The following is a 57,671-nucleotide window of genomic DNA, read 5'->3' on the forward strand; positions in this document are numbered from 1 at the left end:
AACTACGGACTCGACGTCGCCGCGGGCAACTTCGTGCCGATCCTCGACGGCGGCGGCCCGGCCACGGTCAAGGCCCTGGTCGACGGTCAGGTCACCGCGGCGAATATCTTCACCACCTCCCCGGCGATCAAGCAGAACAATCTCGTCGTGCTCGACGATCCGAAGCACAACTTCCCGGCGCAGAACGTGGTTCCGCTGATCAGCACCGCCAAGAAGACCGACAAGCTGCTCACCGTGCTCAATGCGGTCTCGGCCAAGCTCACCACCGACGAACTCGTCAAGCTGAACGAGGCCGTTTCCGGCGACAGCAAGACCGAGCCCAAGGCAGCGGCGGCGGCATGGGTGGCCGCCCAGGGGCTGAACAAGCCGGTCGGCTAGAAGGGGATCGCGTTGTCCGATATCGAGTTTCGCGGTATCAGCAAGACCTATCCGGACGGCACGCACGCCGTCACCGATCTCGATCTGCGCATCGAATCCGGATCGTTCACCGTCTTCGTCGGGCCGTCCGGCTGCGGTAAGACCACGTCGATGCGGATGATCAATCGAATGATCCAGCCGACGGCGGGCAGCATAACCGTTGCCGGACAGGATATTTCGACGGTCGACCCGGTGAAGCTGCGGCTCGGTATCGGGTACGTGATCCAGAGCGGCGGGCTGCTGCCGCACCGCACGGTCGTCGACAATGTCGCGACCGTGCCGGTGCTGCGCGGGGATTCGCGCCGGGCGGCCAGGGCGGCCGCGCTGGAAGTGCTCGACCGGGTGGGCCTGGATCGCTCGCTGGCCGGGCGCTATCCGGCGCAGCTGTCCGGCGGCCAGCAGCAGCGGGTCGGCGTGGCGCGGGCGCTGGCCGCCGACCCGCCGGTGCTGCTGATGGACGAGCCGTTCAGCGCCGTCGACCCGGTGGTGCGCGCCGAACTACAGACCGAAATGCAAAGGCTGCAGGCCGAATTGCAGAAGACGATCGTCTTCGTCACGCACGATATCGACGAGGCCATCACGCTCGGCGACCGCGTCGCGGTATTCGGCCGCGGCGGGGTACTACAGCAGTACGACGCGCCGCAGGAGGTACTCGCCCAGCCCGCAACGGATTTCGTCGCCGGATTCGTCGGCCGCGACCGCGGGTACCGGGGCCTGTCCTTCCGCAGCGCGGATTCGGTTCCGCTGCATGAGATCCAGACCGCCACCGCGGAGACCATCGCCGCGCACCGGCTGGAGCGCGGCGATTGGGTGCTGGTGGTGGACGCGGACCGGCGCCCGATGGGCTGGGTCGACGTCACCGGCGTCGAAGGGCTGCGGGCCGGACAGCCGTTGGCGGACAGCATGTCCGCGGGCGGCTCGCTGTTCACGCCCACCGGCGACCTACGCCAGGCGCTGGACGCCGCCATCTCCTCGCCATCGGGAATCGGTGTCGCCGTCGACGATTCGGGCGCGGTGCGCGGCGGTGTGCTCGCCACCGAGGTGGTGGAGCAGTTGGCCGGGCAGCGGGCCACCGAGGATGCCGAGCGCAACCGGCACTACTTCGACAAAGGGTGACGGTATGCGGTATCTGATCGACAACTTCGCCGAGATCATGGGTTTCACCCGGACCCACCTGTATCTCGCGCTGGTACCGCTGATCCTGGGTCTGGTGATCGCGATTCCGTTGGGCGCCTTGCTCCGTCGGGTGCCGTGGCTGCGGCGGGTGACCGTGACGGCGGCCAGCCTGGCCTATACCGTGCCATCGCTGGCGCTGTTCGTGATCATCCCGCCGCTCATCGGCACCTCGACCATCGACCCGCTGAACGTGATCATCGCGCTCACCGTCTATTCGACCGCGCTGCTGGTGATCGCCGTTCCGGCGGCGCTGGATTCGGTGCCCGCGACGGTGCTCGACGCCGCGGACGCGGTCGGCTTCGGCGCGCTGCGGCGCATGCTGACCGTCGACATGCCGCTGGCCGTACCGGTTTTCGTATCCAGCCTGCGGGTCGTCGTCGTCACCAATATCGCCATGGTCTCGGTCGGCGCGCTGATCGGCGTCGGTGGACTCGGCAAGCTGTTCACCCAGGGATATCAGCGCGACTATCCGGACGAGATCATCGCGGGCATCATCGTGACGCTGGCGCTCGCGCTGATCGCCGACCGGCTGGTGTACGTGCTCGGCCGGATCGCGACGCCGTGGACTCGCGCCGACGCCCGGGCCACCCGAGTGAAAGGCACTCAGGCGTGAATCTTTTCCTCGATGCCTGGCACTACCTCACCGACGGTGCGAACTGGGGCGGATCGACGGGTATCGAAACCCGTATCGGCCAACACATTTGGTACAGCTTCCTGGCGGTGGCGCTGTCCGCGGTCGTCGCGGTGCCGCTCGGTCTGGTGATCGGGCACACCCGGCGCGGGTCGGCGCTGCTGGTCGGTTTCGCCAACGCCATGCGCGCGCTGCCGACCCTCGGCCTGCTCACCTTCCTGGTGCTGTTGCTCGGCCTCGGACTGATCCCGCCGCTGCTGGCGTTGATCACCGTCGGCATCCCACCGCTGTTGGCGGGCGCCTATGCCGGAATCGCCAATGTCCCAGCGGATGTCGTCGACGCCTCGCGCGCCATGGGCATGAACGAGCGGCAGATCCTGTTCCGGGTCGAGATCCCGAACGCCCTGCCGATCCTGCTGACCGGTTTGCGCGGCGCCACCCTGCAGGTGGTCGCCACCGCGACCATCGCCGCATACGTCAACCTCGGCGGTCTCGGCCGCTACATCTTCGACGGCATCAGCCTCTACCGCTACGACCGCGTACTGGTCGGCGCCCTCCTGGTCGCCGTCCTGGCCATGCTCCTCGACGGCCTGCTCGCCTTCGCCACCTGGGCCACCACCCCCGGCACCGGCCGCCTCCGGCGCGCGCCGCGGGCGAACTCCTGAAACAGCCGGTGGCTCAGGCGATCAGGCCGAGGTCGTGGCGGGGGCCGCCGACGGCGGGGCCCGGGTCGGTGTCGATCACACGGTGCATGAGTTCGGCGTAGACGTCGCGGAAGTCGACGGTGGTTTTCAGGTCGCCGTTGTCGAGGTCCTTCAGGCTCGGTTCGTCGCCGTAGAAGCCGCCCTTGATCGATTGGCCCGCGACGAACATCGGTCCGGCCGTGCCGTGATCGGTGCCCTGTGAGGCGTTGGCGGCGACGCGGCGGCCGAATTCGCTGTACGCCATGAGGACAACGTCGCGGCCGCGCGGATGACCCGCGATATCTTTCAGGAACGCCGAGACCGCCTCGTCGAACCGGCCGAGCAGCTCCTGCTGGGTGCGGCGCTCATCGGCGTGCGTGTCGAAGCCGCCGAGGCTCACCGAGTACACCCGGGTGGGCACCCCGGCCTTGATGCATTTGCCCACCAGATCCAGTTGCGCGGCAAGCGGATTCGCATTCTTCTTACCGGCGACCAGCTTCGAAAAGGTCTGCGCCACAGTCTGTTCGCCGCGGTACCCGAGGCAGACCGCGGCCTGTGACGGGGTGTCCCTCTGGTCTGTGGCGGCCAGCCCGGCCAGCACCGCGGACATATCGGGGCTCAGCGGCGCCGAATTCGGATCGAGTGCGGCGGCGGTGTGCTTCTCACCAAGTGCCAACTGCGGCAACACCGGACCGATATTCACCGCGCGGATCGGATCGTCACCGGTGGCGTCGAGCCAGCGCCCGATCCATCCGGTGGAGACCGGGCTGTCCGGTGACGCGGTCTGCCAGATATCCATCGACCGGAAGTGGCTGTGATCCGGATGCGGATAGCCGACACCGCGCACGATCGCCAGGTTCCGCTGCTTCCACAGCTCCGTGAACCCCTTCATGGCCGGGTTGAGCCCGAGCTGGTCATCGAGGTGCAGCACTTCGTCGGGCCGGTACGACAATTCGGGCCTGGCATCGTGATATGCGTTGTCCGCGTATGGGATCACCGTATTGATCCCGTCGTTGCCGCCGTACAGCGTGAGCACGACGAGGATTCCGGAATTCGGCGGCAGCGGCGAGGTCTGCGCCCGGTGCCGCAACTCCTCCCAGGAGACGAGCGAGCCGCCGGCCAGGCCGAGCGCGCCGAGCACCCCGCTGCCGACCAGGAACTGTCTGCGACTGACGTGAGGCATGATGCGATGACTTCCGTTCAGCTGGTGAGGTATTCGGGAGTATTGAGGGCGACCGCGGTCAACTTCGCCGGATCGTCGCGCATGGTGGCGAGCACCTTGGCGCTGCGGTCCGACCAGGCGCCGATGCCGAGCTGATAGCCGACGGCATCGATCCGGTCGGCCGGCGCGGTCGACGAAATCCGGCTCAGGTCGGCCTTTTTCACGAGTGCTGTGGCCGCGGTGAGCCGAATCTGGGCGGCCGCGGTGGACATCCACGCCTGCCCGCGCGGCCAACCGCCGACATTCGGTGGGTAGAAAGGCAATTGGCCGAGGCTGCGCAGCACACCCGTCAGCTTCTGCGCGTCGGCGTCGGCGGTGAGCGGCACGCCGAGCGCCCGCACCGCGCCGACCAGCCATTCGATGGGTCCGTGCACGACGGTGTTGTGCGCGGCGGCGAATTCGTCATCGGTGAGGATGGCGACCACCAGCGCCGCGCCGTTGCGGCCGGGCCCGTACGCGGCGACGGCGCGATCGAGCGCCTGCGCCGAGGGCGGCGCGTCCGAGCCGAGCTGCTGCCACATCCGGCCCGCGACATAGCGCGCCGACTCCGGACGGGCGAGCACGATATCGCAGAATTCCCGCGCCCCCAGCGAACCGGTAACGCCCAGTAGGGTTTTCGACCCGGAATCGTGGCGCTTGGCATTGAGCGTCACCGCGTCGTTGCCGTCGATCGTCCACCCGGTGAGCGCCCGCGCGCCCTCGCGCACATCGGTTTCGGTGTAGCCGTTGCCGTGCCCGAGCGCGAACAGCTCCATGAACTCCCTGGACAGGTTCTCGTTCGGCGCCTTCGCCGAATTACTTGTTCCGTCAAGCCATCTCAGCATCGCCGCGTCGGTGAGCATGGCGTAGGCGAGCGCGCCGAAATCCCCGGTGCCGAGCGTGCGGAATTTCTGGTTCTGCGCGACCAGCGCCCGCGCATCGCGCACCTTGGCCGCGGAGGTGGCGAAGTGGTTGTGCCACAACAGGGTCAGCTTCTCGTGCACCGGCTGGCGCACCGCGGCCATCCGGCGCAACCACCACACGGTGATCCCGGTGAGCTGATCGGTGAGCTGCGCCCGATACTGCTTGCGCTCGACGACCTGCGCGGCCTTACCCGGCGCCTTCGGTTTCGCGTATACCGGCAGCGGTGTCGCCTGAGCGCCCGGATCCGCGTCCGGATCGGCCGCGAGCGCCGCGCGCAAATAGTCGGCCGGATTCTGCCGCTGTACCGCGTCTATCTCGGGCCCCGTCGCACCGAATCCGGCCCGGCGGAGCATGCGCGCGGTGTGTATCCACTGCGCCGATTGCGTGCCCATGAGCCGAGTATCCGTCGCCACCGACCGTCTCCGGCCCCCTCAGCCACCGGCCTTCAGGGAATCTTCAGACGCCGACCGACGCGAAGGGCGCCCCGTTCGCCGTTGAACGGGACGCCCCTATTTCGCGGAAAATGGCTTGTTACGCAACGCCCTCCGCGCGGGCGGCGGCCGCGACGGCCTCGGCGACGGCCGGGCCACCCGCGGATCCAGCGGGCTCGGCACGATCTTCTCCGGCCCCAGCTCGTCGGCGACAACGCTCAGGATGGCGTCGGCGGCGGCGATCTTCATACCCTCGGTGATCCGCCGCGCACCCGCGTCCAGCGCGCCCTTGAAGACGCCGGGGAAGGCGAGCACATTGTTGATCTGGTTCGGGAAGTCGCTGCGTCCGGTCGCGACGATCGCGGCGTACTTGCGCGCGACCTCCGGGTGGATCTCCGGATCCGGGTTGGACATGGCGAACACGATCGACTCCGGCGCCATCGACGCGATGAGTTCCTCGGCGATGAGCCCGGCGGACAGGCCGAGGAACACGTCGGCGCCCGCGAGCGCCTCGGCCGCGCCGCCGGTCAGGCCGCGCGGGTTGGTGCGCTGGGCCAGTTCGGCTTTCACCGCGTTGAGATCGCCGCGGTCTCGGCTGACGATGCCCTTCGAGTCGAGCACGGTGACATCCTCGACGCCCGCCGCGAGCAGGATGTTGGTGCACGCGACACCGGCCGCACCGGCACCGGACACCACGACCTTGAGGCCGTTGATGGCGCGGCCCTGCACCTTGGCCGCGCCGTTGAGCGCGGCGAGCACCACGATGGCGGTGCCGTGCTGGTCGTCGTGCATGACCGGGCAGTCGAGCGCCTCGATCACCCGGCGCTCGATTTCGAAGCAGCGCGGTGCGGAGATGTCCTCCAGGTTCACCGCGCCGAAGCTGGGGCGCAGCCGGATCAGGGTTTCGACGATTTCGTCGACGTCCTTGGTATCCAACACGATCGGAATGGAATTGAGCCCGGCGAACTTCTTGAACAGCGCCGCCTTGCCCTCCATGACGGGCAGCGACGCGCGCGGTCCGATATCGCCGAGTCCGAGCACCGCGGTGCCGTCGCTGACCACGACGACCAAGCGGTCGGTCCAGGTGTAGCGCTTGGCGAGCGCATCGTCCTTGGCGATGGCCCGGCTCACCTGCGCGACGCCCGGCGTATAGGCAATGGAGAGGTCGCGCTGGTTATCCAGCGGCGCCGAGAGTTCGACCGAGAGCTTGCCCCCGAGATGGCCCGCGAAAATTTCGTCGTGGGTGATTTCGGAAAGGGAGGCAGTGGCATTCGGTGCGTCAGTCACAGGTGACACGATTTCACTCCTGCTCGGGTCGGACAACCGGGGGAAGGGTTACCACCGGGTAATAGGTATTAGGGGATTCGAAACGCTCATCAGGTGCGCTGACCGGTACTTTTTCGAAACTCGATCGGTATATACGACCAACCGGCATTTCGAGGTTCGACATGGCGCCGCACTGATCTGCGAGCGGGAGCCGGACGGGTACATCCGGTGGAACATCCGAGATGACCAACGGGTCGCGACGGTGCGTCGCGAGGCGGTGGCCATCGATACTCCCTGACCCGGCGGTGGCGTGGATCGGGAATCCGCAACATTCTGCCAGCCGAGCAGACCACTTGCCAAACTGGTCTCCTCGGTCGTGCATGAGTCAACCGTATGCGCCCGGAATTACCCGGCGGTAAGGGAAAACTCGCGTCGGCGCGGGTGCGCGCGGTGAGCTGTCACAGCGGCAGCGGGTCGCCCGCGGTGAGCTCGGTTTCGGCGTCGTCCGGCTCGATCACCGGCGGGCGATACCTCGGCGGTTTGGCGCGCTGCGGCGGTGCGGCGGGCCGCGTGAGCTCGCCGACGCAGTCCTCGGGCCGCACCCACACGGCGTCCAGACCCCCTGACGTCAGCCGTACCCGCCAATCCGCCTCGACCCCGGGATGATCGGTGCGCCGGTGCATTCCCCGGCTCTCGGTGCGCGCCAGCGCGCTGTATTTCGTCCACCTGGCGACGGCGAGCAGCGCGGCCGCCTGCCGGGCCCGCAGCCGATCGATTCCGATTCCGCCCAAATCGAATTCGGCGCCCGGCCACATCGAGTCGAGTTCGCCGATGCTGTCCCGGAGGCTGCCCGCGCTGCGCCAGTAGCTGCGCCGCAGCGGCAGCGTGTGCTCCTGCACCAGCCCGACCACCGCCCGCGGATCGATCCGCGCCGCCGAACTCAACCCGGCGCCGGGTACCGCGCGGGCGCAGCCGGGCGTGCCGCGCCTCCGGGCGAACCGCGCCGCGCCCGCACCCGCCCACACACCGGAGGCGATGGCCCACGCCCCGCCCTGACCGCCGAATCCGCTGACCGCGCCGGTGATCGGCTCGCGGGTGGTCACATCGCCTGCGCCGAACAGTCCGGCGACATCGGTCGCGCAGTCGGCGCCGACCAGCCGCAACCCGCCGGTGCCGCGCACCGTGCCCTCCAGCACCGCGCGCAGCGGCACCCGCCTGGTCCGGTCGACCAGTCCCTGCCGGGACAGCCAGCGGCGCATGGCATCCGGGACGTCGTCGAGCGCCGCGTACACCCGGCGACCGTCGGCCATCGCGGCGAAGGCGGCCGCTCGATGCCCGGACAGCACCGTGCCGGATTCGTCGTAGAGGGTGGCGAAATGCAGCGCGAGGCCCGGTGCGAATTGTGCGGAATCCAGCACCGGCGAAAGCCCGTACGCACTGGAGAACTCCATACCCGATAGTCGCGCGCCCGCCTCGACCGCGAAGAGCAGACCATCGCCGGTGGCCACATCGGTGCCCGCGCCGCCGGATAGGAAGGCGCAGCCGCCGGTGGCGACGACCACCGCGCCCGCGCGCACCGTCCACGGGCGGAAATCGTGCTGCGCCCGCACGCCAGTGGCGCCCGCGACGACGCCGTCGCGATCGGTCAGCAGTTGCATGGCCGGATGGTGGTCGAGGATGCGCACACCCGCGGCGATCACGCTGCGGCGCATTCGGCGCAGATAACTGGCGCCGTCCAGGTAGACCCGCAGGGTCGCGCCGACCGTATCGCCAGGAAATCGATAGCCCCAGCCCGCCAATTGTTCGACGCGCCGGTGGGTTTCCTCCAGCACCCGGTGCATCAGATCGGGATCGCCGAGCCCGCCGCCGTGCGCGTACGCATTGCGCACGGCCTCGTCGCGCGCCGAACCCGGCGGGATATTCCACAGCGAGGTCGCGCCGACCGCCGACGGCCCACTGCTGCCGCAAAGACTTTTGTCCGCCAGGACCACTCGGGCGCCCGCCGCGGCGGCGGAGACGGCTGCCCAAGTTCCGGCGGGACCCCCACCCAAAACCAGCACGTCCGTCTCGAGTTCCGTCACGAGATTAAATGTTCGGCCACAATTCACCAGGCCGCAACCATTATGGCAATATCAGCGCCACCACTGCGTCCAGAGCAATAATCCGGTGACGATAAAAACGACCATCGATCCGGAAAATGCCGCAAAACCTTGACGCCTGTCCGAATAAATCTGTGCCGCAACGGCAATCGCGCAGGCCGCCAGATGCCACAGCACGGTCATTGCCCCCGGTCCGGGAAATCCGCCGCGCGCCGAGGCGATCGCGGTGCCGATCACAACGGCCGTGAGCACGAAGACGCCCGCGGCGGCCACGCCGCTCAACCCGCGCAGCACCATCACGACGACATCCCAATACGCGCGGTCACGGGGCGATCACCGGCACCCCCGTCGCCTTGCCCGCGAGTTCCTCGAATTGCGCCGGATCGGTGGTGAATTGACCGAGCCGAATGGTCTTGTTCGAGCCGTGGTAATCCGACGACCCGGTGGTGAGCAGGCCCAGCTCGTCGGCGAGCGCGGCGAGTACGGCCCGGTCCGCCGCGCTGTGGTCGGGATGGTCGAGTTCCAGACCGCCGAGGCCGAGCGTCGTCGCCTCACGGATCGCCTCCTCCGCGATCAGCCGGCCACGCTTACGCGCTCTGGCATGTGCGAGCACGCTCACCCCGCCCGCCGCCGCGATCATCTCCACCGCGCGACGCAGCGGCGTATCGGCCTTCTCGGCGTAGTACCTGCCGTGCGGGGCAAGCAATTCGGTGAACGCGGCATCCACCGACGGCACCACCCCGGCCGCCACCAGCGCCCTGGCCAGATGCGGCCGCCCCGCCGACCCGCCTGCCGAGGCGAGCACCGCGTCCGGATCGATCGGCAGTCCGTCGGCGCGCATCCGCTCGGCCATCGCCCGCAATCGCTCGACCCGCTCGCCGCGCAACCGCTCCCGCTCCTCGGCGAAGCCGCGGTCGGCCGGGTCGAAGAGGTAGGCGAGCAGATGCACCGGAACGGGCCAGCCGTCCTCGCCGAGCGCGATACACGACATCTCCATACCGCGCACCAGCGTCAACCCATCCGGACGCGCCTCGACCGCCTCCGCCCAGCCCGCGGTGGTGTCGTGATCGGTGATCGCGACGACGTCCAGGCCCGCGGCCGCGGCGTTGCGGACCAACTCGGCCGGGGTGTCGGTGCCGTCGGATGCGGTGGAGTGGGTGTGGAGATCGATGCGCACGACATCAGTCATACCGTGCCGCTGGGCAAACCGTGCGGAGACGTCGCGCTCGGTATTACAGCGCGGCCGCGCCCCGGCGCGGATCGCGGACATCGATACCCGCTTCCGTCCACGCATCGCGCAGCGCCTGCGCACCCCGCACCCGCACCCACGCCGCCTCGGTGGCGGTCACCGGCGTCACGGCGAAATAGCGCACCGGATCCGCCGGTTCCGGCAACACCACATCCGGAATGTCACTGTCCCCCAACAACACCGCCGTGAACGGCGCGTCATGCCAGATCGGCTCACCCAGGTCCAGCAGCGCATCCGCTTGCAGCACAACACCTTCCACTGCGGGAGTGGCGGCGAGCACGCCGAGCGAACGGGCCAGCCCCGACTGCGCGCCCACCCCGGAGCGCAGCGTCAACACCAGCTCGGCGCGCGGGCCGCGCACCGGATCCGCAAGCACCGCAGCCGGATCCCCCATCGGATGCCGCGACCCGCCGAGCGTCACGTAGTGCACCAACTCATCGCCGGGTATCCGCAGGATCTCGATCGGCTCCAACCCGAGGAATGTCACCGAGGCGGAATCCACACCGGCGCCGGCCATTCCGAAATGGTCCAGCACCTCGGTGCGGACCGTCTGCACAACTTCCATTCGCTCAGATCGCCAACCGCGCCAGCATGTCTCGCGCCTGCTCGGCCGACTTCGGGTCGCACAGCACGTCGTAGCGCCCGGCCACCAACTGCATGGTGGACGCGAAATCGCGGGTGCCCCTCGTCGCGGCGTACGGGATCGAGGTGGAGATGACCCCGAAGATGATGCCGCCGACGAGGCCGACGAGCAGCGGCCCGAGCGCGCCGCCGGAGGTGGTGAACAGGCTCAACAGCAGGCCGAGGAACAGACCGAGCCATGCGCCGGATACGACGCCGCCGCCGATGACCTTGGCCCAGTTCAGCCGGTACAGGACGCGCTCGACCTGCATCAGATCGACGCCGACGATGGTGACGTCCTGCACCGGGAACTGGCCGTCGGCCAGATAGTCGACCGCCCGCTGCGCCTCGGCGTAGGTCGGATAGGAACCCACCGGCCAGCCCGATGGCGGGGTCGGCAGACCCTGACGGGCGCGATTGGAGTTCCCCAAGGGATTCGTCATACCTTCTATTCTGCTATTTCCGCGCGGCTCGCGGAGGTGTGAAACGCGCGGTGCCCATTATTGAGACGAACGCGTCATTCCGGCGGCCCTGCCCTTGTCCGCGATTACCTGCGCCATTTTCGCGCTGGCCTCATCGATCATTTCGTCGCCGAGCATCACCGCGCCACGCGCGCCGCCGGATTCGGAGGTGTGATACGCGTATGCCTCCAGGATCTGCTCGGCGCGATCGTAATCCGCCTGGCGCGGGCTGAAAATCTCGTTACACGCCTCGATCTGGGTCGGATGCAGCACCCATTTGCCGTCGAAGCCGAGTGCGGCGGTGCGCGCGGCCGCCCGACGGAAGCCGTCGAGGTCGCGAATCTGCAAGTAGGGGCCGTCGATTGCCTGCAGGCCATGCGCGCGGGCGGCGAGCAGGATCGTCATCAGGATGTGGTGGTAGGCGTCGCCGGTGTCGTAGCCCTCCGGCTGTTCGCCCACCACGAGCGTGCGCATATTGATGCTGGCCATGAAGTCGGCGGGGCCGAACACCAGGCTGCACACGCGCGGGCTCGCGGTCGCTATCTCGTCGATATTGCGCAGGCCCATGGCATTTTCCAGCTGCGGTTCGATTCCGATGCGGCCGACCGGCAGCCCACCGGCCTTCTCCAGCTGGGTGAGCAGCAGATCGAGCGCGCGCACCTGACCGGCATCGGTGACCTTCGGCAGCAGGATCGCATCGATATGCGCACCCGCGCCCTCGACGACGGCGATCACGTCGGCATAGGTCCACTCGGTGGTCCAGTCGTTGACCCGCACCACCCGCAGCTGCTGGCCCCACCCCGAATCATGCAGCGCGGCAACAATATTGGCCCGCGCGGCCACCTTCGCCGCCGGCGCGACCGCATCCTCCAGATCCAGGAACACCGCATCGGCGGGCAGTCCCTTGGCCTTCTCGATCATCTTCGGATTGCTGCCCGGTACGGCGAGCACCGATCGACGCGGCTGCATGACACTCCTGTCCATCGTTTTCGGCGGCATACCTCTAGCCTTGCAGGCATGGCAGCTACCAGGGTGTACGTCGCCAGGCTGGCCGGCCTGGTGGTGCTGGGACCGGACGGCGAGTCTATCGGCCGGATCCGGGACGTGGTCGTCGCGATCCGCTACGACCGCCAGCAACCCCGCGTACACGGTCTCGTCGTCGAATTGCCAACCCGCCGCCGCATTTTCGTGCCCATGCTGCGCGTCACCACGATCGACCCCGGCAGTGTGACATTGAACACGGGGACGGTGAGCCTGCGCCGGTTCACCCAGCGCCCCGGTGAACTGCTCGCCCTGGCCCAGATCGCGGATTCCAAGGTGCGGGTCGGCGATCCGGATCTGCCGGATCTGCACGGCGTCGACGTATTCGTCGTCGATCTCGGCATCGAACAGACCAGGACCAGGGATTGGCGGGTGTCCAGGGTCGCGGTGCGCGGACATCGCCGTCTCGGGCGCAGGCGCGCCGTGCACGTCGTCGACTGGGCCGACGTCTCCGGCCTGACCCCGTACGAGATCGGGCGGCCGGGCCAGGACGTCACGGCGCTGCTGGAACAGTTCGAGAAGCTGCGCCCCGCCGATGTCGCGCACCTGCTGCGCGAACTGCCCGAGAAGCGCCGCATCGAGGTGGCGGTCGCACTCGACGACGAGCGGCTGGCCGACGTCGTCCAGGAGCTCCCCGACGACGACCAGGTGGAACTGCTCGGACATCTGGAGGTGCACCGCGCCGCCGACCTGCTGGAGGCGATGGATCCGGACGACGCCGCCGACCTGCTCGGCGAGCTACCCAAGGGTGAGGCGGATTCGCTGCTCGCGCTGATGGATCCGGAGGAATCCGAACCGGTGCGCCGCCTGCTGGAACACTCCCCCGACACCGCGGGCGGTCTGATGACGCCGAAACCAGTGATCCTCACCCCCGCGGCGACGGTTGCCGAGGCGCTGGCCCGGGTGCGCAACCCGGATCTGACGCCGGCACTGGCCTCGATGGTGTTCGTCGTCCGCCCGCCCACCGCGACGCCCACCGGCAGATACCTCGGCTCGGTACATATCCAGCAACTGCTGCGTGAACCACCGGCACACCTGGTGGGTGCCCTGGTCGACACCGATCTGAAGACACTGCACCCCGATGTGCCGCTGGCTGCGGTGACCCGCTACTTCGCCACCTACAACCTGGTCTGCGGTCCGGTGGTGGACGAGGAGAACCACTTGCTCGGCGCGGTCACCGTGGACGATGTGCTCGACCATCTACTGCCCGAGGACTGGCGCGAGCACGAAGAACTACACCCCGAGGGCATTCATTCATGATCGAGAAGAGTTCGGCACGTCAACGGCTGGAGACACCGGTCGAATCCCGTTTCCGCTTCGACTTCGACGCGGAGGCGATGGCGCGCACCAGCGAGCAGATCGCCCGATTCCTCGGCACCGGGCGATATCTCGTCATCCAGACGGTGATCGTGGCCGTCTGGATCGCGCTGAACGTCTTCGCGGTGAGCCTGCAGTGGGATCCGTATCCGTTCATCCTCCTGAACCTCGCGTTCTCCACCCAGGCCGCCTACGCCGCGCCGCTGATCCTGCTGGCGCAGAACCGGCAGGACAACCGGGACCGGGTCTCGCTGGAGGAGGACCGGGTGCGCGCCGCGCAGACCAAGGCCGATACCGAATTCCTGGCCCGCGAGCTGGCGGCCCTGCGCATCGCGGTCGGCGAGGTCGCCACCCGCGACTACCTGCGCCGGGAGTTGGAGGAGATGCGCGAGATCCTGGACCGGATCGAGGCCGCGACACCGAACGCGAACGGCCACACGGATAAAACGCCCAAAGCGCACCGCAAGAAAAAGGTCCGGCAACCGTCCCCAGTTCCGGTTTCCCCAGTCGTACCGGACGAACCGGACGCGCCGACACCTGGCATTGACGGCTCGTAGCTGGGGATTGACCGGAAATGCCAACCACTCACCTGACCGGTGGGTAACCTGGAGGACGTTGTCCCGAGGGCGGGCTGGGCACGATGTCCCGGACAGCCCTCACGACGGTAGAGGATTGGTGTGGGCCGCATGCGAATATCTGCTCCGATAACCGTGTCGGCCCTGGTCGTCGCGGGTCTCGTCGCCACAGGATCCGCCTCTCATACCACCCCTGCCGGTGCGCCGCCGCAGGCGCCGGAGGCACTGCTCGCCGCCGCGAGCAGCCAAGGCAAAGCGGACGACCCGTCCGGTTCCGAATTGTCTCGGACGGTTGGTTTACTTCCGGTGACCGCCGATCCGCCCCGCAAACTCACCGCGATGGCGCCGAGCGACGCACCATTCGCCGCGGCGGTGCCACTACAAGACATCGCACTGCCGAATATCGGTGGCGCGCTTGGCATTCCCGAGATCGTCCTGGCCGCCTACCGCAACGCCGAATTGGCCATGCAGTCGGCGATGCCCAACTGTGGACTGCACTGGAGCCTGCTGGCCGGCATCGGCCGCATCGAATCCGGCCATGCCGCGGGCGGGCGCACCGACGCCAACGGCACCACGGTCACGCCCATCTACGGCCCGGCCCTGGACGGCGCCCTGCCCGGCAACGAGGTCATCAAGAACGTCGACGGCAGCTATGTGCGCGCCATCGGCCCGATGCAATTCCTGCCCGGCACCTGGACGCTGTACGCCTCCGACGGCAACGGTGACGGCGTCGCCGATCCGAACAATGTCTTCGACGCCACGCTGGCCGCGGGCAAATACCTCTGCGCGGGCGGCCTCGACCTGCGCGATCCCGCCCAGGAACTGCGTGCCGTGCTGCGCTACAACAACTCGATGGCCTACGCGGCCAACGTGCTCAGCTGGGCGACGGCCTACCGGACCGGCGGCGTGCCGACCCAGGTCACCATCTCGCCCGACCTGATCCCGCCGGGCAGCTCCACCCAGATCCCGGATATGACCGCGGTCAGCGGCACGGTCGCGACGACGAACGCACAGCCCCCGCAGCAGCAGACCACGACGCCGAACGCACCGGCGCCCGCGCCGACCCAGGTGATGATCAACATCCCGGGCCTGCCGCCGATCCCGTGCGGCATCTTCTGCCCGCCGCCCAAGCCGGTGAATCCGTGTGACCCGCAGGTGGTTCAGGCGCCCATACCCGGAATGCCCGCGCTGCCGGGCCTCCCGGGGAACCCGGCGACGCCGCTGGCACCCGGCCAGACCTTCGGCGCGACCAACGGGGACCCGAACGATCCGGCGCACCCGCAGGCGCAGCAGCCGGGCCAGCCCGATCCCTCCAAGCCTGCGAGCTGCACGCAGCCGCAGCAGCAGGCGGGTGGACCGGCCCAGCCCGCACCACAGCCGAACCCGCAGCAGGCCGGTCCGCAACAGCCCGCCCCGGAGCAGGCAGTGGCACCCGCTCAGCAAACGCCACAGCAATCTCCTGGCGAAGCGGTGCAGTCGCAGCAGAACGCGGCGCCCGAGGTGGTCAAGACCCCGGAGGCCGCCCCGCCGCCCGCGGCCGCGCCGACCACGGCCCCGCCCCCGCCGGGAATCACCCTGCCGGGCGGATTCGTGATCCCGCTGCCCGCGCCGCCGCAGTGATCGTTTCGGTCGCGGAGATCGTTAGTTCAGATCAGATCACGGAGTAGTAACAAAAAGGTCTCGAATGCGGTAGCCTCTCCCTCGTCCATCACGAGGACTCGTCATCGAGTCATTGGAGGGTCACCACACAGTGGGGCGTCATCGAAAGCAGTCGCCGGCCACCGTCCGGCGGAGTTCGGTTATCGCATTGACCGGATTGGTACCCGCCGGGCTCGTCTCGGTCGGCAGCGCGTCGGTCGCGGGCGGCGCGGATCAGAGCGCGGTCACCGCCGCGCACATGTTCACCGCGGACGACCAATCCGACGAGGTTCCGAGACCCACCGCCGCCGCGGCGCGCGCCGTGACCGAGCCCATCGCGGCATCGATCACCAGGCCCGGAGCCGCGCCGGCCGCTCCACCGATCGTGAAAACCGTTGCGCTGCCGGATAATCGGCAACCAGCCGACCTGCCCGCCGGACCGCTCGGCATACCCGGCATCGCCGTCGAGGCATACCAGAACGCCGAACGCGCGCTGGCCGCACAGAATCCGGCCTGCCAGATGCCGTGGTCGATGCTCGCGGGCATCGGCAAGGTCGAATCGAATCACGCGTACAGCAAGGCCGACGCCGACGGCAACCCGCTGAGCCCGATCTACGGACCGGTGCTCGACGGCAGCCTTTCGGGCAACAACGTCGTCCGGGCGACCGACGGCGAACTCGACGGCGGCATGCGGACATACACCCGCGCGGTCGGCCCCATGCAGTTCCTGCCGGAGACCTGGCGGCGCTACGCCGCCGACGGCAACGGCGACGGCATCGCCGATCCGCAGAACCTGTTCGACGCGGCGCTCACCGCGGGCAAATACCTCTGCGACGGCGGCCTGAACATGCGTGACCTGGCCCAGCAGACGCGAGCGATCCTGCGCTACAACAACTCCATGGCCTACGTCGCGAACGTGATGGCCTGGGAGACCGCGTACGCCAACGGGGTCGCGCCGAAGCCCGGACAACTGCCGCGGATCTGACGCGCCTAAAATTCCGACCATGTCAGTGGTTACGGAATCGGATGTGCGAGCAGCCCTCGCTAAGGTCGACGATCCGGAGATCCGTAAACCGATCACCGAACTCGGCATGGTCAAGAGCGTCGCGATCAACGGCAGCGATGTCCATGTCGAGGTCTATCTGACGACGGCAGGATGCCCGCTGCGCACCGAGATCACGCAGCGGGTCAGCCGGGCCATCGCCGATGTCGCCGGTGTCGGCGCGGTCACCGTCGAGCTCGACGTGATGAACGACGAGCAGCGCACCGCGCTGCGCAAACAGCTGCGCGGTGATTCCGCCGATCCGGTGATCCCGTTCGCCCAGCCGGGTTCGCTCACCCGCGTGTACGCGGTGGCCTCCGGTAAGGGCGGCGTCGGAAAGTCCAGCGTCACGGTCAATCTCGCGGCCGCGATGGCCGAGCGCGGGCTGTCCGTCGGCGTGCTCGACGCCGATATCTATGGGCATTCGGTGCCGCGCATGCTCGGCACCGACCAACGGCCGACCCAGGTCGAGCGGATGATCATGCCGCCGGTCGCGCACGAGGTGAAGGTCATCTCGATCGCCATGTTCACCCAGGGCAACACGCCGGTGGTGTGGCGCGGCCCGATGCTGCACCGCGCGCTGCAGCAGTTCCTCGCCGACGTGTTCTGGGGCGATCTGGACATTCTGCTGCTCGACCTGCCGCCGGGCACCGGCGATGTCGCGATCTCCATCGCGCAGCTGATCCCGAACGCGGAGATCCTGGTGGTCACCACACCGCAGCCGGCGGCCGCCGAGGTGGCCGAGCGGGCGGGCGCGATCGCGCTGCAGACCCGGCAGCGCATCGCGGGCGTGGTGGAGAACATGTCCTGGCTCGATCTGCCCGACGGCACCCGGATGGATCTGTACGGTTCCGGCGGCGGACAGTCCGTCGCGGACCGGCTCACCCGCGCGGTCGGCGCGAATGTGCCGCTGCTCGGCCAGATCCCGATCGAGCAGTCGCTGCGCGAGGCGGGTGACGAGGGCACCCCGATCGTGCTTCGCGATCCGGAAAACCCTGCCGCACAGGCGTTGCGGGATATCGCCGACAAGCTGGCGGTGCGCCGCCGCGGCCTCGCGGGCATGTCCCTCGGCATCGACACCACGCGTCATCTGTAACCGCCGCGTCCGATTTCCGCCGCGCTTCCGCGTGCTCGGTGTCGGTGCGAGCAAATAAGCTCGATGCCATGCTCACGCTACTGCTGTACGTGCTGATCATCGGTCTGGTCGCCGCGGTGCTGTTCCTGCTCGCCAGCGCGGTGTTCGGCCGCTCCGAGGAGTTGGGCCCGCTGCCGGAGGGGACCACCGCGACGGTGCTGCCGGTCGAGGGGATCACCGGCGCCGATGTGCGTGCGCTGCGCTTCCAGCAGGTGGTCCGCGGTTATAAGGCGACCGAGGTGGACTGGGCGCTGGCCCGCCTCGCCGCCCGCATCGACGAACTGCAGGTGCAGCTGGCCCAGGCGCTCAACGGCGATGCGGCGGCCGCCCGCCCGGCCGCACCCGAATCGGCCAACCGTTGACCGCGCCGGATACGCTCATCCGCTGTCCCTGGGCCGGGCCCGACGAGCTCTACCTGCGATATCACGACACCGAATGGGGCCGCGAGCTACACGGTGACGACGCCATGTTCGAACGCCTGTGCCTGGAGGCGTTCCAATCCGGCCTGTCCTGGATCACCATCCTCCGCAAACGCCCGGCGTTCCGCGCGGCGTTCGCCGGCTTCGCCATCGAGCGGGTCGCCGAGTTCGGCGACGACGATGTGGCACGTCTGCTGGCCGATTCGGGGATCGTGCGCAACCGGTCCAAAATCGAGGCCGCGATCGCCAATGCGCGGGTCGCCCGCGACCTCGATATCGGACTGGACGACCTGCTCTGGTCCTTCGCTCCCGAGCCTCGCCCGCGTCCGAGAACGGTCGCCGACGTGCCGGCCACCACACCCGAATCCGTCGCTCTGGCAAAAGAATTGAAGCGGCGCGGATTCCGCTTCGTCGGCCCGACCACGGCTTACGCACTGATGCAGGCGACCGGAATGGTCGACGATCACCTGGCCGATTGCTGGGTCGAAAGTGACCCGCCTGACACCGCCACGGCGATCACATTTCGAACTCAGGTATCCGTCCACTCCGGCGATAGGGAAGAATAGGACCGGTGTAGCTCGCCAAATGCCGGCGAGCTCACCTGTTGGTGACAACTGGAGTTCCAAGAAAGTGCGCAGAAAACCGCGCAGATCTGGAGGGAGCAGAGGATGGCGGCCATGAAGCCCCGCACCGGGGACGGTCCCCTCGAGGCAACCAAAGAAGGGCGTGGAATCGTCATGCGGGTTCCACTCGAGGGTGGCGGGCGTCTGGTCGTCGAACTCACGCCGGACGAGGCTGCGGCACTTGGTGACGAACTGAAGAGCGTCACCAGCTGAGTGTCCTCGGCTGAAACCTCGGCGCTGGTCGTCGTGGCCGGCCTGCTGGCCTGCCCGGAATGTGATCTCGCATTCGAGGTGCCAACTCGTGTCCTGCGCTGCGCGCGCGGACACAGCTTCGACATTGCCAGACAGGGGTACGTCAGCCTGTTGACCGGCGCGTCGACCAAGATGACCGGCGATACCGCGCCCATGTTGGAGGCACGTGCCGCCTTCCAGGGTGCAGGCCATTTCGCACCGATCGCCGACGCGGTCGCCAGGACCGTCGGGTCCGCGGCATCGTCGTCCGGTCCGGTCGCGGAGATCGGAGCCGGCACCGGGTACTACCTGGCGAGCGTCCTCGATGCGACGCCCGCCGCCTTCGGCATCGCATTGGATGTGGCCAAACCCGCCGCCCGCCGCGCCGCCCGCGCGCATCCCCGCGCCGCCTCGGTACTTGCCGACGCCTGGCGCGGACTGCCGTTGCGCGACGGCACGATCGGCACGGTGCTGTCGGTTTTCGCGCCGCGCAATCCGGCGGAGGTCGCCCGCGTGCTGCGCACGGACGGTCGATTCGTCGTCGTCGCGCCGACCGAACGTCATCTGGGTGAGCTCATCGGCCCGCTGGATATGGTGTCGGTGGATCCGGATAAGGATCGTCGCCTGGCCGAATCCCTGTCGAGCCGATTCGACCAGACCGATCGCGTCGTCGTCGACTATTCGATGAAGCTCGGCCGCGCCGATGTGCGGAATGTGGTCGCGATGGGTCCGTCCGCATTTCACGCCGAGCGGTCGGCCGATGCGGCCATCGCCGCGCTGCCGGATGTCGTCGAGGTCACCGCATCGGTGACGGTGACGGTCTATCGACCGACGTAGTCGGCCACCGGCAAATTCTCAGGGTTTGCGGAGTCGCTGATACAGCGCGATGGTGCGTTCCGCGATCCGGGACCAGTCGAATTCGGCGATGGCCCTGGCCCGGCCCGCCGCGCCGAATTCGGCGGCCAGCACCGGGTCGCCCGCCACCTCGTTGACGGCGGCGGCCAGATCCGTTTCGTATTTCCGGTGGTCGGCCGGGTCGTAGTGGACCAGGCGACCGGTGGCGCCGTCGGCGACCACCTCCGGGATGCCGCCGACATCGGAGGCGACGACGGCGGTGGCGCAGGCCATCGCCTCCAAATTCACGATACCCAGCGGCTCGTACACCGATGGGCATACGAAAATCGTTGCGGCCGAAAGGATCTGGCGAACCTGCTCGGTGGGCAGCATCTCCCGCACCCAGAACACGTTGCCGCGGATGCGCTGCAGTTCGGCGACCGCCTCCGCCGTCTCCACCTCCAGCTCCTTGGTGTCCGGTGCGCCCGCGCACAGCACCAGCTGGATATCCGGATCGAAATCGCGGGCCGCGGCGAGCAGATGCCCGACACCCTTCTGCCGGGTGATCCGGCCGACGAAGGCGACGATCGGGCGGTCCATCCGAACACCGAGTACCGCGAGGATCGGCCGGGAACCGGCGAGGGGCGGCCCCGGATGCCACACCGTCGCGTCGATTCCGTTGTGGATCACGTGCACTCGATCCGGATGCAGCGCCGGATACGCGTCCAGGACGTCGTGGCGCATCCCCTCGCTGACCGCGATCACCGCGTCCGCGTATTCGACGGCATTGCGCTCCGACCACGACGACAGCCGATAGCCGCCGCCCAACTGTTCGGCCTTCCACGGCCGCCGCGGTTCCAGCGAATGCGCGGTCAGCACGTGCGGGATGCCGTAGAGGGTCGCCGCGAGGTGGCCGGCCAGGCCGGTGTACCAGGTATGCGAATGCACCACGTCCACCCCGCCGACGGCATCGGCCATGCGCAGCTGGGTGGACATCATCTGGAGCGCGGCGTTCGCGGCGTACAGCGACGGGTCCGGCTGGTGCACCACCGCGTCGTTGCGCGGCGCGCCCATGCAGTGCACGGTGACATCGCACAGCCTGCGCAGCTGCGAAGTCAATTGCGTCACATGGACTCCCGCTCCCCCGTACACCTCGGGTGGATATTCGCGGGTGAGCATCGCGACGCGCAGCGGACCGGGGTCGTAGCCGGAGCCGACCCTCGAATCCCGTTCGGCAACGTTGCCTGAGTCGTCGCCCGCCAGCCCTCCGGTGCCCAAACTCACGCGTTCAAAAGTAGACGGTCACTCCGGCACGGGCCACTTACCGGCGTCCCACACGGTAGTTTGGGCAGTGTGAGGAGCCAGCCGCACGTACTCGGGATCGTGCTCGCCGGTGGTGAGGGCAAGCGTCTGTTCCCACTCACCGCGGACCGCGCCAAACCAGCGGTCCCCTTCGGCGGCGCCTACCGTCTCATCGACTTCGTACTCAGCAACCTCGTCAACGCCGGCTATCTGCGACTGTGTGTGCTCACCCAGTACAAGTCGCATTCGCTGGACCGGCATATCTCACAGACCTGGCGGTTGTCGGGTTTCGCCGGTGAATACATCACGCCGGTGCCCGCGCAGCAGCGGCTGGGCCCGCGCTGGTACACCGGCAGCGCCGACGCGATCATGCAGTCGCTGAACCTGATCTACGACGAAGATCCGGATTACATCGTCGTATTCGGCGCCGACCACGTGTACCGGATGGATCCGGAACAGATGGTGCAGCACCATATCGATTCCGGCGCCGGTGTCACCGTCGCGGGCATCCGGGTGCCGCGCAGCTCCGCCAGCGCCTTCGGCTGCATCGACTCCGACGAGTCCGGACGCATCACCCAGTTCCTGGAGAAGCCCGCGCATCCGCCGGGCACCCCCGACGACCCCAATATGACATTTGCGTCCATGGGCAACTACGTCTTCACCACCAAGGTGCTGGTGGACTCCATCCGGGCCGACGCCGACAATTCCGACTCCGACCACGACATGGGCGGCGACATCATCCCCTCCCTCGTCGCCGCGGGCCAGGCCGGCGTCTACGACTTCGCCGACAACGACGTGCCCGGCGCCACCGAACGCGACCGCGGCTACTGGCGCGACGTCGGCACCATCGACGCCTTCTACGACGCCCACATGGATCTGGTGTCGGTGCACCCGGTCTTCAACCTGTACAACCGGCACTGGCCGATCCGCGGCGCCGCCGAAAACCTGCCACCCGCCAAATTCGCCCAAGGCGGACTGGCCCAGGAATGCATCGTCGGCTCCGGCAGCATCCTGTCCGCCGCCACCGTCCGCAACTCCGTCCTGAGTTCGAACGTCATGGTCGAAGACGGGGCCACCGTCGAAGGAAGCGTCCTCATGCCCGGTGTGCGCGTCGGCCGCGGAGCCGTTGTGCGGCACGCGATTCTGGACAAGAACGTGGTGGTGGGTGAGGGCGAGATCATCGGGGTTGATCTGGAGCGGGATCGGGAGCGGTTCGCGGTCAGTAACGGTGGTGTGGTGACTGTTGGTAAGGGTGTTTGGGTCTAGTCCGGCCTAGCGTGTCGGCGTCTCGCGTGTCGGATAACGTCGCACCCTGGTTCCGAACCGGACACCCCCTACACCGAATGTGCGGTTCGCGCACGGGGTGCGGCAACTGTGCCTGGCTCATTCTTCGGTTTCGGCCACTTCTCGCGATAGCGGAGCACACCTTCTGGCGTGCAATCCTCATACCCGAACTCCACCCCACACCGGTCACAGATATTGAACGAGGGCGTTCGCCCGTCTGCCCCCCCAGGGCGGATCGCCCTGCGGAAGACCGCACACCCGGCACCTGTCATCGCCCATACCGCCCGCTGCTGCGGCTTCCTCGTTGCCATTCATATCAATCCACCACCAGCGAACCCGATATGCCCTCAATTACCTTCTGAGAGAAATCCAGCTCGGGATCAGGGGTAACGACGGTGACGAGAAATAGTCCGCTTGCAACCACGGCGACCTCATATGGCTCGAATAATTGCCCGCGATCACGTCCGTAGGGATCGGACCGCACCAGCGCCTTGAATGACTTTACGCGAGCAGGCTCGTACAGGATACAGAACGGACCCTCGACCGAGTTCGGGATATCGTAACCGTACTCCGTCCACAGTACTGCCATCTCCTGATTCTTCGCGACCAATAGCTCTCCGGCGAGATCCGGCACAGTGCGGCGGATATCAGGCCAGCCAGCAAAGTCGCCGGATTCGTCATCAGAAACTATCTGAACCACCATATCGGGCCATTGCGCACTCCATGTATCCAGGAACTTCACAATCCCCCTCCCTGGAAGTCCAGCCCCGATGAGAACGGTATCGAACCCGGTGATCAACGGAGGCCCCGATCTGGAAACACACCGAGGCACCTCATATTGATACAGGCTTTATCGGCTTCCACCGATCTATCAGATTCCACTTGATTGACCTCTGAATCGAAACCACCGGTCATCGAATCTCTTACGATCACCGCCCATCGGATCCGACTCCCTCAGCATCTGCGAACAAACCGTTCGAATGCGGATGGGAATTCCGGGCATATGTAGACGCGCGCAATATATGGCTCCGCATCGAGACGTCGATACCAGCTGTCGAAAATCTCGCATTCGCCCCGTACAGCAGCGTCTACGAATTCTGTCGCAGGCGACCTACCCACTTCCATGCAAAATCCTTGCATTTCTGGAGCATCCATATTTCCCACCCAGTAATTAGGGCACAGAAGCCATTTCGTACCGTCGTTGATCTCCAACCCGCCCACTGACCGATCCCACCACCCAGTTACCGACACCATATGCAGGTACCCATCCCGCTCCGCTTGACGTCTACATTCAATCTCCCGAATCTCGGAAAGGCGAATGGTAGCCGCCTCGATCATCAAACGATTCTGATCCTCGATGGACAGACCCTCCAGAAAACCCAGCTGATCAAGGCGCGAGTACATGGGCAACTCGTCGAACGTCTTCACATGCATAATAGGCGAAAGATCGTGCCAACCTTCCTCGTGGAAAAGGTCATCGAAATAACGCCGGTATCGGTCATCCGTTTCAGTCGACAAACGGACTCGATACCGGTCGGCCAATGCGGATAATTTGGTCCGGACCGCCGAATAATTACCGAGACCCAAGCTGAAACTTATGCGATAATCGGAACTGTCTACCGCCTCGATCTCGGCAACCTCCTCGCCCGACGAGTCGAAAGCAACGAGACTACCGTCGGTCATCTGCGCTACACCGCGGGAAAAATCTCTGACCCCCACCCAATCGAAGGTTGCAGCCCTATCCTCGATCAGATCCTGAAACTCCGACCAATTGACGCCACCAGGAAATACCCCCATCCCATCGAAGGCAACAACCTTCCATTGCCACCTATTCGGATCGAAGACTTCAACAACCTCATCGAGCGGTATGAGCTTGCGTCCCGCCCACATAGGGATTACCAACGTTACAATTGCAACCACTACCAAACGGTTATCGACCACACACTGTTCGTGGGCAGAGCACAATCCTCGTCCGTCAAAACAGTAATGCTCGCACCGGACGAGGGCACCGAATAATGCACAAAATCCCTGAACCCCACGGCACTCTTCTCGACGCAGACGCCACGTCCTTCCAAGGCAGTCATAAGTTCATCTGATGAAATGCTCCTAGGGATTTCCCGAACCAAATTCAGAATGGGTTCCGGCACAGGGGTCTCATACGGCAGACGATGGACAGCGAGGATTACAGTATACGAAGACCATTCCACAACAGGATCGGAGTTGAACCCGAACTCCACCAAGCCATAGTCACGCCTGAGCCAATGCCGCTTTTTGTGAACATCGTCTACACAGCCCTCGTCGCCGAGTACTGCAGAGACACTCGCCAAGGAAACATCCTTACCCAGACCCATCAGCGATCCCGCGCATATCACATCAGCAAGAAACTCGATGAACCCGATTTTCGCAGTTGAAATCAATATCACCAACGCTTCCGAGGCGTGCGGGACTTATCGAGAGGAGTGATTCTCTGCGGCAACACCCCTTGTTCCATTCCTTGTCGAGAAGCCTTATTACACTGACAGGACTTGTCCGCTCAACCAACTCTCTCAGATCCGTCCTCTGCAGAGGATCTTCAACTACATTGGCCTCGGACAGCGGAACTACCGAAGAAGACGAGAATCTCTGACAATTCATACACCAAACAATAGAGATACCGATGCGACTAAGCGCGGGGTTCTCGTAGTAGTACCAACGGACACTCATGTTCTTGCATACAGGGCACTCCGCCTCCGAGTCCCGATAAACCAATGGCCCTGTCTCAGCGAGCGCCGCATCCTCCTCCACGCTATAGCGAATCCAGCGAATGTGCTCGGCACCCATATCATCCGCCAGTGCCATCTACAGAGGGATGGGCAGCTAAAGCTTCTCGCAGAGCAGTCGGACCGAGCGTCGACTCGTAAGGCCCGAACCCCAATGCACCCACCACGATCAATACGTCATCAATCCTTAGATCATCAGCCTCGGAGTTGAACGAATTGATCCGATCGAGACATTCCGAGAAAACCCATCGAATCCGACCAGCGAGAACGCTCGTATCAGATTCGAGGCTGGTTACCGGCGCATATGCGGGTGTACACACTATCAGGTCTGGCACGCCATCCGATCGAAGGTTCTCCAGGACCTGTGCATGCTCACGGTTATAGAAACCACCATAGCGATCGTGCGCGAGGTAGCTCGGCATGATTATGGCATCGCATCCAAAGCCGACTTCCGGCATAGTACCTATGCGAAATTGGATTCCCCCATGATCGGCGAGGGCAGTGCGCCACGGGGCAAGTTTATGCTCGAACCGCGCCGCGATCGTCAGTTTCACGGCATCAATATACCACTATTACTGCTTACGAAAAGCCACAGGAACATGAGCCAACTGATCCTCCAGATTCCAGTCCTTCGGTCGGCGTTTCGGCTCGAACCACGGCGCCCCTTTTTTCAGCCATTTTTCACGATAATGGATTACGCCCGCTGACGTCGAGTCCTCATAGCCGAATTCAACCCCACAACATGGGCATATATCAAAGGTCGGCGTTCTTCCGTCATACCCCCATGGAGGCTCACCCAACAAGAGCCCGCATACACGACAACGTTGAATATCTTCCGAGTCATTGTGCATTGAAGTAGTCCAGGTTAGTCGGCTGTTCATGCTGCGCAGGATTTGGCTTATAATAGGTGCGTGGTACACCATCTCTGGTTACGACGCCGAACTCATTCGTCAGCGGGTTGAACCTCACAATATCACCATTGGGCCGAACCTTACTCAAGACGTCTGTTCCAGGATTATTCAGAAAGCTTGTCGCTTTCTCAACGTATTGTTTTGAGTTCGTTATTTCAGGGAACTCACTACCATGCTTTTTCCAATGCTGGAAAGCGTTCTCGACATTACTCCGATTTTTAGTTGAGGTCCAGATCGATCTGCAGGCCAATCCTAGCGGATCTATCCAGGAAATAGGGTTATGCGGGTACGAGTTCGGGTTGGGCGCTGGCGCCAACCCGAGCGGATCCGAGGTGAGGAAACGCCCAGTGGCCGGATCGTAATGACGGTGACGGTTGTAATGGAGGCCGCTCTCGGTGTCATAGATCTGACCAGGAAAGCGTAAGAGTGTCGCGGCCGCGCCATGCCACACCGTCCGACCCCAGAGGTCCGCTGCTGCTGTTGCCACCGTTTCGGCGGTTTGTGGATTCACCATCTCGATAGGCGTGCCCACGAGATCGGAAATGATGGCATAGAATTCACGATCGACGGCGCCTTGGACTGCCATCTGTGCAATCGGCGCGTAAGAGTCCAGCTCGAAGACCCAGCCGGTAGCCACATGGTCAGCGACCTGTTCTACAAGCTGGGGGCCATCCCAGAGGTAGTCGACACGTTCCAACACTGAACGGTCATCCGCGAGGCGCTGTTTGGTGGTGCGGCGGCCCATGGCGTCGTAGGTGTAGTGCCACCACTGGTGGTCGGGGTCCAGACGTCGGTTAGTTGGTCGAAGGCGTTGTAGTTGTAGTGCCAGGTGGCGGGGTTGCGGGAGGGGCGGGTGGTGGTTTTGCGGGTTAGGCGGCCGGCGGCGTCGTAGTGGTGGCGGGTGTGGCCGTCTCGGATCAGTAGGTTGTTGCGGTATTCGCGGTGGTCCCAGATCGGTGGGGTCTGGGGCTGTGTATCAGGGTTGGTGGGGTGTAGGCGGCGGTGATGTTGCTCAGGGGGTCGTAGGTGTATTGCTCGGTGGGGATTCCGTTGCGGGTGAGGGTGGTTACGCGGCCGATGGGGTCGAGGTTGTATTCGGTTCGGGTTGTTCGGTTTTCGTGGGTGACGGTGTGGGTGGTGGGGTATCCGTCTGGGCGCCAGGTGAATTCGTCGTGGCGGACGGTGCGGTTGGCGGGGTGGGCGGTGACCTGCTGGTGGGTGAGGTGGCCTACCGGGGTGAGGGTGCGGTCTATGGAGATGTTGCCGATGCGCCAGCCTGTGGTGCGGCCGAGTTGGTCGTGGGTGAAGTGGATGTTGTTGCCGTCGGCGGTCAGGTCGGTGACGCGGCCGGTCGGGTCGTAATCCCAGGTTGTGAGCGCGCCGGATGGGGTGGTGCGGTGGGTGCGGCGGCCGTGGGGGTCGTGTTGGTAGACCATCGGCGGTTGGTCGTCCAGTTGCTGGCTGGCCAGGTTGCCGGTGGTGGTGTGGGTGAACGTCAGTGTGTGGGAAGGGGTTTGGGCGGTCAGGACGCGACCGACCGGGTCGTGGGTGTAGCGGATCCAGTCGCCGGTGTCGGCGGTGATCGCGGTGAGGCGGCCGAGGATGTCGTAGGTGTGGTGGCGGGTTACACCGGTTGCCGGGGTGACGGTTTCGACGCGGCCTGCGAGGTCGTGGGTGTAATTGGTGGTGGCACCGGTGTAATCGGTTTCGGCGGCCAATTGGCCCGCGGGATCGTAAGCGTAGTGCCAGGTTTGGCCGAGGGGGTTTGTGACGGCGATCAGGTGGCGTTCGGTGTCCCAGTCGTATGTGGTTGTGGCGCCGTCGGGGTCGGTGCGTTGGGTGAGGAGGTCGAAGGGGCCGTAGTGATAGCGGGTGATGCCGTTGTTGCGGTCGGCGTGGACGGTGAGGTTGGCTTCGCCGTCCCAGACCCAGACCTCGCTGTGGCCGTCGGGGTCGGTGCGGCGCAATAGTTTTCCCTCGGCGGACCAGGTGTAGGTGGTTGTCGCGCCGAGGGCGTCGGTGACGGTGACCGGGCGGCCGAAGTGGTCGCGGTCGATAGCGGTTAGGGCACCGTGTGGGTCGGTTACCCGGATCGGTAGACCGGCGGCGTCCACATCGATAACCGTATGGGCGCCTGTTGATTCGGTGATCGTGGCGACTGCGCCGGTTGGGTGATGGGTGAATTCGGTTCGTACGCCTGCGGCATCGATGGTCGCGGTGAGGTTTCCTTCGGCGTCCCACTCGCGGTGCTCGACGGTGCCATCGGCTTCGGTGACGGACGAAGGACGATTGTGGGCCTGGTACTCCAGGGTCAATTGGCGACCGTCTGGGCGGGTGATTACGGCGAGGTCGCCGTCGGCGGTGTAGGTGTAGGTGGTGATCGCGCCGTCTGGGGCGACGACCCGCACCGGGCGGCGGTCGGCGTCGTAGTCGGTCAGGGTGCGGGCGCCGGTGGGGTCGATCTGGACGCGCAGGCGGAGGTCGGTGTCGAACTGGAAGGTGGTGGTGTTGCCGAGGGAGTCGGTGTAGAGGGTTCGGCTGCCGGTGCCGTCGGGGAAGGTGAAGTAGTCGAATTCGGCGTTGACGATGTCGGAGTTGCCGCGTTGCACGATGACGCGGCCGGACTCGTCGTAGGTGTTCAACAAGGTATTGCCGTTGGAGTCGGTCCACGACAGCATTCGGTGGTCGGAGTCGTAGGTGAAGTGGGTGGTGGCGCCGACACCGTTCGTCAGAGCAGTCAATTCGCCTGACTCATAAGCGAATTCGCGGACCATCGTGGCGACTCCGGCGGCGTCGAGGACCGCCAACCCGATGACTCGTCCATCGGCGGTGTCGACACGAATTCGGTAGCCGCCGGAATGCGATACCTCGATGGGCGCACCATCGGCGTTGTAGTGGAAGCGAATTCGATTGTGGTGCCGATCGGTGATGGCGGTGATCGCGAGGTTGCCCAGTAGTTCGTCGACCCCGCCGAGCACCGGATCGGGTGCGAAATGCCAAGTGATTTCGCGGTCGGGATCGTGGACCCGATATTCGCCACTGTCGGTGCGGGACATGGTCCAGCGCAGGCCGTGGTTGAGCGGGCGCACAGGCATATCGGGCGCGGTGTGCGGATAGGCCAGCAGAATTCCGTCTTCGCCGACGAAGGTGACGCCGCTCTGTTCGACGACGACCCGCATATCCAGCGTCGCCGACCAGGACGGTCCGAACCAGCGGCCGAATCGGTAGCTGGATCGATGTCTGCGCGCCAATACCAGCGCGAGCACTCCGGGTAGTTCGACATCGGTTGCGGGAAGCAGGAATTCGCCGGTGGCGGCGTCGACGGGATCGCCACAGTCGGTGACCTGCTTCGGGGTTTGGGTATCTTTCGGATTGTCCTTCTTGGCCTGGTCGGTGACACCCTTGTCGTTCTTCGCCCGCTGCGTCGTCTCCGGTTTGCCCTCGGTGGACGGACTGTGGCTGGAAGGATGCGTGCCGTCATCGGAATGCGTTGGCGTGTCGTGTGTTTCGGTCGGCTTGGTCGAAGTCGGATGGGTGTCAGTCGAAGTCGGATGGGTGTCGGTCGAGGTGGGTCGGGTTTCCGTCGAGGTCGGGTGCGTGGCGGTATCCGTCGACTTACGCGCCGTCGACCTCGGAGTTTCGTGCGCTTTCCCCTTGCCCGGCAACGCTTTCCGGATATCGGAGAACACATCCTTCAACTTCGCCAGCAGCGGTTTCAGCTTGGCGAACGTACTGGACAGCTTCCGGAACAGCGAGGAGATCGTCTTCAGCGTCTTGGCGACGTATGTCGCGGCCTGTGCCGCGACCAAAGGTGTTGCGACGCCGACGGAGAACACTTCCTCCGCGGCCCACGCCGCCAACCGCCCGACGGTCTGCGCGACCAGGTCCCGCACCGTTTGGCGTACGGCGGCAACGATTCCCGCCGCCATCCGCACCGCGCTCGCCCCGGATTCGGCCGCCTTCGCCGCGGCGGCAAGCAGATTCGAGGTGTCGGCCGCGCGAGCCTTGTAAGCATCGGCCGTGCTGCCCAACCATTCGCCGGTATCGGAGTCGACAGCGCGCTGATGCTCGGTGATGGTCTCACCGATTTTCTGCGAAACGTTGTCCCAGGTCTTGGCGAATGCCTCGATCTGATCCGGATCCCCCGCCACCCAGTTCAGCGCCTCCTGCAACGGACGCACATGTTCGATCAGGAACCCGACCCCGTACGAGGCGATGGTGCCGATCGGATCGATGACGACCGATGCCACCTCCATACCGACACCGAGCACCCCGAGCCCGGATTCGATCCACGAACCGGACGAGATCGCATCGTGCAGACCCGTCACCGATTCGACAAGGCCCACACCCGAATACGACCGAGTGGAATCCTCCTTCTGCGCGATCAGCGGGTTGGACGATCCACTCACCGCATCGCACCCGCAGCCGTCAGCACCGAATCCCCCTCCGATCGCGATAACCGATGAGACGCCAGACTAGCCCAGGCCCGCCGAGCCGCCAACGGTAAAACCAGTTCCGCCGCAGCTCGGAAGCCTTCTGTTCAGCCCCGACCGGTCAGCCGATGACGAACGGCTGTGTTCCGCTGGTAGCCAGGACCGCGTTCACCGGCGGGCCCTGGACCAGGGTCGCGGTGGCGGTGCCGTTGGCCCCCGCGGAAATGGGGAGCACATTGCCCGGCGACCAAGCGAAACCCTGCCAATCGTGCAGCGCCCCATCGCACGGGATGAAGACGGGCCCGGCCAATTGCAGCGGCGGCGTTCCGCTTGCGTTGGCGCTGCCCCCGACCAACGTGTACATCGTGCCGGTGAAGTTGACCGCGGCCTGGCCGCCGCCCGGGCAGCTGGCATTGCCGTACACCGTCACCGTGCCGAGACTCCAACCGAGCCGCGAGCCGAACGACACCGACGCGGGTGGGTCGGCCGTGGCCGGGCCCGCCATGCTCAGCGCCCCGGCGACCACAAACATCAGAAGGGATATTCCGTAGCGCACCATGATCCGCCTCCTTCGGTATTCACCTTTCGGCAGCTCTGCACAAGATCGTATTCCCGATCGCGCGGAGATTTAACGGATCGGCGCAGGTCATGAGCGCAGAACCAGGTTGCGGAACCGCCACGAAACCGAGATCGAATCGCCGGTACGAAGCGATCGAAATCGGGTATTACGTTGGGATCAGCGAGAAATGGCCGACCCTGCTAGGGGCCGCAGATGATGTTCTTCAACAACGATGACGATGAGCTCGTCCCCATTCGACGGGTCAATTGGGGAAGGGCCGTGGTGGCATTGGGATTCGTGCTCGTGGGCGCGATTTTGGTGATGCTGTTGGTGATTAATGCGGATTTCGGAAACAAGTCGCCCACGACGGTTCCGCATACTACGGGCAACTGCGAGCCGTTCTGCACGGCCCGGCCGACGCAATAGCGCTCACGGCGTCGGCTGCGTGGTGCCGATGCAGAAGGGGTAGCACGGGCCCGAGGTGTAAGGCACGCGGCTCGGGTTCTGGTCGAAATGGGCGCTGCTGACCAGCAATAGAACGATGACCCCGAAGACGATGATCACTACGAACGAGACGACGGCCAGTGGAATCGCAGCGGGATATCGGTGCCTTGCTTCCTCCCCCATGTGCAGGTTCTCGACGAATTGCGATCCACGGTCCCACATAGCCGTACCTCCAGGCGGAGGCATACCCGACCATCCGGGACGTAATCAACCCATCAATCAACCCCTTGCGGCACAAAGCAATCCGTCGCCGACCGGAATGAGCACGCTGGTGAGTTCGGGATCCTCGGCGATGGCGCGGGTCGCCGCGCGCACCGCCTGCGTGGCCGGATCACGTTGCGCCGCATCGGGAACCCGCCCGCCGAGCAGCGCGTTGTACAGCAGGATCGCGCCGCCCGCGCGCAGCAGCCGGACCGCCTGCTGTACGTACTGCGGATGTTCCAGCGGCGCGGCATCGATGAAGACCAGGTCGTAGGCGCCGTCGGCGAGCCGGGGCAGCACATCCAGCGCCCGTCCGTTGATCAGCCGGGTGCGGGCGGGCGGGATATCGGCGGTGCGGAACGCCTCCTTGGCCGCGCGCTGATGCTCCGGCTCGGAATCGATGGTGGTCAGCGTGCCGTCCTCGCGCATACCGTCGAGCAGCCACAGCCCGCTGATCCCCGCTCCGGTACCCACCTCGACAACCGCCCGCGCGCCGAGGAGCTGGGCATACATGCTCAGCAACGCGCCGACCGACGGCGGCACCGGCGCCGCGCCGAGTTCGGTGGCCCGCTCGCGCGCGCTCACGAGTACCTCGTCCTCCACGACGGACTCCTCCACATAGGCAAGGTTCCGCTCCAGATTCGATGCCACGCCTAGAAGGCTAGGGCAGGCGAACGTTCCGGGTCGTATTCAGCGCACGAGTCGATCGCCGAAATGTCGCGTCGGCTCATCGTGCGCACCGGATCCCCCCGGCCGTGAACGGTCGGCAGATCGCCGGCAACCGCGAAAATCGGTTGCCGGTGCCGATCACGCTTGGCAGGTTTGGCGTTACGAATTCGGGTACCGCTGCGATACGACTGTCGGGCACCGACGGGATTCTCAGGTGTCCCTCAGGATCTCCATATCCCGGCCATACCGGGACAGGAAAGAGTTGGCACTACGCAAGACCAGCCGACCGCACCGGGCGGGACGCGGGAACAACGCCATAGCACATGACGTTGGTACCCGTACGACAGCGATTAGTAGATCGCTGTCGGGTTCCGTAACGACGGTCCCGAGTAGGAGGTAGCCCCATCCACATGGTCGATGCGGCGCGTGAGTACGCCACCCTGCCAGAGCCGAACCTGCCGATCGAGGCGGTCGCGGCCGATGACGAGTTGACCGGTACCGCGGCATTCGATGCCACCGGCGATCGATCCGTGATGCCGACCTGGGACGAACTGGTCCGCGAGCACGCCGACCGGGTCTACCGGCTGGCCTACCGCCTGTCCGGTGACGCCCAGGATGCCGAGGATCTCACCCAGGAAACCTTCATCCGGGTGTTCCGTTCGCTGTCGAACTACCAACCGGGCACGTTCGAGGGCTGGTTACACCGCATTACCACCAACCTCTTCCTCGATATGGTGCGGCGACGCAACCGGATCAGGATGGAGGCGCTGCCCGAGGACTACGACCGGGTACCCGCCGACGGCCCCGGCCCGGAGCAGGCCTACCACGACGCCCGGCTGGATCCCGACCTGCAGTCCGCCCTCGATTCGCTGGCGCCGGAGTTCCGCGCCGCGGTGGTGCTCTGTGACATCGAAGGTCTGTCCTACGAGGAGATCGGCGCTACGCTCGGGGTGAAGTTGGGTACCGTGCGCAGCCGGATCCATCGCGGCCGTCAGGCACTGCGGGACTACCTTGCGCATAATGGAGTTGAGCAGCGCTTCGCCGCACCGGTCGCCGGTGTCGACGAACACTGACGCGAAGATCGGGCGATCCGTCGGGCAACCGGCGATCCCTATGGGCAGCGGTCGAAGGGTGAACACCGAATGAGTGGCGAGTCCAGCACGTCCGGTCGTCGTCCGCGCTTCCGCCCCACCGAACATCTGGCCAGCGAGGCAATCGCGGCCTACGTGGATGGCGAGCTGCGGATGAACGCCTATCTGCGTGCCGCCCAACACCTTTCGCAGTGTCCGGAATGCGCCGCGGAGGTCGAGGCACAGCAGCAGGCGCGTATCGCGCTGCGCCGGGCCGCTCAGGTATCGATTCCGAGCAGCCTGCACGACAGCCTCACCCGGATCCCGCTGGCCGAGCTACCGGGCGGCGCGAGCGCCGCCGCGCAGGCGCAGCAATCACCGCGCGAGAACCCGCGCAACGAGGCCGTTTTCGGCTTTCTGACCGATTCCTTCACCGCGACCCGGTGGACCAGCTGGTGGCGCAAGTAGAGTTTGGCGAGTGACCACCGAATCGACGAACACCGGATCGGCCGAGACCCCGGATGACGTCCGGGACGGGGTGTCGGATTCGGCGGCCAACAGGGGGAACCTGAGGCCGCCGGGCGCGCCCGTACTGGGGCCCCGACCGGTTTATCGGCCGCATATCGACAAGCACACGGCGCGCGCCTTCCGCCGCCCATCCGGCCAGGTCGGTTCGTTCGCCGAGGCGGCGCCGCGCGGCGCGGATCAACCCAAATCGCCGGAGCTGGAACTGCACAACAGCCCGCCCGACGCGGTACTCGCCGAGGCATTCGGCCGTCCGGCCGGCTCCACCGAACTGTTGCAGCGCGATCCCGATGCCGCCGACCTGAACGGCGCGCCCGCCGCGCCCGCCGACCCATGGCGCGATCCGGCGTCCGGCGCCCGGCTCGGCGCGCCCGCGGTGCCGACACCGCAACCGGAGCCGCTGCCGCAGGCGCGCAAGCTGACCGCCCGCGAAGTGCTGTTCGGTTCCCGCGTCGCCCCGAAAGCCCTTGCCCTGCTTGCGCTCATCGCGCTCGGCATCGGCGTGATCGGTGGCCTGGCCGGCCGGTTGACGGCGGAGACCGGTTCGACATACACCTCGAAGAAGGTGACGCTCAGCCAGTCCGGCGACGGCGACCGCCCGCACAATCAGGTCGCGAAGGTGGCCAATGCGGTGCAGCCGTCCGTGGTGACCATCCGGGTCACCGTCGGCGACAACGGCGCCACCGGTTCGGGCGTAGTGATCGATGGCGCGGGTTACATCGTCACCAACAACCACGTCATCTCGATGGCGGCGACGGATAAGACCAATAAGGCCGTCATCCAGGTGGTGTTCTCGGACGGCACCAAGGTTCCGACGCATATCGTCGGCCGCGACACCAAGACCGACCTGGCGGTGCTGAAGGTCGACGTCAAAAACCTGACCGTGATCAAACTGGCCAAATCCAGCGATGTGCAGGTCGGCGACGATGTGATCGCGATCGGTTCTCCGCTCGGCCTCAGCAAGACCGTCACCTCCGGCATCGTCAGCGCGCTACACCGGCCGGTTTCCCTGCAGGGCGAGGGCAGCGACACCAAGGCGGTGATCGATGCGGTGCAGACCGACGCATCGATCAACCCGGGCAACTCCGGTGGCGCGCTCGTCGACCTGGACGGCCGGTTGGTCGGCATCAACACGGCGATCCGCAGCGAGTCCGGCGGTTCGGTGGGTCTCGGATTCGCCATCCCGGTGGATGTGGTGACTCAGACCGCGCAGACGCTGATCCGGGACGGCCAGGTGCATCACCCGGTGCTCGGCGTCAGTGCCCGCTCCAAGGCGGTGGCCAACGATGTGATGAGCGGCGCGGCCGTCGCCGATGTGCAGCCGGGCAGTCCGGCGGCCAAGGCGGGCATCGTGGAGAACGATGTGATCGTCAAGGTCGGCGACCGCGAGGTGACCAGTCCAGAGGAGCTGACGGTCGCGGTGCAGGCCCGCAAGATCGGCGAAACGGTGAACGTGCAGTTGATCCGGGATGGCAGGCAGGTCGAAGTACCTGTCACGCTGGAATCCGACTGAGCTGCATTCCGACTGACCTGGGACGTCCGCGTCCGGGTAGCCTGGAATCCATGTTCAGCGGTATCGGCTGGAGCGAGTTCATGATTCTGCTCGTTGCGGCCCTCGTCATCCTCGGCCCCGAGCGACTGCCCGGCGCGGTGCGGTGGACCACTCGCGCGCTACGCCAGGCGCGCGACTACGCCAGTGGGGCGACCACCCAGTTGCGTCAGGAGTTGGGGCCGGAGTTCGAGGAGCTGCGCAAGCCGCTGGCCGACCTGAACGAGCTGCGCCAGATGAACCCGCGCACCATGGTCACCAAACACCTTCTCAACGGGGATGATTCGCTGTTGCGGGATCTGGAGAGCCAGCTGCCGAACAAGAACGACCTGTACGGCGGTACCACCGGTGCGGCACAGCAGTATCCGATGCCCGCACCGCAGAAACCGTTGGAGCGCAACGAGCGTCCGCCGATCGATACCGACGCGACCTGAATTCCGCCCGGTCCGGGCGTGTCGGCGTCAAGCGGGCTAGACGCATGCGGCTGTCGAGCTGTCTAGACTTCGCACATGTCGGCCGATGACGTGGCGCGGGTTTTCGCGATCGAGGACAAGGTCGAGCGATTGAAGGCGGCCACCGAGGGGGTGGCGGCGGCCCAGCAGACCATCAACGAACTCACCCGCATTCGTCGAGCGGTCATTCGCGAATTACATGCCGAGGGTTGGACTTTCGCCAGAATCGGGGCCGCGGCCGGATTGTCCCGGGCGCGGATTCATCAGGTGAGCACCCAGGGGCCCGCACCCGAAGGTCTGTTCTTCGGGCACGGCGCGCTCACCATACTCGCGCCCGAGGTGCGGGCGGGTCGGATGATCGGCGCGCCGGATCCGACCGCCGCGCCGCGCCTGGTGGAACTGTTGCGCGAGTTGGGCTTCACGGTCACCGTCGAACATTTCCTGCCGGGCCGCCCGATCGATCTGAACCGGGACGGACTCATCGTGCTCGGCGGGCCCGAGCTCTCCCCCAGCCTGCGGCAGCTGATCGTTGCCGATCCTCGGCTGCGGCGCGCGGTGGCGCGGGCGGGCGACGTGCGGCGCGGCATCGAGGATCGGGCGGCGCGGCGGGTGTATCGGCCCGGCGGCCCGGATCCGCACGACATCGCCTATCTCGCCCGGCTGCCGCGCCCCGACGGCCGCGGCACGGTGCTCATCATCGACGGTCTGCACCCGCCGGGATCGCTCGGCGCGATCCGGCTGCTGGCCACCCGGCTGGCGACCCTGCACGAGCGGGCGGCGAACCATCTCTTCTCGGTGCTGATCGCGGTGCGCTACGACCGGAATACTGGCGAACCTCTGGATACCGATTTATTGACCCCCGTCTACCGCCACGACCTGGTCGACGCCCGCAGCGCCATTCCGCGCCCGAGACGCTGATTCCGCCGTGTTTCACCCTTGTGACGTGCGGCTGCACTAGTTATTTCCGAATGGAAATCAGGATAACGGTCGAGTAACAGGACGCTCGCCACCCTTGCGCCACCCCCGATAGTGCCTGAATGCTCAAGTAGCTCTAAGTTTGCTACCGAGTAAGTAGGTGGAGTCTTGTTCGCGTACTCGACACCCGGGGACAGCGTGTTGAACCTGTTCACCGAGCCCCCTGAAGTCCCAGGTCCCGAGGCGATCGATGCGGTAGCCGAGACCGAAACCGCGCCGATCATCACCACGCACCGCGTCACCTACAGTGACCGGCTCAAGGTCTTCATCGGCCCGTCGGAGAAGGTGCAGAACTTCCTGCGCCCGCTGCGCAGGCTCGATGGATACGACCGCTACTCGGTCTGCATGACCCGCCTGCCCGCACCGATGCGCTCCCTCGACATCCCGGCAACGCCGAGCGCCGACCGCGGCGAGGACCAGCTGACCTGCATGGGTTCGGCCGACGAGCTGGTCATCGAGTTGCGCAGGACCGTCGACGGCGCGACACGCCGATACCTCGTCGGCACCCATCCCGATCGCGTCGGCGTGCCCGTGCTCACCATCTCCGTCCAACGCGGCATGCACCAGCTGCGGGTGCATTTCGACGAGGTGTTCACCGCAGACGAGGCCGCCGAGATCCTCACCGCCTACTACCGCACCGGCGAGGTGCCATCCCAATTCACGCTGCGGGAGCTGGTGATCCGATGACGCTGCTGTTGATCGTCGGCGCCGCCGTCATCGTCGGCGGAGTGCTCGCCATCATCACGGGCGCGTTCGTGCGTGCGCGTTCCGAGAGACAATATCTACGGGTGGCCGATATCCAGGCTCGGCTGGCCGTCGAGCACGCGGCGGCCGACGAGCGAGCCGAGCGACTCGCCGAATCGGCGGATCTCGCCGACGAGACGGTCGCGTAAGAAGAAGGGACGGCGTTCGTGCGCACGATGCTCGATCAGCTGATCTCGCTGCTGCCCAACGGCCCGGTGGCGCTGGCCCGCATCGTCGATGCGACCGGTCCCGGCCCGCGGGAAACCGGTGCGGCGATGGTGGTGACGGCCGAGGAGACGGTTTTCGGCTCGCTGTCCGGTGGCTGTGTGGAATCGGCCGTGCTGGAATCGGCGCGGCAGGTGCTCGACGGCGCACCGCCGGTCATCGATCGGTTCGGGTACGCCGACGGGGTGGGTTTCGAGGTCGGGCTCACCTGCGGCGGCGAGATCGAGGTGTGCGTCGAACTGGTCGATATCGATCGGATGCCGCTGCTGCTCGCATTGCGCACCGAGGTGATGGCGGGCAATCCCGTCGCACTGGTGACAACGCTGAACGCGGGCAACGACTGGAAACTGTTGCGGCCGGACGATTCCGAACCGTGGCACGGCATCGATCAGGACGCCAAAGCCCTGCTCGCCGCCGGACACAGCGGAGTGGTCGGCGCCGAGGAGTGCGATACCGAGCAGAACCCGCGGCCGCGCGCCTTCGTCCAGGTTTTCGCGCCGCCCGCCCGGATGATCCTGGCCGGCGCCAACGATTTCGTGCGCGCCCTCAGCCGCACCGGCCGCCAACTCGGATATCGGGTCACCGTGGTGGACGCCAGGGAGACCTTCGCGACCGCAACGCGCTTCCCGTCGGCGCACGAGGTGGTGGTGGACTGGCCGCACCGGTATCTGGCCGCCGAGCACGAGGCGGGCCGGCTCGACGAGCGCACGGTGGTCTGCGTGCTGACCCACGACAGCAAATTCGATGTGCCGCTGATCGCCGCCGCGCTGCGCATGCCGGAACTCGCGTTCGTCGGCGTGCTCGGCTCGCGCCGCACCCACGCCGAACGCGCCGAACACCTGCGCGCCGCCGGTGTCACCGATGCCGAACTGGCCCGGCTGCACAGCCCGTTGGGTCTGGATCTCAACGCCCGCACACCGGACGAGACGGCGATTTCGATCGCGGCGCAGATACTCGCCGAGCGCGGACAGGCGTCGGCCCGTCCGCTGTCGAGTACGGACGGGCCGATCCATCGTTGAGTCGGACGCTAACGCGTCACCAATGCCGCAAGGTCCAATTCGATACGCGCTCCAGCCAGTTCGAGCGTTGCCCGGTTCGCGCTCTCGCCCATCTTCTCGTACTGACCGTCGATCAATCGGTAGGCGGTCAGGCTGACCGGCTCATCGAGGTCGACCAGCCAGTATTGCTCGATACCGACTTCGGCGTACTCGGCGAACTTGGCACCCCGATCGGTACGACGCGTTCCCTGAGACAGAACCTCGACCGCCAAGAGCACCTCAGCGGGATCCCAACGCGCTAGGTCTTCCTGAATTCCAGCGTCCGGAACCACGATCACATCGGGTACTCGCACCGTGGCAGGCGGGCCAGGATCGATCACCACCTCGGTTTCGGCCAGCGCCCCGACGGTAGTTGGCAGCTGCGCGTCCAACTGCTGGACAAGTCGCGCATTCGCTCGCTGATGTTTGGACCTCGGCCGCGGCGACAAGATGAGCACCCCCTCGACAAGTTCGTAAGCACGACTGTTGTCTTCGGGCAGCGCAATCCAATCCTGCAGCGTCAACAAGTGATCAGGGAAGTTCATGACGCTCACCACCATTACTTCCTCCCCTCCCCGGTTCTGGACCGGTCTCCAGTCTTCCACACGTCCGTGCCCGACGGCGGAAGCATACGTGACGACGCCGACAAGTCGAACAGTTTTTCGACAGGTCAAATGACCAGCTCAGAGCAGGTGTTCGATGCGGAGCGGGATCTCGCGGATACTGCGGCCGGTGGCGTGGCGGACCGCGTTGATGATGGCGGCGGCCGCGCCGACCATGCCGAGTTCGCCGAGTCCCTTGACGCCCAACGGGTTCACCACCTGGTCGTCCACTTCGACGAAGGAGATATCTACCGCCGGTGCGTCGGCATTGACCGGAAGCAGATATTCCAGGAGTGAGGAATTGGCCCAGCGACCGTCGCGCGGGTCGGCGATCGTGCCCTCCATGAGGGCTTGGGACAGGCCCCAGTTCATGCCGCCGAGCACCTGGCTGCGGGCGAGTTTCGCATTCAGCACACGGCCGGGCGCGAAGGCGCCGACCATCCGGCGCACCCGGATCAGCCCGAGTTCGGGATCGACGGCCACCTCGGCGAATTGCGCGCCGAAGCTCATCATGGCGTGCCGCGCCGGATCCGCGGCCGGACGCCACGTGCCGATCGTCTCGATATCGGTGAGGTGGTTGCGGGTGAGCACCGCGTCGTATGGATCGACAAGGGACGGTTCGGCTTTCGGCCGCAGCCGACCGTCGACGCCCTCGATGAGATCCGGGGCGTAGCCGTGCAGCGGTGACTGTTCGTCGGCGATGGCGATGGCGATGAGCTGGGCCAGCAGCTCGGTGCACGCGGTGTGCACGGCGGCGCTGACCATGCCCGCACCCATCGAACCGACCGTCGCCGCGATATTCGGATATTCGGTGCTGCCGATATCGAAACGAATCCGGTTGACCGGCAAGCCCATCGCGTCGCCGGCCACCTGGGTCATCGCGGTGGCGACGCCGGTGCCGAACTCCTGGGTCGCGGCCTGGACGACCAACGAGCCGTCGGCGCGCAGCCTGGCGTGCGCGCGCTGCGGCTGGCCGGGCAGGTAGACCGGATAGCCCGCGGTGCCGACGCCCCAGCCGAGCAGCCAATTACCTTCGCGGCGTGGGCCTTTCGGTCGCCTGCCCACCCAACCGAACCGCTGCGCCGCCTCTTCGAGGCAGTCCAGGTAGCCGTCGGATGTCCACGGGTTACCGCTCTCCGGATCCGCCGCCGCATGGTTGCGGCGGCGCAATTCCACCGGGTCCATGCCGATTTCGGCGGCCAGTTCGTCCATGGCGCATTCCAGCGCGACCATGCCCGAGGCCTCACCGGGGCCGCGCATGAAGGTCGGCGTCATGGTGTTGCCCTTGATGAGCTTGTACTGACCGTCCCAGTTGGGAATTCCGTACGCCTTGCCCGCGACCTCCAGCGACAGCTCCGCCCAATTGTCGAATTGCGAAGTGACGGAGAGCTTGTGATGTCGCAGCCCGGTGATCCGGCCGTCGTCGTCGCAGACCAGGGTGACCCGCTGCTCCTGTTCCTCGCGCAGTCCGGTGCCGTAGAACATCTGCTCGCGGTTCAGCACCACCCGCACCGGACGGCCCAATTCCCTTGCCACCAAAGGAGCCAGCGTCACATGCGGCCACATCATCGCCTTGCCGCCGAAGCCGCCGCCGACGTAGTCGGCGAGCACCCGCACCTTGCCGGGCGAGATGCCCAGGTGCGCCGCGATGGTCAGCTGCGAGGCCACGATGCCCTGTGACGCGTCATAGACGGTGACCGAATCGCCGTCCCACATCGCCGCGGTCGCCGAGCATTCGATCGGATTGTGGTGGTTGGCGGCGAAATGATATGTGACATCGATGGAATGGGCCGCGGCCTTTTCCGCGGCGGCGAAATCGCCGCGGGACTGCTTGGCGGGCACCAGATCGCAGAAGACCCGCTCGGGCAGGTACTGCTCGTCACGGCCGTCGTCGAGGCGCACCATCGGCTTTCGCGCCTCGTAGCTGGCCTCGATCAGCGTGGCCGCGTGCATCGCGACATCGATGGTGTCGGCGACCACCACCGCGATCGGCTGGCCGAAGTAGTGGATCTCGTTGTCCTGCATGGGAAAAAAGGTCTGGCCCGGTGCCGGGCCGCCGTAACCGGATGGCATGACCGGAACGATGTTGACCTTCGGCAGGTTCAGGTGTGTGTACACGGCGACCGCACCGGCGCGAAGCGCGGCCGACGTGTCGATGGATTTCACTGTGCCGCTGCCGATTTCGGCGCCGACGATAACGCCGTACGCGGCATTGGGCAGCGGAATCTCGGCGGTGAAGCGGGCCGCACCGGTCACCTTGGCGCGGCCGTCGATGCGATCGAGCCCCCGGCCGACCAGGGCGGGCGCGGTCATTTCGCGTCCTTTTCGGTGACGATCTCCAGCGTGCGCACCAAAGTGCGTTGCGCCAGCGCGATTTTGAAGCGATTCATCGGATGGCCGGAATCCGCCGCGTCGAGTTCCGCGGCGGCGGCCGCCGCGAAGTTGTCCTTGGTGGCCCGCTTGCCGAGCAGCAGTTGTTCGGCGATATGGGCTCGCCACGGCTTGGTCGCGACACCGCCGAGACCGATCCGCACATTGCGCACGTACTCCCCGTCCAAGTCCAGTGCGACCGCGGCGGAAGCGCCCGCGAATTCATAGGATTCGCGATCGCGGGATTTCAGGTAGTGCGAATGCACCGCGTACGGCAGCGGCGGCACATCGATGCGGACGATCAGCTCATCCGGGCCGATCGGATGTTCGAGATGCGGGGTATTGCCGGGCAAGAGGAAGAAGTCGTCGAACGCGATCGCCCGAGTTCCCTTGGGCCCCTGCACATGTACCACCGCGTCGAGCGCGGTGAGCGGGATCGCGACATCGGAGGGGTGCATGGCGAAGCAGTGCTCGCTGGTGCCGAGCACGGCGTTGCCGCGGTGCAGGCCGTCCAGCACGCCGCAACCGCTGCCCGGATCGCGCTTGTTGCAGGCGAAGGCGGTCTCGCGGAAGCCGGGGCACCGCACCTTCTGCATGAGGTTCCCGCCCATCGATGCCATATTGCGGATCTGCGCCGACGCACCCTTCCACAGCGCGATCGAGAGGAACGGAAACCGTTGCACCACAAGCGGATCGGCGGCCACTTTGCTCATCCGGACCAGCGCGCCGATGCGCAGCCCGCCGTCCGGGGTGTGCTCGAGACCGGTGAGCGGCAGCCGGTTGATGTCGACGACGTTATCCGGCCGCATCGCGCCGATGCGCAGCATATCCACCAAAGTTGTTCCGCCGGCCAGGAATACGGTGTTGGGCCGAGCGGCCACCGCGGCGAGCGCTGCTTCGACGGTGTCCGCGCGGGCGAAGGTGATGGGCCTCATTTCGGGCCGCCCATTTTGTCGCGGGCGGACTTTATCGCGTCGCGAATGTTCTGATAGGCGGCACAGCGGCAGATATTGCCGCTCATCCATTCCGCGATTTCCGCATCGCTGCCGGTGTGCCCTTCCTCGATGCATTTGACCGCCGACATGATCTGCCCTGGAGTGCAGTAGCCGCACTGGAATCCGTCGTGTTCGATGAATGCCTGCTGCACCGGGTGCAATTCGTCCCCGTCGGCGACGCCCTCGATGGTGGTGATATCGCGGCCCTCCATGCTGAGCGCCAGGGACAGACAGGACAATTCCCGCTTTCCGTCCACCCAGACCGTGCAGGCCCCGCACGCACCCTGGTCGCAGCCCTTCTTGGTGCCGGTGAGGTGCAGGTATTCACGCAACGCGTCGAGCAGGCTCACCCGCGGTTCCAGCGCGACCGGGTAAACGTGACCGTTCACCCGCAATGTGGCCAATGTATAACCGGGACCGGCAAATTCGGGGGCCCGCAACTCGCTCATGGGTAGTTCGTCAATGGTCATCGACTCATATCTCCTGCTCATCGGCGTACACCGGACCAGATCAGCTCGAATGACGAAAGGCGAGGATCGACCTCACAAATATCCTAGCGATCTTCCAGCAAACGCGCAGAGCATCGGCAACCACCCCAAAAGGTTTGGCCGTCAATCCCTCCGGGCCGGAATCAGGCCGCGACCCGCGACGGGCGCAGCGTATTCATCGGCGGCCGATCCACCAGCGAGACCTCGGTGTGGTGTGCCGTGAACGCGTCACCGATCAGCGGGAACTGGGTGAGCGCCGCACCCGAGTCCTGTACCCCGCTGCGACCGAGCACGGTGCCGAGAATCTGACGGCTCATCACCCCGAGATCGGCGAGCGGGCGGTTGCGGTGGGTGCGCACCCCCAGGTTGACCTGCCCGATGGCGGACAGGCCGAGCCGATCGAAGGTGTCGAGCAGCAGCCCGATCTCGACGCCGTAGCCGGGGGCGAAGGGCACCGAGGTGAGCAGTTCGCGGGTGCCCGCGTATTCACCGCCGAGCGGCTGCAGTACCTGCGAGAGCTCCGGGCGCAGCGCGGCGAGCAGCGGGCGCGCGACCAATTCGGTGACCCGGCCGCCGCCGTGCGCGTCCACCGCCGCGCCCTGCCGCAGCGGACGCCGGTAGTACGCCTTGACCAGCTGGATCTCGTCGACGGTGAGCAGCGGGCCGAGCAGTTTCGGCACGAAGGCCGGATCCGGATCGATCAGGTCGGAGTCGACGAAGGCGATCAGGTCGCCGCCGGTCACGGCCAGCGAGCGCCACAGCACCTCCCCCTTCCCCGGTACCGGATCGAGTTCGGGAACGGCCTGTTCCCGGCTGATCACCTCGGCGCCCGCGGCGCGCGCCCGCTCCGCGGTGGCGTCGGTGGAACCGGAATCGAGCACGATCAGCTCGTCCACCAGCGTGCCGAGCAGCGGCCGGATGCTGGCCACCACATCGCCGACGGTGCGTTCCTCGTTTAGCGCGGGCAGCACCACCGATACGGTGCGCCCGGCCTTGGCGGCGACGAGTTCGTCCACCGGCCAGGCGGGTGTGTCCCAGGTTTCGACGGATTTCATACCAGTCCTCGCAGGGTGCGTGCGGGTGGCCGGATGCCCTGGATGGCGGCGATCATATCCACCACCCGCCGGGTCGCGGCGACCTCGTGCACCCGGAACATGCGGGCGCCCGCGGCCGCCGACCATGCCGTTGCTGCCAATGTGCCCTCCAGGCGTTCGGAAAGTCCGACACCAAGAGTCTCCCCGATGAAATCCTTGTTGCTCAGCGCCATCAACACCGGCCATCCGGTATTTACGAGAACGTCCACTCCCCGCAACAACGCGAGCCCGTGATAAGTGTTCTTGCCGAAATCATGGGTCGGATCGATCAGAATCGAATCCGCGCGCACCCCGGCCGCCGCGGCGTTCTCGGCGGCGCGCGTCAGTGTTTCGGTCACCTCGGTCAGCACATCGGCATAGCGCACCCGGTGCGGGCGGGTGCGCGGGATCGCGCCACCGGTGTGGCTGCACACGATGCCGACGCCGCGGTCGGCGGCCACTCGGACCAGGTCAGGATCCGCGCCCGCCCAGGTGTCGTTGATCAGGTCCGCGCCCGCGTCCACCGCGGTCTCGGCCACCTCGGCACGCCAGGTATCGATGCTGATGAGCAGGTCCGGATATTTCTCCCGAATGGCCGCGACGAACGGGATCACCCGCCGCGACTCCTCCGCCGCGTCGACGACGGCGCCCGGGCCTGCCTTCACGCCGCCGATATCCACCAGGTCTGCGCCCTCGTCCACCGCGCGGGCCACCGCGTCCATGGCGGCGGCGTCGGTGAAGGTGGCCCCCCTGTCGTAGAACGAATCCGGGGTGCGGTTGACGATCGCCATCACCAGCGCCCGGTCGGTCGCCACCGGCTTGCCGCAGAGGGTCGGGCGCGGCGCATCGGTGGAGCTGAACATGATCTCGACTGTACTGGTGCGCCCGCGAGCCGAATCCCGGTACTAGTTCTTGGGAGCGCGGCCCGCGGCGACGTCACCGGCGTAATCGTCGTAGGCGGGGACGTAGCCCTCGGCCCGCCCGGCCAGCACGTACAGCGCGCTCGCGGGATCGGGCTGATAACCCTGTTTACGCAGTTCGACCTTGCGACTCTTGAAGGTCGATGTCTGTTCGAGTTCGGCGACGACGCGAACGAACAGCGGAACCGCGTAACCCGGCAGCTGCTCGAACGCCGCCTTCGCCAGGGCGCGACCGTCGAATTCGACGCCGGGGCGCAACGTCACCGCCGCCATTCCGGCCTTACCGTCGGCGCCCGGTATATCGACGCCGAACACCACGGCCTGCTCGATCTCGGGCGCCTCGCACAACGCGGCCTCGACCTCGGTGGTCGCCACGTTCTCCCCCTTCCAGCGGAAGGTGTCGCCGAGCCGATCGACGAAGGCGATGTGATGCCAGCCCTGGTCGCGCACCAGATCGCCGGTGTCGAACCACACATCCCCATCGGTGAAGCCGTCGCGGACGAGCTTCGCCTCCGAGGCGGCCTTATCGGTGTAGCCGTCGAACGGTGAGCGCTCGGTCACCTTGGACAGCAGCAGCCCGACGCCACCCGTGCGCACCCGGCGCAGCCGTCCGTTCGCATCCCGGCGGGCTCGGCCGGTCGCGTCGTCGTATTCGACGATGGCGTACGGCAGCGGACCGAAGCCCGCGGTGCGGTCCACCCCGAACGCGTTGATGAAGGCGACATTCCCTTCGCTCGCCCCGTAGAACTCGACGATCCGGTCGATGCCGAAACGCTGTTTGAATTCGTCCCACAGCTCCGGGCGCAAACCGTTGCCGACGCACAACCTGACCCGATGCCGCCGGTCGGTCGGCTTGGGCGGCTGGTTCAGCAGATACCGGCACAATTCGCCGATATAGATGAAGCCGGTGGCCTCCTCGCGAATCACCTCGTCCCAGAACCGCGACGCCGAGAACTGGCGGCCCAGGGCGAAGGTGGCGCCCGAGGACAGCACCGACGACAGCGCGACGGTGAGCGCGTTGTTGTGGTACAGCGGCAGGCAGCTGTAGAGAATGTCGTTGCCGCGCAAGCGGACTCCGAGCCCGCCGAGCCCGGCCATGCTCTTGGTCCAGCGCTGGTGGGTCATCACGCTGGCCTTCGGCAGGCCGGTGGTGCCGGAGGTGAAGATGAGGAAGGCGCGCTCACCGGCGGTGACCTGCGCGCACACCGCCGGATCGGTATCGTCGGCATCCTTTGCCGCACTTCGCAATTGCTCGGAGAACAGGATGTTCGCCGGCGGTTCGGCCAGCGAGTCCAGCGCCTCGGCGCACTCCTCGCCCACCACGTTGAGCACGCTGTTCAGCAGGCCGAAGCTGTGCGCGAGCACCTGATCGCGCTGATGGTGGTTGAGCAGGCCCACCGTCGCGCCTAGTTTCACCGTCGCCAGCACGAGCAGCAGCGTCTCCGGGCGGTTCGTCATCAGCACGCCGACCACGTCGCCGCGCGAGACACCGTGCCCGGCAAGCACATTCGCGTACCGGTTGACCTCGGCATTGGCCTCGCCGTATGTGTAGGCGCGCCCTTCGAACCGCAGGAAGGTCCGGTTCGGGTGGCGGTGCGCGTTGCGCTGGAAGTACAGGCCGACCGATGCCCGGTCGCCGGATCGCACCAGCAGGCCGAGGGCGCTGCGCGCCATACTCGGTGCGTCGAAGGCCATTCCGGGCAACTGCCGGACCAGGTCGAAGAGGCTCACCGTCGAGCGGGCTTCGGTGTTCACGCGCAGATCTCCTATCCGCCACCGGTTTACTGTGACAGCCGGCCAGGGTGGTACCGACGGTACCGGAATTCCGCGGCTACGCCCCCGGTTTCAGCGCCTCGAAGGCCGCGGCGATATCGCCGACGACCGTGATCCGGTCCAGCTGCGCCTGCGGGACGACCTTGCGGTCGCGCAGTTCGCCCAGCCAGGCGAACAATCCACCGAAGAAACCATTGTGATCGAGCACCACCACCGGCTTGTCGTGTTCACCGAGATACCCGCCGGTCCAGGTTTCGAACAACTCCTCCAGCGTGCCGATGCCGCCGGGCAGCGTGAGGAATGCGTCGGAACGCTGCTCCATGAGCAGTTTTCGCTCGCGCATGGTGTCGGTGACCAGCAGCTCGTCGGCGTCGACGTCGGCGACCTCCTTGTGCACCAGATGTTTCGGGATGACCCCGACGGTGTGCCCGCCGCCGGCCCGCGTCGCGGTGGCGACCGCGCCCATCATCGAGACGTGTCCGCCGCCGGAGACCAATTGCCAACCGCGCCTGGCGATTTCGGTACCGACCTTGGCGGCCAGCGCGAGCTGCGCCTGGTCGGTCGTGCTCGACGAGCAGTAGACACACACCGAATAGGGATCGCTCACCATTCATCCTCCGTACCTAGTGCGTCGGGTGCGGCGCCCGCTTCGGCCGCACCCAACACGATCTGCACAATCTCGTCGACGCTGTCCGTCACATGCAGCAGCCCCAGATCCCCGGGCGCGATCTTGCCGGAGCCGCCGAGCGAATCGCGCAGCCAATCGACAAGTCCGGCCCAGTATTTCGTGCCGAACAGGATGATCGGGAAGCGCGTGATCTTGCGCGTCTGCACCAGCGTCAACGCCTCGAACAATTCGTCGAGGGTGCCGAATCCGCCGGGGAGACAGACGAATGCCTGCGAATACTTCACGAACATGGTCTTGCGGGCGAAGAAGTAGCGGAAGTTGATGCCCAGATCGACCCACTCGTTGAGGCTCTGCTCGAACGGCAGCTCGATGCCGAGACCGATCGAATAGCCGCCCGCCTCGCTCGCGCCGCGGTTCACCGCCTCCATCGCGCCGGGCCCGCCGCCGGTGATCACCGCGAATCCGGCCCGCGCCAGCGCGGCGCCGATCGCCATGCCCGCGTGATATTCGGGATGATCCACCGTGGTCCGCGCCGAACCGAAGACCGCGACCGCGCGCGGCACCTCCGCGAGCGCGCCGAAGCCCTCGACGAATTCGGCCTGGATGCGCAGCACCCGCCACGGATCGGTGTGCACCCAATCGCTCGGGCCGTGCTTGTCGAGCAGATTCTGATCCGAGGTGCCGAGCCCTTCCTTGCGTTCGCGGCGGAACATGATCGGGCCGCGGAACTTGGGGGTGGATTTCGGCGCGCTGGCAACCTCGTGGTCGGCGGCATCGGTGGACATGTCACCACGCTACCGGTCAGCGCCCGCCCGTCAGCGGGTGGACGGGAGAAGTCATCGGACGTTCAAGCGCCCGGCTCGTCACCGATACGCGATGGTGACCGAGCGGTCTGTCACGGTTGTGAACCGGTCAAATAGCTGCGCAGTATCGCGGTGACCGCGGTGATCTGGGTGACCGGGACGTGCTCGTCCCGCTTGTGCGCGAGGTTCGGATCGCCGGGCCCGAAGTTCACCGCGGGTATGCCGCGGGCCGCGAAACGCGAGACGTCGGTCCAGCCGTATTTGGCGCGCACCCCGCCGCCGCCGTGCCGGTGCACCGAGGCGATCAGGTCCTTGGCCGCCGGGGCGGTGAGACCGGGCAGCGCGCCGGGCGCGGCGTCGGTGACCGCGAAATCCAGTTCCAGACCGGCGAATACCTCACGCACGTGCTCGGTGGCCTGTTGGACGGTGCGATCGGGTGCGAAGCGGAAATTGACGTCCACCTCGGCGGCATCGGGCACCACATTGCCCGCGACACCGCCGCACACCCGCACCGCGGACAGACCTTCCCGGTAGACGCAGCCGTCGATGTCGACCTCGCGCCCCCGATAGTCGGCAAGCCGCTGCAAGATGGGTGCGAGCCGGTGAATCGCGTTGTCGCCCAACCAGGCTCGCGCCGAATGCGACCGGATGCCCGCGGTGGCGAGCCGGGCCCGCATGGTGCCCTGGCAGCCCGCCTCGACCCAGCCGCCCGACGGTTCGCCGAGGATCGCCAGATCGCCCGCGAGCCATTCGGGCAGTTCGCGCTCGATATGGCCGAGCCCGTTGAACTCCGCGGCGAGCTCCTCGCAGTCGTAGAAGATCAGCGTCAGGTCGTGCACCGGCTCGGCGACTGTCGCGGCCAGATGCAGGAAAACGGCGTCCCCGGATTTCATGTCGACGCTGCCGCAGCCGTAGAGCACGCGCTGCCCGGCGTCGTCGGTGGCGAAACGGCCGGGCACATTGTCGGCGATCGGGACGGTGTCCAGGTGACCGGCCAGCACCACCCTGGTCGGCAGGCCGCGATTCGTGCGCGCCAACACCACATTGCCGTGCCGCAGCACCTCGAATCCGGTGGTCTGTTCGCGCAGCGCACGCTCGACGAGGGTGACGATGCGGTCCTCGTCACGGGAGACGCTCGCGATATCGACGAGGGCGGCGGTCAGGTCGATCGGGTCGGCGTGCAGATCCAGGGTCACACGGATCAGCCTACGGTGAGTAACCTGTCTGGACGTGAGTACACAGGGAGCAGCAGCGGTCGGCCTCGCCACCATCACGGCCAACGGAACCATCCTCGACACCTGGTACCCGTACCCGGAGTTGGGCGAATTCGGTGAGTCGTGCAGCAAGCGGCTGGATCCCGCCGACGTCGAATACGCCAAATTCGCCGAGCTGGCCGGCCCGGACGAGGCCCGGCGGGTGGAGGTGGTCGTCGTGCGCACCACCATCGCCGACCTGTCCGCCGCGCCGGTCGACACTCACGACGTCTACCTGCGCCTGCACCTGCTCTCGCACCGACTGATCCGGCCGCACGGCGCGAACCTGGACGGCATCTTCGGCCTGCTCGCCAATGTGGTGTGGACCAACCACGGTCCGTGCTCGCTGGAGGAATTCGAACTCACCCGGCTGAAGCTGCGCGCCCGCGGCCCGGTCACCGTGTACGGCATCGACAAATTCCCGCGTCTGGTGGATTACGTGGTGCCCGCGGGCGTCCGGATCGCCGACGCCGACCGGGTGCGGCTCGGCGCGCACCTGGCCGCGGGCACCACCGTGATGCACGAGGGTTTCGTCAACTTCAACGCGGGCACGCTCGGCGCATCGATGGTCGAGGGCCGCATCTCGCAGGGCGTGCTGGTGGGCGACGGCTCCGATATCGGCGGCGGCGCATCGATCATGGGCACCCTGTCCGGCGGCGGTAAGCAGGTCATCTCGATCGGTGAGCGCTCGCTGCTCGGCGCGAACGCCGGGCTCGGCATCTCGCTCGGCAACGATTGCATCGTCGAGGCGGGCCTGTATCTCACCGCGGGCACCAAGGTCGCCACCCCCGACGGCACCGTCGTCAAGGCCGCCGAGCTGAGCGGGCGCGACAATCTGCTGTTCCGCCGCAATTCGCAGTCCGGCGCGGTGGAGGTGGTGCCGCGCAAGGGCACCGGCATCGAACTCAACGCCGCACTACACGCCAACGACTAGCCGAGCATTTTCTTCTGCACCTTGCCCATGGCGTTGCGCGGCAGCGCGTCGACGACCCGGATCTCGCGCGGGCGCTTGTGCACCGAAAGCTGTTCGGCCACATGGTCGATGAGCTCTTTTTCGATGGAATCGGTTGGTGCGCCGCGCAATACGACGAAGCCGACGATGCGCTGGCCGAGGTCGGCGTCGGGCAGACCGACGACGGCGGCCTCGGCCACGGCCGGGTGGCCGAGCAGCACCGTCTCCACCTCGCCCGCGCCGACGCGGTAGCCGCCGGATTTGATCAGGTCCACCGATTCACGGCCGACGATGCGGTGAAAGCCGCCCGCATCGATGACGGCGACGTCACCGGTTTTGAACCAGCCGTCGGCGGTGAAGTTCTCGGCGGTGACCTCCGGGCGGTTGAGGTAGCCGTCGAACAGCATCGGGCCGGAAACCTGTAGGCCGCCGATGCTTTCGCCGTCGTGCGGCACATCGTTGCCCGCCTCGTCGCGCAGCCGGGTGCGCACGCCGCGCACCGGTGTGCCGACCCAGCCCGGCCTGCGTTCGCCGTCGGCGCGGGTGGACAGGGTGATCATGGTTTCGCTCATGCCGTAGCGCTCGACGGGTGCGTGGCCGGTGAGCTCGCGCAACTTCTCGAATACCGGCACCGGCAGCGGTGCGCTACCCGAGACGAGCAACCGCGCCTCACTCAATTGCTTTGCGGCAGTGGGGTCTTCGACGACACGCGACCACACCGTCGGCACCCCGAAGTACAGCGTGCCACCGGCGGCCGCATACGCCTGCGGCGTCGGTTTGCCGGTGTGCACGAGCGGGCTGCCCACCCGCAGCGGGCCGAGCACGCCGAGGATCAGCCCGTGCACGTGGAACAGCGGAAGTCCGTGCACCAGAACGTCGTTCGGCGTCCATGCCCAGGCGTCGGCGAGCGCGTCCAAGCCGGCGGCGATGGCGCCGCGGCTGAGCACGACACCTTTCGGCAGGCCCGTGGTGCCGGAGGTGTAGAGGATGAAAGCGGTTGTGGCCGGGTCGGGTTCGGGATAGGTGTGCCAGGATCTGGCGTGCAGACGCACCGGAACCACCGGCAGCTCGGTGCCGTCGGGCGCGTCGCCGAGCCAGGCCTGCGCACCGGAATCGGCGAGGATGTGCGCGAGTTCGGCGGCGCCGGAATCCGGCGGCACCGGCACCACGGTGACACCGGCGATCAGGCAGCCGAGCACGGCGAGCACGGTGGTCGCGGTGGGCCTGGCCAGCACGGCGACCCGGTCGGCCCGGGCGATCCGCTCGGCGACCGAGGTCGCCGCGCCGAGCAGATCGCCGCGCGACATGGTCACGCCGTCGATGGTGACGGCATTGGGGATATCGGCCCCCTGGGCAACGGCGATCGGGTTGAGGGAGCGGAGCAGCAGCGGCGGACCGAACGACATTCGCCCACGCTACTTCTCGGACCGAGAACACACCCACTCCGGTCGGTGCCCGTTGACACCCTTCCCGAGTCAGTGAGAAAGTTGATGCATAAGTTTCTCAACGACGAGAACGAGGTCGACGATGACCAGCCCGCTCCGCGCCGTCGTCCCAGCCGCAACCGGCGACGATTTCGACATCCGAGCAGTAATCGACGGCTCGGCCGCGTTTTTCGGCGCGGCGGCCAACGTCATCATGCAGCTGAGCCTGCGACCGGTCGGCTACGGCGTGCTGGAAAGCACCGTCGACAGCGGCAAGATCATGCTGCATCCGATCAAGCGGACCCGCACCACGCTGACCTATCTGGCGGTCGCGCTGCTCGGCACCGAGGATGAACGCGCCGCCTACCGCGAGGCGGTCAACCGATCGCATATCCCCGTCCGCTCCACGCCGGACAGCCCGGTGAAATACAGCGCCTTCGATTCGCGGCTACAGCTGTGGGTGGCGGCCTGCCTCTACTGGGGCGCGCGCGACCTGTACGAACGCATGCACGGTCCGATGGACGAGGCGGCCGCCGACGGGTTCTACCGGCACGCCGAGCGGCTCGGCACCACCCTGCAGGTGCGGCCCGGCATGTGGCCGGCCGATCGCGCGGCCTTCGACCGGTACTGGGCCGAAAACCTGGACCGGACCAGTACCGATCCGCCGATCCGCGACTACTTCTGGCAGATCGTCGACCTGAAGATGTTCCCGCGCCCGATCCAGTTGGCGTTCGGCGGCTTCCACCGCTGGGTGACCGCCGGATTGCTGCCACCGCACCTGCGTGCCGAAATGGGGATGCGGTGGAGTGAGCGCGACGATCGCGCGCTGGCTCGGCTGCTGCGCGCGGTCGGCACGGTAGAGGCGCGAATGCCGAAGGCGGTCAAGGTTTTTCCGGTCAATGCCTTCCTGCTGGATCTGCGGATGCGCCGCAGGCTCGGCCTGCCGCTGGTTTAACGACACGCCAGGCGACAATCACGCATATTCGGCGTGTCACATGACGCGATCCTCGGTTGCTCGAGGTTATCTCGACTGAGCGCCAGCGCATACCGCCGACGCATGGACCCGGGAGGTAACCGTGGGCTATCGCAGGGTGGCACTGGCGGCCGTCGTCGGAGCCGGAATCTGTCTCGCCTGCGCCGCGACCAGAGCGACGGCCGCCGAACCCGAACAGGTGCCCCAGCGCACCGCGATCTCGCTGCGCTCCACCATCGGCCTGCACTGGGGCACCGCCAACGAGCACGAGGCGCGCAGCGGGCTCTCGCTGACCAAGCTCTACATCGTCGACTACGCGCTGCGGCACGGCGACGGCTCGGCCCTCGATCGCGAGCTGAGCGAGCGGATGATCCGCCTGTCCGACGACAGGGCCGCGGATTTGCTGTCCGCTCGCTATCCGGCCGCGATCGATGCGATCGCCAAGGAATTCCACCTGCACGAGACCCAGGCCGGCCCGGATTGGGGTTCGGCATCGACCAGCGCGGCCGATGTGGCCGACTTCCTGGAGCAGAAGCTGCACGACGATCCGGCGTCACCGATCTTCGAATGGATGACCACCGCCTCGTCGATCGCCGCCGACGGCACCGAACAGGATTGGGGCACTTCGCATATGCCCGGCGTGCTCGGCAGCAAATGGGGTTGGTCGGATTACGGGCCACCGGAGGTGGCCTCGACCTCGTACGGGCCGTGGTTCGCCGTCGCCGCGCATACGCACGGCACCGCCGCCGAGGAGACCGCGGATGTGCTCGACGCGCTGCCGGAGCTGACGCGCACGCTGTTCCCGCTGTTCCTCTGAGCCCATCGAATCGCTGCGCGATATCTCGATTTCAGGGCACCCGGAACGATACGACGATGTGGTCACGGGCGAACCGGCGCGCGGCATCGTCGTCGTCGAGCGGGATCACCGTCTGCCTGGTGAGCGCGAGCGAAAGTGCCGTGCGCGCAATCATTTCGGCGAGCGGCGCCGGATCGTACGAGGGCAGCTTGCCCTCGCGTTGCAGCCGGGATATGAACTCCGCCAAGTAATCTCGGCCCAGCTCCAGCACCGGCGCGCCCCGCACCGTGAGCTGGGGCAGCACGATCTCCGGCTCCGTCTGCAACAGCCGGTCCAGTAATTTGTTGCCGCGCAAGCCGTTCAGGAATGCGACGAAGAGTTCGACGATCTGGTCCTCGGCGCTGGCGTCCCGTTCGATCTGCCGCTGCAACGCCGCATCGGCCTGCGCGACGAACTGCCGCGCCTGCCAGAGGCCGACGGCCTGGATCAGATCCGATTTGCTGGCATAGCGCCGGTAGAGGGTGGCGGGTGAGAGACCGCAGCGCCGGGCCACCTCGACCATGCTGGTGCGTTTGATGCCGAAGTCGAGGAAGGCTAGCAGTGCGGCGTCGAGGACCCGCGTCTGATTGCCGTCTTCCGGCCCGGCGTCGCGCACCCGGGCAAGCAGCCGATTGAGCCTTGCCATGGCATTCACCCCATCGATCGGCGAAACGATGACAGATTCAGCATCACATACCCTCGCCGAACCCGTGCGGACGTTTGACAGCTTATCGAGACGATGAGAGATTTGTAGATGAATCATCTCACTATCGCTCAACGAGGAGCCGCGATGACCGCGCCAGCTGCCCGGATCGACGAGTACGCCGAACCGATCACGCCGGAGACCGTGCAGGAGTACATGGACGGAATCGCCGCCTTCCTCGGCGGCGTCGCCAATGTGATCGTGCAGCTCAGCCTCCGCCCCGTCGGCCGGGGCGTATTGGAGAGCACCGTCGACAGCGGAAAGGTCACCCTGCATCCGCTGAAGCGGATGCGCACCACGCTCACCTATATAGCAGTCGCGATGATGGGTTCCGACCCGGAACGGGCCGCCTACCGCGCGGCGGTCGACGAATCGCATCGGCCGGTGCGCTCGACCGCGGCCAGCCCGGTGAAATACAACGCCTTCGATCCGAAATTGCAGCTATGGGTCGCGGCCTGCCTCTACTGGGGCATCGACGATCTCTACACCCGCATGCACGGGCCGATGGATCCGGAGACCGCCGAGGCGTTCTACCGATACTGCGCTCGATTCGGCACGACACTACAAATGCGGCCGGAGCTGTGGCCCGCGGATCGTGCCGCCTTCCAACGGTATTGGACGGAGAACCTGGCCCAGCGCGGCATCGAACCCGCGCTGCGCGACTACTTCGACGACCTGATCGACCTGAAAATGCTGCCGCGCCCGGTGCAATTCACCTTCGCGCGGCTGCAGCGGTTCGCCGTCACCGGGCTGCTGCCGCAGCATCTGCGCGACGAGATGCGGATGACCTGGACCGAACGCGATCAGCGCCGATTCGATCTGCTGCTGCGCGCGATCGCCGCCGTGCACACCCGACTGCCCAAGCAGGCCAGGATGTTTCCGCTCAACGCCTATCTGTTCGATATGCGGCGACGGATGCGGCGCGGGCTGCCGCTGGTTTAGGCCGCTCGATGCCCACCCGTCGCCCGACCACCACCCCCATCGAATCGCTGCGCGATGCTCGATCAGCTCATGTGCGGATACCGGTAATCCGTTGGCGGGACGAAGGTTTCCTTGATCGTGCGCGGGGCGACCCAGCGCAGCAGGTTCAGCGGTGAGCCCGCCTTGTCGTCGGTGCCGGAGGCGCGGGCCCCGCCGAACGGCTGCTGGCCGACCACCGCGCCGGTCGGCTTGTCGTTGATATAGAAGTTGCCCGCCGCGAAACGCAGTGCGGCACTCGCCTGTTCGACGGCATTGCGATCGCGCGCGAAGACCGCGCCGGTCAATCCGTACGGCGCGGCCGATTCCACCTCGGCGAGCACCGCGGTGTACGCGCCCGGTTCGGCATCGTCGTAGACGTGCACCGACAGGATCGGGCCGAAATACTCGGTGGTGAAGGATTCGTCGCGCGGGTCGTCGGCCAGCATCACCGTCGGGCGGACGAACCAGCCCTCGCTATCGTCGTAGGTACCGCCGACCGGAATGGTGATGCCCGCCGACCTGGCCCGCTCGATGGCGGCGACATTCTTGTCATAGGCGCGCCGATCGATCAGCGCCCCACCGAAATTCGACAGATCGGCGACATCGCCGTAGGTCAGCTCGGCGGTCAGGTTCAGGAACTCGTCGCCCATCTCGCGCCAGACCGAGCGCGCGATGTAGGCGCGGGACGCGGCCGAACACTTCTGGCCCTGATATTCGAACGCGCCGCGAATCAGCGCGGTGCACAGCGCCTTCGGATCCGCCGACGCGTGCGCGACGATGAAATCCTTGCCGCCCGTCTCGCCGACCAGCCGCGGATAGCAGTCGTAGCGGCCGATATTCGCGCCGACCTGCTGCCAGAGGAACTGGAATGTCTTGGTGGAGCCCGTGAAATGAATTCCGGCCAGCCGCCGGTCGGCCAGCGCCACCTCGGACAGCTCGACACCGTCACCGGTGACCATATTGATCACGCCGGGCGGCAGGCCCGCCGCCTCCAGCAGCCGCATGGTGTGGTACGCCGCGAGCGTCTGCGTCGGCGACGGCTTCCACACCACGGTATTGCCCATCAAAGCCGGTGCGGTGGGCAGATTTCCGGCGATGGCGGAGAAGTTGAACGGCGTGATCGCGTAGATGAACCCCTCCAGCGGCCGGTAGTCCATCCGGTTCCACACGCCCGGGCTCGACTGCGGCTGCTGTTGCAAAATCTCCCTGGCGAAGGCGACATTGAATCGCCAGAAGTCGATCAGCTCACACGGTGCGTCGATCTCGGCCTGCACGGCGGATTTCGACTGGCCGAGCATCGTTGCGGCGGCGATGGTTTCGCGCCACGGCCCGGCCAGTAGGTCGGCCGCGCGCAACAGGATGGCGGCGCGCTCGTCGAAAGGCATCGCGCGCCAACCGGGTGCGGCCGCGGTCGCCGCATCGATCGCGTCCTGCGCCTCGGAATGTGTTGTGTCGGTGTATGTTCCGAGCACCTGCCGGTGCCGGTGCGGTGCGACGATATCGTGCCGGGTGCCGATGCCCGGTCGCGGTTTGCCGCCGATCACCAGCGGCACCTCGACGGAATGGCCCGAGAGCTCGGCAAGCCGGGCGATGAGCAGCTCGCGCTCCCGGCTGCCCGGTGCGTAGGAGTGCACGGGCTCGTTCGCGGGTATGGGGACTACCGTGACAGCGTCCATACTCCAGGCTAACCCGGCGCTCACGCCCCA

Annotated in this window: 57 protein-coding genes and 1 pseudogene (1 of these 58 cut by a window edge); 27 read left to right on the forward strand and 31 right to left on the reverse strand. The window is 66.5% G+C overall.

The annotated features are described in order from the left end of the window. The 4 genes in view from F5544_RS37860 to F5544_RS37875 are tightly spaced (at most 12 nt apart) and all read left to right on the forward strand, a layout consistent with a single transcriptional unit that may run on beyond the window. Positions 1–378 carry the final stretch of an ABC transporter substrate-binding protein gene (locus F5544_RS37860; protein ID WP_167479758.1) on the forward strand. 507 nt of this gene lie to the left of the window's left edge, so 378 of the gene's 885 nt are visible here — the last part of the coding sequence; its start codon lies beyond the left edge, outside the window; the stop codon is at positions 376–378. A 12-nt stretch (positions 379–390) separates the two neighbouring features. Next, positions 391–1,533: an ABC transporter ATP-binding protein gene (locus tag F5544_RS37865; RefSeq protein WP_167477604.1), complete on the forward strand. Its 1,143-nt coding sequence runs from the start codon at positions 391–393 to the stop codon at positions 1,531–1,533. A gap of 4 nt (positions 1,534–1,537) precedes the next feature. Next, positions 1,538–2,206: an ABC transporter permease gene (locus F5544_RS37870; protein WP_167477605.1), complete on the forward strand. Its 669-nt coding sequence runs from the start codon at positions 1,538–1,540 to the stop codon at positions 2,204–2,206. Then, positions 2,203–2,889, forward strand: a complete 687-nt coding sequence (locus F5544_RS37875) for an ABC transporter permease (protein WP_167477606.1) — start codon at positions 2,203–2,205, stop codon at positions 2,887–2,889. The genes F5544_RS37870 and F5544_RS37875 overlap by 4 nt, the downstream gene beginning before the upstream one ends. A gap of 13 nt (positions 2,890–2,902) precedes the next feature. Here the strand turns inward: F5544_RS37875 and F5544_RS37880 are convergent, their stop codons facing one another. From F5544_RS37880 to F5544_RS37920, 9 genes and pseudogenes are all read right to left on the reverse strand, one after another. Next, a complete protein-coding gene (locus tag F5544_RS37880) occupies positions 2,903–4,090 on the reverse strand; it encodes a DUF1501 domain-containing protein (RefSeq protein WP_167477607.1) in 1,188 nt (395 codons plus the stop codon). A 17-nt stretch (positions 4,091–4,107) separates the two neighbouring features. Then, a complete protein-coding gene (locus F5544_RS37885) occupies positions 4,108–5,424 on the reverse strand; it encodes a DUF1800 domain-containing protein (RefSeq protein ID WP_167477608.1) in 1,317 nt (438 codons plus the stop codon). A 139-nt stretch (positions 5,425–5,563) separates the two neighbouring features. Beyond that, positions 5,564–6,759, reverse strand: a pseudogene (locus F5544_RS37890) (NAD(P)-dependent malic enzyme). Between the two features lie 428 nt (positions 6,760–7,187). Continuing rightward, entirely contained in the window at positions 7,188–8,810 is a 1,623-nt protein-coding gene (locus F5544_RS37895) for an FAD-dependent oxidoreductase (protein ID WP_167477609.1), read from the reverse strand. A gap of 51 nt (positions 8,811–8,861) precedes the next feature. Then, positions 8,862–9,125 (reverse strand): hypothetical protein, encoded by a 264-nt coding sequence (locus F5544_RS37900; RefSeq protein WP_167479760.1) that lies wholly within the window; start codon positions 9,123–9,125, stop codon positions 8,862–8,864. Positions 9,126–9,150: 25 nt separating this feature from the next. After that, positions 9,151–10,005, reverse strand: a complete 855-nt coding sequence (locus F5544_RS37905) for a PHP domain-containing protein (RefSeq protein WP_167479761.1) — start codon at positions 10,003–10,005, stop codon at positions 9,151–9,153. Positions 10,006–10,060: 55 nt separating this feature from the next. Continuing rightward, on the reverse strand, positions 10,061–10,642 hold the full coding sequence (locus F5544_RS37910) for a suppressor of fused domain protein (RefSeq protein WP_167477610.1): 582 nt from the start codon (positions 10,640–10,642) through the stop codon (positions 10,061–10,063). Between the two features lie 4 nt (positions 10,643–10,646). Then, the gene (locus F5544_RS37915; RefSeq protein ID WP_167477611.1) at positions 10,647–11,141 is read right to left on the reverse strand and encodes a general stress protein; all 495 of its coding nucleotides are present in this window, start codon (positions 11,139–11,141) and stop codon (positions 10,647–10,649) included. Positions 11,142–11,198: 57 nt separating this feature from the next. Continuing rightward, the gene (locus F5544_RS37920) at positions 11,199–12,128 is read right to left on the reverse strand and encodes an HpcH/HpaI aldolase/citrate lyase family protein (protein ID WP_167477612.1); all 930 of its coding nucleotides are present in this window, start codon (positions 12,126–12,128) and stop codon (positions 11,199–11,201) included. A 48-nt stretch (positions 12,129–12,176) separates the two neighbouring features. Here F5544_RS37920 and F5544_RS37925 point away from each other — a divergent pair, with 48 nt between their 5' ends. The 9 genes from F5544_RS37925 (at position 12,177) to F5544_RS37965 (ending at position 20,017) form a co-directional block, all read left to right on the forward strand. After that, positions 12,177–13,460 (forward strand): magnesium transporter MgtE N-terminal domain-containing protein, encoded by a 1,284-nt coding sequence (locus tag F5544_RS37925; protein WP_167477613.1) that lies wholly within the window; start codon positions 12,177–12,179, stop codon positions 13,458–13,460. Further along, complete coding sequence (locus F5544_RS37930) at positions 13,457–14,074, forward strand: DUF1003 domain-containing protein (protein ID WP_167477614.1); 618 nt, start codon at positions 13,457–13,459, stop codon at positions 14,072–14,074. The genes F5544_RS37925 and F5544_RS37930 overlap by 4 nt, the downstream gene beginning before the upstream one ends. Positions 14,075–14,203: 129 nt before the next feature. Continuing rightward, entirely contained in the window at positions 14,204–15,712 is a 1,509-nt protein-coding gene (locus F5544_RS37935) for a lytic transglycosylase domain-containing protein (protein ID WP_167477615.1), read from the forward strand. A gap of 130 nt (positions 15,713–15,842) precedes the next feature. Next, positions 15,843–16,715 carry a lytic transglycosylase domain-containing protein gene (locus F5544_RS37940; RefSeq protein ID WP_167477616.1) on the forward strand — a complete coding sequence of 291 codons (873 nt, stop codon included), beginning with the start codon at positions 15,843–15,845 and terminating at the stop codon, positions 16,713–16,715. A 19-nt stretch (positions 16,716–16,734) separates the two neighbouring features. Then, positions 16,735–17,868: an Mrp/NBP35 family ATP-binding protein gene (locus F5544_RS37945; protein WP_167477617.1), complete on the forward strand. Its 1,134-nt coding sequence runs from the start codon at positions 16,735–16,737 to the stop codon at positions 17,866–17,868. Positions 17,869–17,936: 68 nt separating this feature from the next. Further along, positions 17,937–18,269, forward strand: coding sequence for a DivIVA domain-containing protein (locus tag F5544_RS37950; protein ID WP_167477618.1), 333 nt, complete (start codon positions 17,937–17,939; stop codon positions 18,267–18,269). Continuing rightward, complete coding sequence (locus F5544_RS37955) at positions 18,266–18,892, forward strand: DNA-3-methyladenine glycosylase I (protein WP_174867478.1); 627 nt, start codon at positions 18,266–18,268, stop codon at positions 18,890–18,892. The genes F5544_RS37950 and F5544_RS37955 overlap by 4 nt, the downstream gene beginning before the upstream one ends. 102 nt (positions 18,893–18,994) lie before the next feature. Further along, entirely contained in the window at positions 18,995–19,162 is a 168-nt protein-coding gene (locus tag F5544_RS37960; RefSeq protein ID WP_011211259.1) for a DUF3117 domain-containing protein, read from the forward strand. Next, positions 19,163–20,017: a putative RNA methyltransferase gene (locus tag F5544_RS37965; RefSeq protein WP_238846872.1), complete on the forward strand. Its 855-nt coding sequence runs from the start codon at positions 19,163–19,165 to the stop codon at positions 20,015–20,017. A gap of 18 nt (positions 20,018–20,035) precedes the next feature. On the opposite strand, the gene glgA is transcribed toward F5544_RS37965, so the two are convergent. Then, the gene (glgA, locus tag F5544_RS37970; protein ID WP_167479764.1) at positions 20,036–21,205 is read right to left on the reverse strand and encodes a glycogen synthase; all 1,170 of its coding nucleotides are present in this window, start codon (positions 21,203–21,205) and stop codon (positions 20,036–20,038) included. A gap of 162 nt (positions 21,206–21,367) precedes the next feature. Here glgA and glgC point away from each other — a divergent pair, with 162 nt between their 5' ends. Then, complete coding sequence (gene glgC / locus F5544_RS37975; protein WP_167477619.1) at positions 21,368–22,582, forward strand: glucose-1-phosphate adenylyltransferase; 1,215 nt, start codon at positions 21,368–21,370, stop codon at positions 22,580–22,582. A 334-nt stretch (positions 22,583–22,916) separates the two neighbouring features. Here glgC and F5544_RS37980 read toward each other — a convergent pair whose 3' ends face one another. From F5544_RS37980 to F5544_RS38005, 6 genes are all read right to left on the reverse strand, one after another. Then, positions 22,917–23,342: a hypothetical protein gene (locus F5544_RS37980; RefSeq protein WP_167477620.1), complete on the reverse strand. Its 426-nt coding sequence runs from the start codon at positions 23,340–23,342 to the stop codon at positions 22,917–22,919. A gap of 212 nt (positions 23,343–23,554) precedes the next feature. Next, the gene (locus F5544_RS37985) at positions 23,555–24,541 is read right to left on the reverse strand and encodes an Imm15 family immunity protein (RefSeq protein WP_167477621.1); all 987 of its coding nucleotides are present in this window, start codon (positions 24,539–24,541) and stop codon (positions 23,555–23,557) included. An 880-nt stretch (positions 24,542–25,421) separates the two neighbouring features. Further along, the gene (locus tag F5544_RS37990; protein ID WP_167477622.1) at positions 25,422–25,913 is read right to left on the reverse strand and encodes a hypothetical protein; all 492 of its coding nucleotides are present in this window, start codon (positions 25,911–25,913) and stop codon (positions 25,422–25,424) included. Between the two features lie 286 nt (positions 25,914–26,199). Then, positions 26,200–27,015 (reverse strand): RHS repeat-associated core domain-containing protein, encoded by an 816-nt coding sequence (locus tag F5544_RS47215; protein ID WP_167477623.1) that lies wholly within the window; start codon positions 27,013–27,015, stop codon positions 26,200–26,202. 172 nt (positions 27,016–27,187) lie between these two features. Continuing rightward, the gene (locus tag F5544_RS47220; RefSeq protein WP_167477624.1) at positions 27,188–30,679 is read right to left on the reverse strand and encodes a DUF6531 domain-containing protein; all 3,492 of its coding nucleotides are present in this window, start codon (positions 30,677–30,679) and stop codon (positions 27,188–27,190) included. 145 nt (positions 30,680–30,824) lie between these two features. Then, on the reverse strand, positions 30,825–31,262 hold the full coding sequence (locus F5544_RS38005; protein ID WP_167477625.1) for a hypothetical protein: 438 nt from the start codon (positions 31,260–31,262) through the stop codon (positions 30,825–30,827). A gap of 213 nt (positions 31,263–31,475) precedes the next feature. Between F5544_RS38005 and F5544_RS38010 the strand changes: the two genes are divergently transcribed. Then, on the forward strand, positions 31,476–31,688 hold the full coding sequence (locus tag F5544_RS38010; protein WP_238846873.1) for a hypothetical protein: 213 nt from the start codon (positions 31,476–31,478) through the stop codon (positions 31,686–31,688). 3 nt (positions 31,689–31,691) lie between these two features. On the opposite strand, the gene F5544_RS38015 is transcribed toward F5544_RS38010, so the two are convergent. Together F5544_RS38015 and F5544_RS38020 are read right to left on the reverse strand one after the other, a co-directional pair. Then, positions 31,692–31,928: a hypothetical protein gene (locus F5544_RS38015; protein ID WP_167477626.1), complete on the reverse strand. Its 237-nt coding sequence runs from the start codon at positions 31,926–31,928 to the stop codon at positions 31,692–31,694. A gap of 57 nt (positions 31,929–31,985) precedes the next feature. After that, positions 31,986–32,618, reverse strand: a complete 633-nt coding sequence (locus F5544_RS38020; RefSeq protein WP_167477627.1) for an O-methyltransferase — start codon at positions 32,616–32,618, stop codon at positions 31,986–31,988. A 428-nt stretch (positions 32,619–33,046) separates the two neighbouring features. Here F5544_RS38020 and sigE point away from each other — a divergent pair, with 428 nt between their 5' ends. The 8 genes from sigE (at position 33,047) to F5544_RS38060 (ending at position 39,195) form a co-directional block, all read left to right on the forward strand. After that, entirely contained in the window at positions 33,047–33,709 is a 663-nt protein-coding gene (gene sigE / locus F5544_RS38025) for an RNA polymerase sigma factor SigE (protein WP_238846874.1), read from the forward strand. A 69-nt stretch (positions 33,710–33,778) separates the two neighbouring features. Next, positions 33,779–34,174 carry a zf-HC2 domain-containing protein gene (locus tag F5544_RS38030; RefSeq protein ID WP_167477628.1) on the forward strand — a complete coding sequence of 132 codons (396 nt, stop codon included), beginning with the start codon at positions 33,779–33,781 and terminating at the stop codon, positions 34,172–34,174. Between the two features lie 10 nt (positions 34,175–34,184). Further along, a complete protein-coding gene (locus F5544_RS38035; RefSeq protein WP_167477629.1) occupies positions 34,185–35,744 on the forward strand; it encodes a S1C family serine protease in 1,560 nt (519 codons plus the stop codon). Positions 35,745–35,794: 50 nt separating this feature from the next. Then, positions 35,795–36,214, forward strand: a complete 420-nt coding sequence (gene tatB, locus F5544_RS38040; protein ID WP_167477630.1) for a Sec-independent protein translocase protein TatB — start codon at positions 35,795–35,797, stop codon at positions 36,212–36,214. A 75-nt stretch (positions 36,215–36,289) separates the two neighbouring features. Next, entirely contained in the window at positions 36,290–37,150 is an 861-nt protein-coding gene (locus F5544_RS38045) for a hypothetical protein (protein ID WP_167477631.1), read from the forward strand. Between the two features lie 165 nt (positions 37,151–37,315). Beyond that, complete coding sequence (locus F5544_RS38050; RefSeq protein ID WP_167477632.1) at positions 37,316–37,894, forward strand: hypothetical protein; 579 nt, start codon at positions 37,316–37,318, stop codon at positions 37,892–37,894. Beyond that, a complete protein-coding gene (locus F5544_RS38055; RefSeq protein ID WP_167477633.1) occupies positions 37,891–38,100 on the forward strand; it encodes a hypothetical protein in 210 nt (69 codons plus the stop codon). The genes F5544_RS38050 and F5544_RS38055 overlap by 4 nt, the downstream gene beginning before the upstream one ends. Before the next feature lie 18 nt (positions 38,101–38,118). Next, a complete protein-coding gene (locus F5544_RS38060) occupies positions 38,119–39,195 on the forward strand; it encodes an XdhC family protein (RefSeq protein WP_167477634.1) in 1,077 nt (358 codons plus the stop codon). An 8-nt stretch (positions 39,196–39,203) separates the two neighbouring features. Here the strand turns inward: F5544_RS38060 and F5544_RS38065 are convergent, their stop codons facing one another. The 10 genes from F5544_RS38065 to dapE all read right to left on the reverse strand — a co-directional run bounded on the left by F5544_RS38065 (position 39,204) and on the right by dapE (position 50,061). Beyond that, the gene (locus tag F5544_RS38065) at positions 39,204–39,773 is read right to left on the reverse strand and encodes a Uma2 family endonuclease (protein ID WP_238846875.1); all 570 of its coding nucleotides are present in this window, start codon (positions 39,771–39,773) and stop codon (positions 39,204–39,206) included. 123 nt (positions 39,774–39,896) lie between these two features. Beyond that, positions 39,897–42,128: a xanthine dehydrogenase family protein molybdopterin-binding subunit gene (locus tag F5544_RS38070; RefSeq protein ID WP_167477635.1), complete on the reverse strand. Its 2,232-nt coding sequence runs from the start codon at positions 42,126–42,128 to the stop codon at positions 39,897–39,899. Next, on the reverse strand, positions 42,125–43,120 hold the full coding sequence (locus F5544_RS38075) for an FAD binding domain-containing protein (RefSeq protein ID WP_167477636.1): 996 nt from the start codon (positions 43,118–43,120) through the stop codon (positions 42,125–42,127). Before F5544_RS38075 ends, F5544_RS38070 begins: the two co-directional genes overlap by 4 nt. Beyond that, positions 43,117–43,650, reverse strand: coding sequence for a 2Fe-2S iron-sulfur cluster-binding protein (locus tag F5544_RS38080; protein WP_194252450.1), 534 nt, complete (start codon positions 43,648–43,650; stop codon positions 43,117–43,119). Before F5544_RS38080 ends, F5544_RS38075 begins: the two co-directional genes overlap by 4 nt. A 161-nt stretch (positions 43,651–43,811) precedes the next feature. Continuing rightward, positions 43,812–44,723: a glucosyl-3-phosphoglycerate synthase gene (locus F5544_RS38085; RefSeq protein ID WP_167477638.1), complete on the reverse strand. Its 912-nt coding sequence runs from the start codon at positions 44,721–44,723 to the stop codon at positions 43,812–43,814. Next, positions 44,720–45,604 (reverse strand): dihydropteroate synthase, encoded by an 885-nt coding sequence (folP, locus tag F5544_RS38090; protein WP_167477639.1) that lies wholly within the window; start codon positions 45,602–45,604, stop codon positions 44,720–44,722. The genes F5544_RS38085 and folP overlap by 4 nt, the downstream gene beginning before the upstream one ends. Before the next feature lie 42 nt (positions 45,605–45,646). Next, positions 45,647–47,416 (reverse strand): long-chain-acyl-CoA synthetase, encoded by a 1,770-nt coding sequence (locus tag F5544_RS38095; protein WP_167477640.1) that lies wholly within the window; start codon positions 47,414–47,416, stop codon positions 45,647–45,649. A gap of 76 nt (positions 47,417–47,492) precedes the next feature. Beyond that, the gene (locus tag F5544_RS38100; protein ID WP_167477641.1) at positions 47,493–48,044 is read right to left on the reverse strand and encodes a TIGR00730 family Rossman fold protein; all 552 of its coding nucleotides are present in this window, start codon (positions 48,042–48,044) and stop codon (positions 47,493–47,495) included. Continuing rightward, on the reverse strand, positions 48,038–48,847 hold the full coding sequence (locus F5544_RS38105; RefSeq protein WP_167477642.1) for a TIGR00730 family Rossman fold protein: 810 nt from the start codon (positions 48,845–48,847) through the stop codon (positions 48,038–48,040). The genes F5544_RS38100 and F5544_RS38105 overlap by 7 nt, the downstream gene beginning before the upstream one ends. 110 nt (positions 48,848–48,957) lie before the next feature. Beyond that, positions 48,958–50,061, reverse strand: a complete 1,104-nt coding sequence (dapE, locus tag F5544_RS38110; protein WP_238846876.1) for a succinyl-diaminopimelate desuccinylase — start codon at positions 50,059–50,061, stop codon at positions 48,958–48,960. 34 nt (positions 50,062–50,095) lie between these two features. Between dapE and dapD the strand changes: the two genes are divergently transcribed. Continuing rightward, positions 50,096–51,052: a 2,3,4,5-tetrahydropyridine-2,6-dicarboxylate N-succinyltransferase gene (gene dapD, locus F5544_RS38115; RefSeq protein ID WP_167477644.1), complete on the forward strand. Its 957-nt coding sequence runs from the start codon at positions 50,096–50,098 to the stop codon at positions 51,050–51,052. Here the strand turns inward: dapD and F5544_RS38120 are convergent. Next, positions 51,049–52,476 carry an acyl-CoA synthetase gene (locus tag F5544_RS38120; RefSeq protein ID WP_174867480.1) on the reverse strand — a complete coding sequence of 476 codons (1,428 nt, stop codon included), beginning with the start codon at positions 52,474–52,476 and terminating at the stop codon, positions 51,049–51,051. The two genes, dapD and F5544_RS38120, sit on opposite strands and share 4 nt — an antisense overlap. A gap of 121 nt (positions 52,477–52,597) precedes the next feature. Between F5544_RS38120 and F5544_RS38125 the strand changes: the two genes are divergently transcribed. Together F5544_RS38125 and F5544_RS38130 are read left to right on the forward strand one after the other, a co-directional pair. Next, positions 52,598–53,449, forward strand: coding sequence for an oxygenase MpaB family protein (locus tag F5544_RS38125; RefSeq protein ID WP_167477645.1), 852 nt, complete (start codon positions 52,598–52,600; stop codon positions 53,447–53,449). Positions 53,450–53,570: 121 nt separating this feature from the next. Next, positions 53,571–54,284: a serine hydrolase gene (locus tag F5544_RS38130; RefSeq protein ID WP_238846877.1), complete on the forward strand. Its 714-nt coding sequence runs from the start codon at positions 53,571–53,573 to the stop codon at positions 54,282–54,284. Between the two features lie 31 nt (positions 54,285–54,315). Here F5544_RS38130 and F5544_RS38135 read toward each other — a convergent pair whose 3' ends face one another. Further along, entirely contained in the window at positions 54,316–54,948 is a 633-nt protein-coding gene (locus F5544_RS38135) for a TetR/AcrR family transcriptional regulator (protein ID WP_167477646.1), read from the reverse strand. Between the two features lie 144 nt (positions 54,949–55,092). Here F5544_RS38135 and F5544_RS38140 point away from each other — a divergent pair, with 144 nt between their 5' ends. After that, a complete protein-coding gene (locus F5544_RS38140) occupies positions 55,093–55,947 on the forward strand; it encodes an oxygenase MpaB family protein (protein WP_167477647.1) in 855 nt (284 codons plus the stop codon). Positions 55,948–56,009: 62 nt separating this feature from the next. On the opposite strand, the gene pruA is transcribed toward F5544_RS38140, so the two are convergent. Further along, positions 56,010–57,641: an L-glutamate gamma-semialdehyde dehydrogenase gene (pruA, locus tag F5544_RS38145; protein ID WP_167477648.1), complete on the reverse strand. Its 1,632-nt coding sequence runs from the start codon at positions 57,639–57,641 to the stop codon at positions 56,010–56,012. Between the last annotated feature and the right edge of the window lie 30 nt (positions 57,642–57,671).

Source organism: Nocardia arthritidis, from assembly GCF_011801145.1.
Classification (GTDB): Bacteria; Actinomycetota; Actinomycetes; order Mycobacteriales; family Mycobacteriaceae; genus Nocardia; species Nocardia arthritidis_A.

Coding starts and splice junctions, on each gene's coding strand:
- F5544_RS37870 (WP_167477605.1), top strand. CDS start 1,538: ATGCGGTATCTGATCGACAACTTCGCCGAGATCATGGGTTTCACCCGG.
- F5544_RS37880 (WP_167477607.1), bottom strand. CDS start 4,090: ATGCCTCACGTCAGTCGCAGACAGTTCCTGGTCGGCAGCGGGGTGCTC.
- F5544_RS37885 (WP_167477608.1), bottom strand. CDS start 5,424: ATGGGCACGCAATCGGCGCAGTGGATACACACCGCGCGCATGCTCCGC.
- F5544_RS37900 (WP_167479760.1), bottom strand. CDS start 9,125: ATGGTGCTGCGCGGGTTGAGCGGCGTGGCCGCCGCGGGCGTCTTCGTG.
- F5544_RS37910 (WP_167477610.1), bottom strand. CDS start 10,642: ATGGAAGTTGTGCAGACGGTCCGCACCGAGGTGCTGGACCATTTCGGA.
- F5544_RS37915 (WP_167477611.1), bottom strand. CDS start 11,141: ATGACGAATCCCTTGGGGAACTCCAATCGCGCCCGTCAGGGTCTGCCG.
- F5544_RS37920 (WP_167477612.1), bottom strand. CDS start 12,128: ATGCAGCCGCGTCGATCGGTGCTCGCCGTACCGGGCAGCAATCCGAAG.
- F5544_RS37925 (WP_167477613.1), top strand. CDS start 12,177: ATGGCAGCTACCAGGGTGTACGTCGCCAGGCTGGCCGGCCTGGTGGTG.
- F5544_RS37930 (WP_167477614.1), top strand. CDS start 13,457: ATGATCGAGAAGAGTTCGGCACGTCAACGGCTGGAGACACCGGTCGAA.
- F5544_RS37935 (WP_167477615.1), top strand. CDS start 14,204: ATGCGAATATCTGCTCCGATAACCGTGTCGGCCCTGGTCGTCGCGGGT.
- F5544_RS37945 (WP_167477617.1), top strand. CDS start 16,735: ATGTCAGTGGTTACGGAATCGGATGTGCGAGCAGCCCTCGCTAAGGTC.
- F5544_RS37950 (WP_167477618.1), top strand. CDS start 17,937: ATGCTCACGCTACTGCTGTACGTGCTGATCATCGGTCTGGTCGCCGCG.
- F5544_RS37960 (WP_011211259.1), top strand. CDS start 18,995: ATGGCGGCCATGAAGCCCCGCACCGGGGACGGTCCCCTCGAGGCAACC.
- F5544_RS47215 (WP_167477623.1), bottom strand. CDS start 27,015: ATGGGCCGCCGCACCACCAAACAGCGCCTCGCGGATGACCGTTCAGTG.
- F5544_RS38005 (WP_167477625.1), bottom strand. CDS start 31,262: ATGGTGCGCTACGGAATATCCCTTCTGATGTTTGTGGTCGCCGGGGCG.
- F5544_RS38010 (WP_238846873.1), top strand. CDS start 31,476: ATGATGTTCTTCAACAACGATGACGATGAGCTCGTCCCCATTCGACGG.
- F5544_RS38015 (WP_167477626.1), bottom strand. CDS start 31,928: ATGTGGGACCGTGGATCGCAATTCGTCGAGAACCTGCACATGGGGGAG.
- sigE (WP_238846874.1), top strand. CDS start 33,047: ATGGTCGATGCGGCGCGTGAGTACGCCACCCTGCCAGAGCCGAACCTG.
- F5544_RS38030 (WP_167477628.1), top strand. CDS start 33,779: ATGAGTGGCGAGTCCAGCACGTCCGGTCGTCGTCCGCGCTTCCGCCCC.
- tatB (WP_167477630.1), top strand. CDS start 35,795: ATGTTCAGCGGTATCGGCTGGAGCGAGTTCATGATTCTGCTCGTTGCG.
- F5544_RS38045 (WP_167477631.1), top strand. CDS start 36,290: ATGTCGGCCGATGACGTGGCGCGGGTTTTCGCGATCGAGGACAAGGTC.
- F5544_RS38055 (WP_167477633.1), top strand. CDS start 37,891: ATGACGCTGCTGTTGATCGTCGGCGCCGCCGTCATCGTCGGCGGAGTG.
- F5544_RS38065 (WP_238846875.1), bottom strand. CDS start 39,773: ATGGTGGTGAGCGTCATGAACTTCCCTGATCACTTGTTGACGCTGCAG.
- F5544_RS38070 (WP_167477635.1), bottom strand. CDS start 42,128: ATGACCGCGCCCGCCCTGGTCGGCCGGGGGCTCGATCGCATCGACGGC.
- F5544_RS38075 (WP_167477636.1), bottom strand. CDS start 43,120: ATGAGGCCCATCACCTTCGCCCGCGCGGACACCGTCGAAGCAGCGCTC.
- F5544_RS38080 (WP_194252450.1), bottom strand. CDS start 43,650: ATGACCATTGACGAACTACCCATGAGCGAGTTGCGGGCCCCCGAATTT.
- F5544_RS38085 (WP_167477638.1), bottom strand. CDS start 44,723: ATGAAATCCGTCGAAACCTGGGACACACCCGCCTGGCCGGTGGACGAA.
- folP (WP_167477639.1), bottom strand. CDS start 45,604: ATGTTCAGCTCCACCGATGCGCCGCGCCCGACCCTCTGCGGCAAGCCG.
- F5544_RS38100 (WP_167477641.1), bottom strand. CDS start 48,044: ATGGTGAGCGATCCCTATTCGGTGTGTGTCTACTGCTCGTCGAGCACG.
- F5544_RS38105 (WP_167477642.1), bottom strand. CDS start 48,847: ATGTCCACCGATGCCGCCGACCACGAGGTTGCCAGCGCGCCGAAATCC.
- F5544_RS38120 (WP_174867480.1), bottom strand. CDS start 52,476: ATGTCGTTCGGTCCGCCGCTGCTGCTCCGCTCCCTCAACCCGATCGCC.
- F5544_RS38125 (WP_167477645.1), top strand. CDS start 52,598: ATGACCAGCCCGCTCCGCGCCGTCGTCCCAGCCGCAACCGGCGACGAT.
- F5544_RS38135 (WP_167477646.1), bottom strand. CDS start 54,948: ATGGCAAGGCTCAATCGGCTGCTTGCCCGGGTGCGCGACGCCGGGCCG.
- F5544_RS38140 (WP_167477647.1), top strand. CDS start 55,093: ATGACCGCGCCAGCTGCCCGGATCGACGAGTACGCCGAACCGATCACG.
- pruA (WP_167477648.1), bottom strand. CDS start 57,641: ATGGACGCTGTCACGGTAGTCCCCATACCCGCGAACGAGCCCGTGCAC.